At 42.7% G+C, this 57,671-nt stretch carries 50 protein-coding genes; 9 read left to right on the top strand and 41 right to left on the bottom strand.

Annotation, left to right across the window (positions count from 1 at the left end; genetic code table 11):
* Positions 1-42: 42 nt before the first annotated feature.
* Positions 43-1,899, top strand: coding sequence for a 2-oxoacid:acceptor oxidoreductase subunit alpha (locus tag AC59IL_RS12345; RefSeq protein WP_496552432.1), 1,857 nt, complete (start codon positions 43-45; stop codon positions 1,897-1,899).
* Between the two features lie 75 nt (positions 1,900-1,974).
* Here the strand turns inward: AC59IL_RS12345 and AC59IL_RS12350 are convergent, their stop codons facing one another.
* The 16 genes from AC59IL_RS12350 to AC59IL_RS12425 form a co-directional block, all read right to left on the bottom strand.
* On the bottom strand, positions 1,975-2,526 hold the full coding sequence (locus AC59IL_RS12350) for a hypothetical protein (protein WP_496552433.1): 552 nt from the start codon (positions 2,524-2,526) through the stop codon (positions 1,975-1,977).
* 98 nt (positions 2,527-2,624) lie between these two features.
* Positions 2,625-3,731, bottom strand: a complete 1,107-nt coding sequence (locus tag AC59IL_RS12355) for an adenylate/guanylate cyclase domain-containing protein (RefSeq protein WP_496552434.1) — start codon at positions 3,729-3,731, stop codon at positions 2,625-2,627.
* Between the two features lie 60 nt (positions 3,732-3,791).
* On the bottom strand, positions 3,792-5,042 hold the full coding sequence (locus AC59IL_RS12360; protein ID WP_496552435.1) for a Pycsar system effector family protein: 1,251 nt from the start codon (positions 5,040-5,042) through the stop codon (positions 3,792-3,794).
* 10 nt (positions 5,043-5,052) lie between these two features.
* Positions 5,053-8,694: a BamA/TamA family outer membrane protein gene (locus AC59IL_RS12365; RefSeq protein WP_496552436.1), complete on the bottom strand. Its 3,642-nt coding sequence runs from the start codon at positions 8,692-8,694 to the stop codon at positions 5,053-5,055.
* A complete protein-coding gene (locus AC59IL_RS12370; protein ID WP_496552437.1) occupies positions 8,691-9,497 on the bottom strand; it encodes an SdiA-regulated domain-containing protein in 807 nt (268 codons plus the stop codon). The genes AC59IL_RS12365 and AC59IL_RS12370 overlap by 4 nt, the downstream gene beginning before the upstream one ends.
* Before the next feature lie 475 nt (positions 9,498-9,972).
* The gene (gene nth / locus AC59IL_RS12375; protein WP_496552438.1) at positions 9,973-10,554 is read right to left on the bottom strand and encodes an endonuclease III; all 582 of its coding nucleotides are present in this window, start codon (positions 10,552-10,554) and stop codon (positions 9,973-9,975) included.
* 108 nt (positions 10,555-10,662) lie between these two features.
* The gene (locus AC59IL_RS12380; protein ID WP_496552439.1) at positions 10,663-10,899 is read right to left on the bottom strand and encodes a hypothetical protein; all 237 of its coding nucleotides are present in this window, start codon (positions 10,897-10,899) and stop codon (positions 10,663-10,665) included.
* 193 nt (positions 10,900-11,092) lie between these two features.
* Positions 11,093-11,389, bottom strand: a complete 297-nt coding sequence (locus tag AC59IL_RS12385) for an FtsB family cell division protein (protein ID WP_496552440.1) — start codon at positions 11,387-11,389, stop codon at positions 11,093-11,095.
* A 201-nt stretch (positions 11,390-11,590) separates the two neighbouring features.
* A complete protein-coding gene (gene eno / locus AC59IL_RS12390; RefSeq protein WP_496552441.1) occupies positions 11,591-12,880 on the bottom strand; it encodes a phosphopyruvate hydratase in 1,290 nt (429 codons plus the stop codon).
* Between the two features lie 243 nt (positions 12,881-13,123).
* Positions 13,124-14,044 carry a gliding motility-associated ABC transporter ATP-binding subunit GldA gene (gene gldA, locus AC59IL_RS12395; RefSeq protein WP_496552442.1) on the bottom strand — a complete coding sequence of 307 codons (921 nt, stop codon included), beginning with the start codon at positions 14,042-14,044 and terminating at the stop codon, positions 13,124-13,126.
* A 152-nt stretch (positions 14,045-14,196) separates the two neighbouring features.
* On the bottom strand, positions 14,197-15,396 hold the full coding sequence (locus AC59IL_RS12400; protein ID WP_496552443.1) for a glycoside hydrolase family 130 protein: 1,200 nt from the start codon (positions 15,394-15,396) through the stop codon (positions 14,197-14,199).
* Between the two features lie 163 nt (positions 15,397-15,559).
* Entirely contained in the window at positions 15,560-16,195 is a 636-nt protein-coding gene (locus tag AC59IL_RS12405; RefSeq protein WP_496552444.1) for a carbonic anhydrase, read from the bottom strand.
* 186 nt (positions 16,196-16,381) lie between these two features.
* On the bottom strand, positions 16,382-17,998 hold the full coding sequence (locus AC59IL_RS12410; protein ID WP_496552445.1) for a SulP family inorganic anion transporter: 1,617 nt from the start codon (positions 17,996-17,998) through the stop codon (positions 16,382-16,384).
* Between the two features lie 181 nt (positions 17,999-18,179).
* Positions 18,180-18,539, bottom strand: coding sequence for a hypothetical protein (locus AC59IL_RS12415; protein WP_496552446.1), 360 nt, complete (start codon positions 18,537-18,539; stop codon positions 18,180-18,182).
* A 335-nt stretch (positions 18,540-18,874) separates the two neighbouring features.
* Positions 18,875-19,114 carry a DUF6814 family protein gene (locus tag AC59IL_RS12420; RefSeq protein WP_496552447.1) on the bottom strand — a complete coding sequence of 80 codons (240 nt, stop codon included), beginning with the start codon at positions 19,112-19,114 and terminating at the stop codon, positions 18,875-18,877.
* Between the two features lie 53 nt (positions 19,115-19,167).
* Positions 19,168-20,709, bottom strand: coding sequence for an MFS transporter (locus AC59IL_RS12425; RefSeq protein ID WP_496552448.1), 1,542 nt, complete (start codon positions 20,707-20,709; stop codon positions 19,168-19,170).
* A 459-nt stretch (positions 20,710-21,168) separates the two neighbouring features.
* Between AC59IL_RS12425 and acs the strand changes: the two genes are divergently transcribed.
* Positions 21,169-23,082, top strand: a complete 1,914-nt coding sequence (acs, locus tag AC59IL_RS12430; protein ID WP_496552449.1) for an acetate--CoA ligase — start codon at positions 21,169-21,171, stop codon at positions 23,080-23,082.
* Between the two features lie 574 nt (positions 23,083-23,656).
* Here acs and AC59IL_RS12435 read toward each other — a convergent pair.
* The 5 genes from AC59IL_RS12435 to AC59IL_RS12455 all read right to left on the bottom strand — a co-directional run bounded on the left by AC59IL_RS12435 (position 23,657) and on the right by AC59IL_RS12455 (position 27,468).
* Complete coding sequence (locus AC59IL_RS12435; protein ID WP_496552450.1) at positions 23,657-24,214, bottom strand: L,D-transpeptidase family protein; 558 nt, start codon at positions 24,212-24,214, stop codon at positions 23,657-23,659.
* 385 nt (positions 24,215-24,599) lie between these two features.
* A complete protein-coding gene (locus AC59IL_RS12440; RefSeq protein ID WP_496552451.1) occupies positions 24,600-25,421 on the bottom strand; it encodes an outer membrane beta-barrel protein in 822 nt (273 codons plus the stop codon).
* A 28-nt stretch (positions 25,422-25,449) separates the two neighbouring features.
* Positions 25,450-26,649, bottom strand: coding sequence for a hypothetical protein (locus AC59IL_RS12445; protein WP_496552452.1), 1,200 nt, complete (start codon positions 26,647-26,649; stop codon positions 25,450-25,452).
* Complete coding sequence (locus AC59IL_RS12450; protein ID WP_496552453.1) at positions 26,639-27,124, bottom strand: RNA polymerase sigma factor; 486 nt, start codon at positions 27,122-27,124, stop codon at positions 26,639-26,641. Before AC59IL_RS12450 ends, AC59IL_RS12445 begins: the two co-directional genes overlap by 11 nt.
* Positions 27,125-27,261: 137 nt before the next feature.
* Entirely contained in the window at positions 27,262-27,468 is a 207-nt protein-coding gene (locus AC59IL_RS12455) for a hypothetical protein (RefSeq protein WP_496552454.1), read from the bottom strand.
* Positions 27,469-27,718: 250 nt separating this feature from the next.
* On the opposite strand from AC59IL_RS12455, the gene kbl reads away from it, so the two are divergent.
* Positions 27,719-28,915 carry a glycine C-acetyltransferase gene (gene kbl / locus AC59IL_RS12460; protein WP_496552455.1) on the top strand — a complete coding sequence of 399 codons (1,197 nt, stop codon included), beginning with the start codon at positions 27,719-27,721 and terminating at the stop codon, positions 28,913-28,915.
* Between the two features lie 98 nt (positions 28,916-29,013).
* Here the strand turns inward: kbl and AC59IL_RS12465 are convergent, their stop codons facing one another.
* Positions 29,014-29,394, bottom strand: coding sequence for a RidA family protein (locus AC59IL_RS12465; protein ID WP_496552456.1), 381 nt, complete (start codon positions 29,392-29,394; stop codon positions 29,014-29,016).
* A gap of 135 nt (positions 29,395-29,529) precedes the next feature.
* Here AC59IL_RS12465 and AC59IL_RS12470 point away from each other — a divergent pair, with 135 nt between their 5' ends.
* From AC59IL_RS12470 to AC59IL_RS12485, 4 genes are all read left to right on the top strand, one after another.
* Entirely contained in the window at positions 29,530-30,168 is a 639-nt protein-coding gene (locus tag AC59IL_RS12470; protein ID WP_496552457.1) for a 3-hydroxyacyl-CoA dehydrogenase family protein, read from the top strand.
* Positions 30,169-30,324: 156 nt separating this feature from the next.
* Positions 30,325-31,014 carry a tRNA (adenosine(37)-N6)-threonylcarbamoyltransferase complex dimerization subunit type 1 TsaB gene (gene tsaB, locus AC59IL_RS12475; protein ID WP_496552458.1) on the top strand — a complete coding sequence of 230 codons (690 nt, stop codon included), beginning with the start codon at positions 30,325-30,327 and terminating at the stop codon, positions 31,012-31,014.
* Positions 31,015-31,119: 105 nt separating this feature from the next.
* Complete coding sequence (locus AC59IL_RS12480) at positions 31,120-31,467, top strand: ArsR/SmtB family transcription factor (RefSeq protein WP_014222809.1); 348 nt, start codon at positions 31,120-31,122, stop codon at positions 31,465-31,467.
* A gap of 108 nt (positions 31,468-31,575) precedes the next feature.
* Complete coding sequence (locus tag AC59IL_RS12485) at positions 31,576-32,982, top strand: MBL fold metallo-hydrolase (protein WP_496552459.1); 1,407 nt, start codon at positions 31,576-31,578, stop codon at positions 32,980-32,982.
* Positions 32,983-33,293: 311 nt separating this feature from the next.
* On the opposite strand, the gene AC59IL_RS12490 is transcribed toward AC59IL_RS12485, so the two are convergent.
* From AC59IL_RS12490 to AC59IL_RS12505, 4 genes are read right to left on the bottom strand one after another with little or no spacing between them, the layout of a single operon-like run.
* Positions 33,294-33,956 carry a response regulator transcription factor gene (locus tag AC59IL_RS12490; protein ID WP_496552460.1) on the bottom strand — a complete coding sequence of 221 codons (663 nt, stop codon included), beginning with the start codon at positions 33,954-33,956 and terminating at the stop codon, positions 33,294-33,296.
* A gap of 12 nt (positions 33,957-33,968) precedes the next feature.
* Complete coding sequence (locus AC59IL_RS12495) at positions 33,969-34,769, bottom strand: sensor histidine kinase (RefSeq protein ID WP_496552461.1); 801 nt, start codon at positions 34,767-34,769, stop codon at positions 33,969-33,971.
* A gap of 13 nt (positions 34,770-34,782) precedes the next feature.
* Entirely contained in the window at positions 34,783-35,415 is a 633-nt protein-coding gene (locus tag AC59IL_RS12500) for a hypothetical protein (protein ID WP_496552462.1), read from the bottom strand.
* A 43-nt stretch (positions 35,416-35,458) separates the two neighbouring features.
* A complete protein-coding gene (locus tag AC59IL_RS12505; protein ID WP_496552463.1) occupies positions 35,459-35,830 on the bottom strand; it encodes a hypothetical protein in 372 nt (123 codons plus the stop codon).
* A gap of 272 nt (positions 35,831-36,102) precedes the next feature.
* Here AC59IL_RS12505 and AC59IL_RS12510 point away from each other — a divergent pair, with 272 nt between their 5' ends.
* Complete coding sequence (locus tag AC59IL_RS12510) at positions 36,103-36,366, top strand: hypothetical protein (RefSeq protein WP_496552464.1); 264 nt, start codon at positions 36,103-36,105, stop codon at positions 36,364-36,366.
* A 58-nt stretch (positions 36,367-36,424) separates the two neighbouring features.
* On the opposite strand, the gene AC59IL_RS12515 is transcribed toward AC59IL_RS12510, so the two are convergent.
* The 7 genes from AC59IL_RS12515 to AC59IL_RS12545 all read right to left on the bottom strand — a co-directional run bounded on the left by AC59IL_RS12515 (position 36,425) and on the right by AC59IL_RS12545 (position 46,284).
* On the bottom strand, positions 36,425-37,309 hold the full coding sequence (locus AC59IL_RS12515; protein WP_496552465.1) for a lysophospholipid acyltransferase family protein: 885 nt from the start codon (positions 37,307-37,309) through the stop codon (positions 36,425-36,427).
* A 106-nt stretch (positions 37,310-37,415) separates the two neighbouring features.
* Positions 37,416-38,867: a RapZ C-terminal domain-containing protein gene (locus AC59IL_RS12520; protein WP_496552466.1), complete on the bottom strand. Its 1,452-nt coding sequence runs from the start codon at positions 38,865-38,867 to the stop codon at positions 37,416-37,418.
* A gap of 359 nt (positions 38,868-39,226) precedes the next feature.
* Positions 39,227-41,668: a bifunctional YncE family protein/alkaline phosphatase family protein gene (locus AC59IL_RS12525; protein ID WP_496552467.1), complete on the bottom strand. Its 2,442-nt coding sequence runs from the start codon at positions 41,666-41,668 to the stop codon at positions 39,227-39,229.
* 184 nt (positions 41,669-41,852) lie between these two features.
* Positions 41,853-42,620, bottom strand: a complete 768-nt coding sequence (locus AC59IL_RS12530; protein WP_496552468.1) for a nucleotidyltransferase family protein — start codon at positions 42,618-42,620, stop codon at positions 41,853-41,855.
* A 118-nt stretch (positions 42,621-42,738) separates the two neighbouring features.
* The gene (gene nadB / locus AC59IL_RS12535; RefSeq protein WP_496552469.1) at positions 42,739-44,346 is read right to left on the bottom strand and encodes an L-aspartate oxidase; all 1,608 of its coding nucleotides are present in this window, start codon (positions 44,344-44,346) and stop codon (positions 42,739-42,741) included.
* Between the two features lie 164 nt (positions 44,347-44,510).
* Positions 44,511-45,302 (bottom strand): hypothetical protein, encoded by a 792-nt coding sequence (locus AC59IL_RS12540; RefSeq protein ID WP_496552470.1) that lies wholly within the window; start codon positions 45,300-45,302, stop codon positions 44,511-44,513.
* A gap of 19 nt (positions 45,303-45,321) precedes the next feature.
* Positions 45,322-46,284 carry an aldose 1-epimerase gene (locus AC59IL_RS12545; protein WP_496552471.1) on the bottom strand — a complete coding sequence of 321 codons (963 nt, stop codon included), beginning with the start codon at positions 46,282-46,284 and terminating at the stop codon, positions 45,322-45,324.
* 60 nt (positions 46,285-46,344) lie between these two features.
* Here AC59IL_RS12545 and galK point away from each other — a divergent pair, with 60 nt between their 5' ends.
* Complete coding sequence (gene galK / locus AC59IL_RS12550; RefSeq protein WP_496552472.1) at positions 46,345-47,490, top strand: galactokinase; 1,146 nt, start codon at positions 46,345-46,347, stop codon at positions 47,488-47,490.
* Positions 47,491-47,587: 97 nt separating this feature from the next.
* Here galK and AC59IL_RS12555 read toward each other — a convergent pair whose 3' ends face one another.
* The 8 genes from AC59IL_RS12555 to AC59IL_RS12590 form a co-directional block, all read right to left on the bottom strand.
* A complete protein-coding gene (locus AC59IL_RS12555) occupies positions 47,588-48,085 on the bottom strand; it encodes a GyrI-like domain-containing protein (RefSeq protein WP_496552473.1) in 498 nt (165 codons plus the stop codon).
* 100 nt (positions 48,086-48,185) lie between these two features.
* Positions 48,186-48,674 (bottom strand): DinB family protein, encoded by a 489-nt coding sequence (locus AC59IL_RS12560; protein ID WP_496552474.1) that lies wholly within the window; start codon positions 48,672-48,674, stop codon positions 48,186-48,188.
* A gap of 241 nt (positions 48,675-48,915) precedes the next feature.
* A complete protein-coding gene (locus AC59IL_RS12565) occupies positions 48,916-49,878 on the bottom strand; it encodes a helix-turn-helix transcriptional regulator (protein WP_496552475.1) in 963 nt (320 codons plus the stop codon).
* 152 nt (positions 49,879-50,030) lie between these two features.
* Positions 50,031-52,037 carry a (E)-4-hydroxy-3-methylbut-2-enyl-diphosphate synthase gene (ispG, locus tag AC59IL_RS12570; protein ID WP_496552476.1) on the bottom strand — a complete coding sequence of 669 codons (2,007 nt, stop codon included), beginning with the start codon at positions 52,035-52,037 and terminating at the stop codon, positions 50,031-50,033.
* 126 nt (positions 52,038-52,163) lie between these two features.
* A complete protein-coding gene (locus AC59IL_RS12575; protein ID WP_496552477.1) occupies positions 52,164-54,545 on the bottom strand; it encodes an ABC transporter permease in 2,382 nt (793 codons plus the stop codon).
* Positions 54,546-54,737: 192 nt separating this feature from the next.
* Positions 54,738-55,355 (bottom strand): tetratricopeptide repeat protein, encoded by a 618-nt coding sequence (locus AC59IL_RS12580; RefSeq protein WP_496552478.1) that lies wholly within the window; start codon positions 55,353-55,355, stop codon positions 54,738-54,740.
* Positions 55,352-56,353, bottom strand: a complete 1,002-nt coding sequence (locus tag AC59IL_RS12585) for a VWA domain-containing protein (RefSeq protein WP_496552479.1) — start codon at positions 56,351-56,353, stop codon at positions 55,352-55,354. The genes AC59IL_RS12580 and AC59IL_RS12585 overlap by 4 nt, the downstream gene beginning before the upstream one ends.
* Positions 56,354-56,765: 412 nt before the next feature.
* On the bottom strand, positions 56,766-57,590 hold the full coding sequence (locus AC59IL_RS12590) for a penicillin-binding transpeptidase domain-containing protein (protein WP_496552480.1): 825 nt from the start codon (positions 57,588-57,590) through the stop codon (positions 56,766-56,768).
* Positions 57,591-57,671: the final 81 nt, after the last annotated feature.

The raw sequence follows: 57,671 nt of genomic DNA on the forward strand, positions 1-57,671 counted from the left end.
TTAACTTATGCTAATTTTGCAAATTAACTAAGAACAACAGTAATGATTCGTAAAGAACAGGTCCTGCACGATGTAGTGATCAAATTTGCCGGCGACTCAGGTGACGGCATGCAATTAACCGGAACCCAGTTTACCAACAATACCGCATTGCTGGGGATAGACCTTGCCACTTTTCCTGATTTCCCTGCCGAAATACGGGCGCCCCAGGGTACCCTGCCGGGTGTGAGCGGTTACCAGTTACGGTTTTCGAGCGACCGGGTTTTTACTCCGGGCGATGAGTGCGATGTGCTGGTGGCCATGAATGCTGCGGCATTAAAGGCGAACCTGAAAAGCCTGAAGAAAGGCGGAAAGATCATTGCCAATACCGATGGCTTTGATTCAAAGAACCTGCGGCTGGCTAATTATGCCGATGGCGTTCATCCGTTGGAAGACGGCAGTTTGGGTAATTACGAGGTGATAAAAATGGATGTTACCAAAATGACGCGGGAAGCCCTGAAAGACATTACGATGGGCACAAAAGAAAAAGACCGCGCCAAGAACATGTTCGTGCTGGGCTTTTTGTACTGGATGTACAACCGCAACATGGAAAACACCATTCAGTTCCTGAAAGATAAGTTTGGTAAAAAGCCCGAGATACTCGAAAGTAACGTGCGTGCCCTGCAGGCCGGTTATAATTTTGGCGATACCACTGAAACATTTACTACTACCTATAAAGTTGAAAGGGCTCAAATGGAAGCCGGCGTTTACCGCTCCATCATGGGTAACCAGGCTGTGGCTTATGGTTTAATAGCCGCTTCGCAAAAAAGTGGCCTGCCGCTGTTTCTGGGCTCTTACCCCATCACCCCGGCCTCGGATATTTTACATGAACTGAGCCGTCACAAAGGCTTTGGTGTAAAAACTTTTCAGGCCGAAGATGAAATTGCCGGTATTACTTCGGCCATTGGTGCTGCCTATGGCGGCGCCCTGGGCGTTACTACAACCTCGGGCCCTGGTATGGCATTAAAAGCCGAAGCCATGGGACTGGCGGTAATGCTTGAAATTCCTTTACTGATATGCGATGTTCAACGGGGCGGCCCCTCAACCGGGTTGCCTACCAAAACCGAGCAAAGTGATTTATTGCAGGCGTATTACGGACGTAATGGCGAATGCCCCATGCCTATTGTTTCGGCCTCTACACCAAGCGATTGTTTTGGCGCTGTATACGAAGCGGTACGCATTGCGGTTCAGCATATGACACCGGTTATCTTTTTAAGCGATGGTTATATTGCCAACGGCGCCGAGCCCTGGCGTTTTCCGAAAAGCGATGAACTGCCGGCTATTGAAGTAAAATTCAAAACCGATCTGGGACATGGTGAAGATAAATTTCAACCTTATTTGCGCGATGAAAAACTGGTGCGTCCCTGGGCCATACCCGGTGTACCTGGTCTTGAACACCGCATTGGTGGTTTGGAAAAACAGAATATAACCGGTAATGTTAGTTATGAACCGGAGAACCACCAGCTGATGGTAAAAATCAGACAGGAAAAGGTTGATAAGATAGCTGATTATATTCCTGAACAAACTTTGGATAGCGGTCCTGCCACCGGAAAGATACTGGTACTGGGTTGGGGTAGTACCTATGGCGCCATTAAAAGCGCCGTAGCTGAGTTACAGCAACAGGGCTATGCAGTTAGCCATGCCCATTTACGTTATGTGCGTCCCTTCCCTAAAAACCTGGGAACCCTACTGAAGAGTTTTGATCAGGTATTGATCCCTGAAATCAATAACGGTCAACTGATAAAAATTATCCGCGACCAGTATTTTATAGATGCAAAAGGGTATAACAAAATCATGGGTATACCCATTACCAAAACCGAACTGGTAATGAAGCTGCATGAAATGCTGGGGAGTGTAAATTAATATTTCGCGCTAAGGCGCAAAAAAATCCCGTTCATATTCAGGTGAACGGGATTTTTGTTTATAACAGCGATTGCATTATTCTTTCTTCATCTTTACTTTGCCATCCTCTGATTTGACCTTTATTTTTTCATTCTTCATCTTTTCTTCCCTTCCTTCATTTTTATACTTATCATCTCCATCCTTGATCTTCATTTCGCCTTCATCCATTTGTAATTTCTGATCACCTGACTTTAATTTGATTTCCTCATCACTAACTTTTAGTTTGCTGTCATCGAGCTTGTAAGTGCCATCTGGTGTTTTAACGATATAATTGTTTACAACATACCGGCCTCTTCCATAAATGGTATCACCGGTTAATACGTTAATATATAAATCTACCGGTTCGCTGGTGTTGGCTGAATAGGTTCTTTTCTTTTTTGAATCATAATACAGGTCGGCTGGCTGATTGGTTTTTAAATCAACATATCGTGCCGTTGATGTTTGATTACCGGTATTACCATTATCAGTAACCGGTTCTTTGATTGCCATGGAATCGGAGGCAATGTTCTGTTGCTTATTTGATTCCTGGCAGGAAGCGATTATTACTGCACTTCCTGTAATAGCTAAAAATTTCCTGATTGTGTTCATATAGGTTTATGAGATCTTAAGCAATTATTATGCGCAGGCCTGCTATAACGTGGTATATGCGAAAATGTGTAGAAAAAAGGCAACAGATAATGCGATTATCATAACTTCAACCCATACAATTCCATCGCAGATTCTTTTCCTTTAAGATCAACCAGGCCCAGATTAACTGTTTGCCAGTTCTTTAAATTGGTTTGACTGGCAAAGTCTTTTGATATAATTACTTTTTGGTTCAGCTCGCTGGTAGCTGAGCGTAACCGTGCGGCTGTGTTCATGATGTCGCCGCTCATGGCCAGATCTTTTTTTATAACCCCAATTTCGCCAATGGTAATTTCACCTGTATGAATGCCGGCCCTGAAATCGGGTATAACGCCATATTGCCTTTTAAAATAGTTTTTATTGCGCTGTATTATTCTTTTGCAATCCAGCAGCGCCTGCAGGCATTTGCGGTTGGCATTTTGCTTTTTAACGATCCACGATACTACTACTTCATCGCCCACATATTGATATATCTGGCCGTCGTTCTCGAGCAGGGCAACCGAAATAAAGTATATGAAATCGCGTATAAAGCTGAAATATTTTTTATGGCCCAGTTGTTCGGCTATGGTGGTTGAGTCAACAAGATCAATAAACATTACCGTTCTTTTTTCGTTTTTGGGAGTGAGGTACCGGCCAAGCAGTATATCGAAGAAAACACCCGGTGAGTATTTTTCATTTACTTCAATAAGCAATATGGTAATTAAAAAAGTAATGAGCCATCTGACCATTTGACTAAAGAACAGGGAGGATTGAAAATTCCTATAATATGAACGGCCTAATTCGGTTGTGATCGGTTCTTTTTCGATGAGCCAGATGTAGGTGAAGTGCAGAATAAAATTCAGTAAATAAGCAGCTGCTACCAGTATGATACTTCTTATAAGCAGGCTTAGCAAAAGCGGCAGGTTACGCACCATGTGCTTCAACTGGTAGGTCAGCAACCATGCCATAGCCAGGCATATTAGAAATATCAACCCCGACCGCAACAATAATACCATCGACGAATGCATGTCGAACGGATGGGGCGCCAGATTAATGTGGTCGCGATAAAATTTAAAAAGATAAACACTGGTGTCAATGATTGTCCATATAAGGGCTATGGCCAGTACCTGTTTTAGGCGGTATTTGCTAATAACACCAAATCTGATTACTATGCGACTGAACAGTTTCATAACTTTTTTTTCCGGTACTGTACACAAACATGCGCAAGTATCTTTTTAATGCAGTATTCCCTAACTGTATGGCGAAACAGACGGCGAATTAATTACCGGTTGTTGCGGTGTATGCAGCATAATAGCTACGATAAATGCAATAACCGATATAAATAAGCCTATCATAAAAACAGTGTATGCGAGGCGTATCAACTTGTATTTACGGGCAAGCACAACTCCTAACTGATGTATATCCATTATTAAAGAACTGTACAAATAATCAGGGTCGCGCATCATGGTATTCATGGCCCACTGGTATTCGGTTACCCTGGATTTGTAAAAGTTACCAAAAAATAACAAATTAGTGTTTTTATTTAGAATGTCTTCCCGGCTAAAATTGCCCTGCGAAACTTTGGGCCTTGTTGCCAGTATGGCTATGATTATGGTTGCAAGGGAAGATGCCAGAAATATAAAAGTTGGAATGGTTAAATGTGTTTCCACTTCAATACGACGTATCAATACCGATAGTATCACCGATATAATAATGGCATTAACGCTTATGAGAATGCTTGCTTTACCATCGGCCATATTACTAAGCTCAACATGGTTTTCACTGGTGAGCCGAAGCATAGTTTGAATGCCTCTTGATACAAGCGAATTTTTTCGTTTGGCGCTTATTTCATCTTTTCCGTCTTCAGGCAGTAATAAGGATTCACTGATATTAAGGCCTTCGAGCTTATTCACCTTTTTAAGTAGCCGGCGTATATTTTTTTCCTTTCCTTTTTGCAGCAACTCCATGCAGTATGTGGTGTAGAACCGGTGTTTTTCGAGCAGTTCCAAACTGTTCCTTTCCCAGTCCATCACCATGGTGTTCATGTTGCGTAAGATCAGTTCTTTTTTAACCGCCTTATTGGTTTTTTTAAAGTCATCTAATCCGAAATGATAGGTATCGGCGTCGCACAGGATCATTTCCTGCAAGGTTTGTGGTGCAGTGGGGAATTTTGTGATCTTTATTAAGGAAGCCACTTTATCGATCAGTTCCCGGTCGCTGGTTTTGGTTTCGAGAAACTCTTTCATAAGGGCCACGCTTTTTTCTTCATGCTGTGGCGGCTCCGTTAGCAGGTGCCCTGTATCGTGAAACCAGGCAGCAATAATAAGTTCAGGTATTTCTTTTTCGGGCAGCTGATAGTGCGATGCAATTTCCTGCACATGCTGTACTACGCCTTGCGTATGTTCAAGATTATGAAATACAAGGTTTGCCTGATGGTGCTGTTTGAACAGATACCGCACATGGGTTTCGGTTTCAATTATAAGTTCATTATATGCTAACATAGCCACAGAATTAAAATGTTAGGTTCAATTTTGTGCCCAGCGTAAAGTTCACCAGGCTTTCTTCTTTCGAAAAGGCCATAGTGGCCGATATCAGCACCATATTGTAGGGCACGTAATAAAAGCCCCCGCCATATGCATTGTGCCAGCGTTTACTATCTTCACCCTTTAACCATACTCTTCCTATATCGTTAAATGCCACCAGACCCACCTGACCGGGAAATACATACGATTTGCTTTCGAACAACTTTATTCTGAATTCAAGGCTTCCGTATGCCTGCGAATTACCCGAAAAACGATTCTTTCTGAAGCCTCGTAAAAAGTTGTTGGCGCCTAATGTCATTGCCTGAAAGTATTCCAGTTTATTGCTGTATATTTTTCCGGCGCCAAGCCTCAGTACGGTTACCCATCTGGCCGGATAACTCAAACTGGCATATACGGTCATATCTGATTCGAGCTTTGTTAAGGGGGAGCTGTTTTTGGTAAGCGGTTGCAATTGGGTAAATGTAGTTACCCAGTTAATACCACGTGTGGGGAACAGTTCGTTGTTCAGGTTATTTACCTGTACGCCTGCTTTAAAACCCGCATATGATTTTACTGAATAAATCTGTGTTGAATCGAGGCCGACCAGAGAAGGCTTACCCAGAATATAATTTTTGTTATTGATGGGTTTGTTCCAGTAATGATAAAATGAAGGGCCGATAAACACACCCACTACGCTTGCCAATCTTTTTCTGAATAACACATCAGCTGCCACATCTTTATATCGCGCCCGGTAGTATTTAATGGTTGAATCGGTGTTAATAGTTGTGTTATTGCCAAAACCAAAAAAGTTGGTGAGGGCAGGATTCATCAGTTCGGAATTTATTATAACATCGGTTTTTTTAAAAACATCCATAAAAACGCCCCGGTAACGAACCTGGTAGGCCCGCTGCCCCAGGGCAAACAATGTTGAAAACCGCTGTTCACTTGAATAAGGTTTTTTACGCCATTCATAACGCCGGTACCATAAGCCAAAGCCAAGCATAAATCCGTCATCGGCATTGTATCCTATATTGATGCGCGGAAAATGGAAGATGTTATATTGAAATTCATTGAAGTCATAATTGTTTACCTGCGGATCGGTACTGAACCTTGGTTTTGTGCGTTGCCCTTTTTCAAGAAAATTCTTTTCACCTGAAAGATCGTAAATATAATTTTTGATGTTGCCGGTTATATGAAAGGTGTCATCGCCTTTGCCGCCGATTATGCGAATGAAGTTTTTTACAGGAGCGTTGGCGCTGATGTCGAATTTGTCGTTACCACGAAATCCGTATAAACGTATTTCCTTTGTTTTTGCGGGATCGAAAAGCCGGTCGTACATGATAAAGCTGGTGTCTTTATTTTTACGCGAAAGCACCTGCACCCTTATGTTTTTACCTTCGTTGAATACCTTAAAGTACTCGGTTTTATTGCTGCCTAAAATTGATACCTGTTTGGATAGAAAATCATAATACTTCATAGATTTTTTTTGCAGATCATTTCTGCGGCTGATCAGCTTGTCTATGGTTTCTTTACCATTGATTGCATAGATTTCAGGTGGCATTTGCTGCACTGCTTTTTTGATAGCAGTGTCGGGCAACTGATTAATAAAAACTTTGGTAACAGAGTCCCACTCTCTTTTGTCGATATCATCCATGAACAACCGGTCAAAATCTTTTGCCACGACCGATAAGTGATTTACGTCGTGTATTTTATACTGCAGCCCTTTTAAAAAGGGTAACCGTTTACGTGAAACATAAGCTACCAGTAATCCGTCTGAATGAAAGAAGGCCTGGTCGCGATCTTTCGGAATAGGATAATAAATTTTACCCCGGCCGGTATCCTGCACGCCCCATTTAAATTGGTCCATATGCCGGTCCCAGTCTGCTGCCAGCATATCGAGCAACCGCGCTTTTAGTACTTCTTTCTGCAGCACGCGTTTTTCATTGTCTTCGATCATGTTGTTAAAAACAGTTATCGAACTTTTGGTATCTGATCCATCCCACGAAGCATCTTTTTCTTCGAGCATGCACACTTTATTGGCAAATAGGGTACGGTAGGTACCAAAGTCGAGGTCGTCGGGCACCAGAAAAAATTCGGGTGTTGCATGGGGAATATGGGCCGCTGTTGCCAGCGATGCAATGGGCAGTGGGGCATAAGGATGCGCTGCAGAAATCATATCCTGTACAATTTCAGAAGCTACGGTGTTGCGCAGATTTTCGGGCAAGGCCAGTTCGGGGTCTTTATCAATCGTTCGTAACGACCATTCTTTACCATTTTTATCTTCAAGCGTTAACGATTTGGTTTGCTTGCCGCCTCCCATACTTTTTATTTTAAACCCTCCATGTTCTTCTTTCAGCCGAAAGACCTTTAATTTCACCGGCTTCGACCACACATCGCGGTAATTGTTACCAAGTATGAAGCGTTTTAATGCCGATGCATTTTTATATTGGTTACTGGCTGCTGAAACATAATAATCAGTATAGGGTGGTATTTGCAATTTGGCGGTATCCTTCGCCAGCGCCGGCAGCTTCGAAAAGTCGATTATATTTTTTGAAAATGATTCTGATGGTTTTTCGGTGTTAATGTCAACTACATAAAATTTGATGCGTACATTTTTATTCTTCGATACTTCAAGCACGGCAAACCCAATGGAATCTTTTGTGAACAATGATTTTTTACTGTCTTCAACGCGGCTGGTGTGGCAACCGCTGCCGCTTACAATATAAAACTGGCTACTGTCTTTGAGCAGTTGCAGGCTATGATCATGACCGGCAGCATAAATTAAATTAGGATGCAATTTTGCTTCGCTTTCAATATGTGCTACCATATTGGTATAAGCGGGGTAATTGATATCCTGCGGACTGCCGAACACACTGCGGCTGATGGGGTAAATTGAACCAATTACAGGAAGCGGTATGTACAGGTTCTTTTTCATGTCGGTGAAAGGGAAAATGTGCTGCTTCAATCCGAAATAACCGCCATGTATGCCATTGCTTCTGAAAGGATGGTGGCAGGCCAGTATAACCAGCTTATTATAATTTTTACGCAGCATTTCAGAAAGCTGTAGCATAAACTCACTTTCTGTTTTGCAGGGGCAATCCCATTCAATGCCTGGTTTGTCGTTTTTGTGTAAGAACCACTGGCTGTCGAAAACGATCATCACTACATCTTTACTAATGGGCACTTCTACCGGGCCGGGACAACCTTCGGATGGCACAAACTGCACGTTTTTTTCCTTCATCAGGTTCACATAGGCTTCCTGGCGCAACAGGGTTTCCCATCCATCCTGCCGGCCATTGGCCCAGTCGTGATTACCAGGAATAAGATAAACATGGGCCGGTGTATTGGCAGCAACGGCCATTTGTGAGTCGAGCACGGTGCGTGATAAAACAAATTTTATATTCGATTCATCGGGCAGACCCCACTGGTACAGGTTATCGCCCAGATAAACAATGGTTGTTTTTTTATCGGGAAGCAGATAGTTTCTTACAGCCGATGCAACGGGATGTTTGCCATTCACCAATGCGCCGCCATCGCCGATCAAAACGATCCGGGCTGTTACCGAATCATCTGTTTGGGCAAACAGGGTGCTGCCGGTTAAAAGAGCAAAGGCAATTAGAGCATATCTCATGATTTCATTTTCTTATTGTATTTAAAAAAAAGCAGGTTGGCTACTCCACGATCGGCTGATTCATTCGAAATAATCATATCGCCTGCGGGTGTAAAAGTAATTCCTTCGGGTTGTTTAAAAAGTTTTGAATCGATAGGGTAAGTTTTTTTAGGGTTGCCCTTACGGTCGGCTATAACCAGTAGTTTGTTAACCGACGACACAATGAACAATTCATCTGTAACCGGATTGATAGCGGCTGCAGATGGTTTGAATTTTATCTTTTTTTCGCCTATCATATTGGCGATTTCGCTAACATTGATAGAAGAAGAGTCATCGAAACTTTTATTCAGCAGGTTATAATAAAAAACGGTCAGTGCTTTCTTTTTATCTTCTTCACAGTCTTTACATATCATAGTGAGTTTAAACATATGCGGGTCGTAATACAGGATTTCAAATTCATTTCCCTGCCCGGGGAAAGATTGTAGCTGTTGTAAAACCTGGTTATGGTCGTTGAATGTAAAGGCAACGATATTGCCGTTGCTTTGCAGCACATAAAACACTTTATCGATCAGGGCCATGTCTTCATAATCGCCTTCGTTTGAAAATTTCCATTTTCGGATAGGTTTATGTGGTGTAAGCGGAATTTTATACAGCCAGCCAAATTCATCACCGATTGCAAATACGCTGGTATCTTTCTGATAGAAGGCCAGGCCTGATATTTCGTCCAGTTCAACCGGCAGCTTTATTAAAAAGGGTTTGGTTAAGTTATATCCGTCCGGACTTTTATAACTGGTATTGTTCGGTTGAGAGCAGTGGCTATTCACAAAAACAATAATGAGGCATATAATGCATAAATATCTGTAAAGCATAAACAAGGCATATGGCACATATTGTATCTTTCAAAATCTGGTGCCATACCAATGGCCCATAATGGTTTAATTGATTAGAAAAGGTAATCAGAGGCTATGTGTAGAAAAAGGTCTACAATGGAACGACCTGGCTTTGAAGCAACTTACATGTTGTAATACGGTACGCATAGGGTAACAATAAGGCAACCATACGGCATTGCCACGGAGCAACCCAGGAGCAAGGAGGGGGCAACCCAGTGGCAACCCGGGAGCATGTACGGGTGGCATATGGGAAAGATATAGAGTAGCGAGGGAGTTGCAACGGAGTAGCTATAGAGTAGCCCGGGAGTAACATCCCTATAAGTTCCCTATAAGTCTTCTATAAGTTCTCTCCAACTTTCCTATAACTCCTTTATAACTCTGCTATATGAACGTTTTTTATCCTGATCCTTCAGTTGCGGGCAACGCAAACATACCGGCCATGCAAAATGAGCCAGTGATGGGCTTTATGAATCAATTCGCGGGGTATGTGTTGAATAAGCTGCTTTTCGGTAGCCAAAGGGGTTTTGGCATTTACCGTAAGGCCAATACGGGCCGCTACGCGGAAAACATGGGTGTCTACCGCCATATTAGGCTGTTGGTCAACTACCGAGGTAATGACATTAGCCGTTTTTCTGCCCACGCCGGGCAGTTGTACCAACTCATCCACCGTAAGGGGAACCTGGCCATTAAACTGCTCAGTAAGCATTTTGGCCATCCCGATCAGGTGTTTCGTTTTGTTGTTGGGATATGAAATACTTTTTATCAGCGGGAACAGCTCATCAAAAGTTGCTTTTGATAATCTGCCTGCATCCGGATATTTTTCAAAAATAGCCGGCGTGGTCATGTTAACCCGTTTGTCGGTGCATTGTGCAGATAAAATTACCGCTACCAGTAGCTGGTAGGGATCATCGTACAACAATTCCGTTTCGGCATCGGGTGCATGATGCTGAAAATAATCAATGACAAACTGAAAGCGTTGTTTTCTCGTCATCCTATTAACAGAATGACTGCGAAATTAAGGGAGTGGATTAAATAGTAGCCCAAAGAATATAACTTATTAATTCACGGGCCTTCTCATAGGGAAGCTGGCCTGAAAGTGTTAAACTGTTGTTGCGATAGCCGTTTCGCGGGCGTATTGCAAAATGTTCAGAATAACTTCTGCTCTGGGAGATTCAACGATCCTGTCCAGGTTCTTGGCCGATGCTTTTAATACTTCTAATTTTTCGCGAAGCGTCCAGTCGTGCTCTAATGCAGCTTCAATGCTTGCATTCATCTCTGCAGAGGTTTCTTTGTACAAATAGCGTAAAAGGTCCTCCGGTGTAAAGAGAATAGTCATAGGCAAACCATTTATGTCCTTTAAATTTCCGAAAGAGTCAATTTCGGAGTCCGTCCGTGTAATAAAACGATATCTGGTTTCTCTTATTGTGCAGGAAATTGGATGGGAGTGCTGAAATCGGTGGAAAGGTAAAAAAAGGCGGTGAATGGTGCAATAGTAAGCGGGGAAACTATTTATTCAGGTAGTATGAACATTATTCGGATAGTATGAACAAATCCTCGTTGTCTTTTTTCATGCGATACTTTTCCCTTGCGTATTTTTCGAGCATGGCGGGGTTCTGCTTCAGATCGTCGAGCTCTTTTTTAGTGGCTTCGATCTGCTGAAGGTAGTAATCCCGACTTTGCTCAAGCTGCTGTAGTTCATGGCTGTGCTTAAAGTGGGTGGTAACGATGTCGCGGTCGTCGAAAAACAGCAACCATACCGAAAACACCAGCACGGTAATGAAGTATTTGTTTTTAAGCCAGGATGGTATGTTGCTAAGTAGCTTCAAATTTCAAATTCAATGTTACAGGTTGCAGGTTACAAGTTACAAGGTTTAAAGTATAATGTTTAAGGTTTAAGGTGGAACCCTGTTTTGGTTTCTACCTATACTTTAAACTACGCAAACTTTAAAAATTTAAGGTGTAAGGTTTAAGGCAGGAAGCTCAAAATGAGGGTTCTTACCTTAAACCTTATACCTTAAACATTGAACCTATTTACCAAATTTAATCTTTCCTTTGGGATAAACAGCGTTTTCACCCAGCATTTCTTCAATGCGGATCAACTGGTTATACTTAGCCAAACGATCGGTACGGCTTGCAGAACCGGTTTTAATTTGTCCGCAATTCAGGGCAACGGCCAGGTCGGCAATTGTTGTATCTTCTGTTTCACCGCTGCGGTGGCTCATGATTGAGGTGTATCCGCTGGTTTGCGCCAGTTGTACGGCGTTGATGGTTTCGGTAACAGTACCTATTTGATTAACTTTCACCAGAATACTGTTGGCAATACCTTTATTGATGCCTTCCTGTAAACGTTTTACGTTGGTTACAAACAGGTCGTCACCTACCAGCTGGCATTTTTTACCAACAGAATCGGTCAGTTTTTTCCAGCCATCCCAATCATCTTCGGCCATACCATCTTCAATAGAAACGATGGGATATTTATTAACCCATTCAGTCCAGTAAGCCACCATTTCATCGCTGCTGATGATTTTGCCTGAGCTTTTATAGAATTTGTAGGACTTTTTAGCCTCATCGAACATTTCGGTGCTGGCTGCGTCCATGGCAATTCCTATTTGTTCGCCTGCTTTGTAACCGGCAGCTTCAATAGCCAGCAACACGGTTTCAATTGCTTCTTCATTGCTTTGAATATCAGGAGCAAAGCCACCTTCGTCGCCCACATTGGTGCTGTAACCTTTCTTTTTAAGAACGGTTTTTAAGTGGTGAAATATTTCAACACCCCAGCGTAAACCTTCGCTGAATGAAGGCGCGCCTACAGGAACGATCATAAATTCCTGGAAATCAATTTTATTATCGGCATGCACACCACCATTCAGGATGTTCATGAGGGGCATGGGTAATACTGAGGCATTAACACCGCCGAGGTAGCGGTACAGGGGCAGGTTGCTTTCTTCGGCAGCTGCTTTTGCAACGGCCATCGAAACAGCCAGTGTGGCGTTAGCGCCCAGTTTGGCTTTGTTTTCGGTGCCATCGATCTTAATCAGCAGCTCATCGATATATGACTGCTTTACTACTTCAATACCAATCAGTTGATCAGCAATAATGTCGTTTACATTCTTTACAGCCTGTAAAACGCCTTTGCCCATGTAGGTTTTTTTATCACCGTCGCGCAGTTCAACAGCTTCGTGTTTACCGGTTGAAGCGCCGCTGGGAACGGCTGCCCTTCCTAAAAATCCGTTATCTGTAACTACATCTACTTCTACTGTGGGATTGCCGCGACTGTCTAAAATTTGCCGGGCATGAATTTCTGCAATGTAACTCATGATTGGTATTTTTTATTCTAAGTTTTAAGTACGTCCTTCTTTGTTCATGATGATCGCGGTATTTACCGGGATCGAAGGATCAGCGTGCAAAGAAACAAAGTTTGTGTTATAAAATTCTGATCAGAATTTTATTTTTAGTGCAGAGGGGCTGATAGTGGTCAGCTGTGAGCAAAAGAAAACCTGAGCTGTAACACAACCCGGTTTGGTATCAAAAATAAAATTTAAAGTAGCAAAAATTAAAACCTATCCGGCATTAGCCGTTAAACTTCTGAACACATCTTCAAGGCTTTGTCCACCAGTTTGAAGGGATACAATGTTCAGATTGTGCTGCAGGGCCAGTTCGAGCAACTGCCGTTTGGCCTCGGTTAAATCACTGCAAATGAGCTCCCACTCGCTGGTATTGATTTTATTAACCGATTGCACGGGGGGCAATCTTTGCAGCCACTCGGCTTCCAGCGTTTCTTTAAAGGTTACCCGTAATACATTATTGTTGACTGTCTGTGAACGCAGATTACTTAATTTGTCATTGGCCACCAGCTTACCCCGGTTGATGATGATCACCCGGTCGCAAATAGCTTCTACTTCCTGTAATATGTGTGATGAGAAAAGAACCGTTTTGTTTTGTCCCAGTTTTTTGATCACTTCTCTGATCTCAACGATCTGATTGGGATCCAAACCGGTGGTGGGTTCGTCGAGTATTAAAACTTCGGGATCGTGTATAAGGGCCGCCGCCAGACCAACACGTTGTTTATATCCTTTCGAAAGCTGGCCGATCTTTTTTTTGCTTTCCAAACTTAACCCCACTGTTTGAATAACGGCTTCAATGCGTTCTTTTTTTGATTTGGCAGGAACGTTATGAATGTCGGCAATAAACCCAAGGTATTCGCGCACATACTGATCGTAATACAGGGGATTGGCTTCGGGTAAATAACCAATAGTGGCTTTGGCGGCCAGGGGCTGTTTTTTTACCGGAATACCCGATACAATGGCTTCGCCTTCATCGGGCTGCAAATAGCCGGTAATGATTTTCATAGTGGTTGATTTACCAGCGCCATTGGGCCCCAGAAAGCCAACGATTTCGCCTTTATCAACTTTAAAGCTTATTTGATCTATAGCTTTTTGTTCGCCGTACAGTTTAGTAAGATTGCTAACTTCTATCGACATAATTTAATATGCTAATGTGCCAATTTGCTAATGTGCTAATGAAAATCAATGTGCAAATTAGCCAATTAGAAAATGTGCAAATGCGTTTTATTCGAAAACGCCTTTTTTATTTAAACACGCTCAAATTAAGCAGGCTCAAATTAGTGCATTTTTCATTTGCTAATTGGCACATTTTCAAATTTGCACATTGCCATTGCTATTTTCGAATCGGCCGTTCCGTAATACAGCAACCACCTGTTTTTAAAGTGAACAAGGCCTTCCACAAAACAAACCCGGTTCACCTGTCCGCTGATTTCGTATGGCTTGTCGGGTTTAATAAACCAGGTGTTCATCCGCTGCAATACCCGGGTGGGATCATTTTTGTCGAGCAGAATTTGCGAAGCGGCATAAGTGCCTTCGGGTAAACTGCTGTCACCGATAGCTGGAATATTACGGCTATTGTACAGCAACAGAATACCCTGGCCGGTTACCATAGCAGCCGGGCCCGGTTCAACCAGGTCGCTGTCGAACTTTTTTGGCCGCGGGCCGAACACTATTTTTATTTCGGGTATGTCTTTGGCGTAATGACGTAATTCTATAGCCGGTTTTTCGGTTCCCTGGTACAATACCGGCGTCCAGTTAATAAGGTCATCTGATGTAGCTGCCCAGATGTTTACATCGCCCCAGTACATCCAGTATTTACCATGAATTTTTACGGCGGTTATCTTTTCATTATCATAATTCGAAACAATAGATCCCGACTTTGACCAGGTGTTGAGGTATTTACCATTGAAGGCTTTGGCAAAGGCTGGTCCGTGTTTGGTCCATTTAAGCAGGTCTTTTGATGAAGCTACCATTAGCCGCGCCGTATGGCCATCATAAGCGGTGTAGGTCATAAACCAGGTGCCGCTGCTATCTTGTACAATGCGGGGGTCTTCGCAGCCTCCTTCCCATTCGTATTTTTTTTGGGCATCGGGGGCCGGAAAAAGAACCGGTGCGCCATAGCGGGTAAAATAAAAGCCATCGGTGCTTTCGGCTAATCCAATACGCGAGGTGCCGGCATATTTGCCAATTGAATCTTCGGCGCGGTACAACATATATACTTTACCGTTTTTTACAACAACTGCCGGATTAAATACATCTTTTTCTTCCCATTTAATTTTTTGCCGGCGAATAGGGCACATAAATTCACCATTACCGGCACCAAGAATGGGATTGACTGAATCGGCTTTTATAAATGGCAGCAGCGCCCAGTTGGGTTGAGGTGATTGTGTGTACAAACTGTCTTTATCAACCGAAGCCTGGTTGGCCGGTTGATTATTGCATGCAATGAATGCATACACGATGAGCAGGCAGGCAATCGATTTACTCATTTACAATGGGCGAAACCGCTTTTGTTAGCAAGTGCGCCTTGTGTAAATTTAAAGTAATTCAATGTAAATGGTTTGTTGCGCTGAGGCCAAAAGAAAACCCGGCGTGCACTGTGCCGGGTTTTGAGGGTTCGCGTTATCATCTTAAAAGCACGCTTTTTTGTGGCTACAGGTCATCGTATTCATATAATGGATCGATGTGTGTGCCTGCCTTCATTTCAAATACCGGTTTAATGATGCCGTCTTTTAATCCGTATACCCATCCGTGCAGGTCGGGCGAGCTGTTTTGCTTCCAGGCCCGTTGAATGATCGATGTTTTGGCCAGATTGTATACCTGCTCCTGCACATTTAATTCAACCAGCCGGTTGGTACGTGTTTCTTCATCTTTAATTATGTCAAGTTCGTCGCGATGTAAACGGTATACATCTTTTATGTTTCTCAGCCACATATTCAATACTGCTTTAAAATCATTTTGTGTGGCAGCCGCTTTAATACCGCCACAACCATAGTGGCCGCAAACAATAACATGTTTTACTTTCAGGTGATTTACCGCATAATCAAGCACACTCAATAAATTCACATCGGTGTTCACCACCATATTGGCAATGTTGCGGTGTACAAATATTTCGCCCGGTTGTGTACCGGTAATTTCATTGGCCGGTACACGGCTGTCGCTGCAACCGATCCATAAAAATTCGGGTGTTTGTATGCCGGATAATCGTCCGAAATATTCCGGATCGTCTTTTACTTTTTCTGAAGCCCATGCTTTATTTTCAAGCAATAATTTTTCGTACGATTGCATATGCGATCAATTTTAAATTCAGTGTAATAATATGGCAAAATGCTTAACGTAAAACGCTTAACGCTTAACGCAAAGCGCTTAATGCAAAATGCTTAACGCTTAACGCTCAATGCGCAAGGTAAGACACAACAATTAATTTGCTGTTAATATCCCCGGTCTTGTGCCTTGAGCCTTGTTTCTTGTGCCTTAAACTTCTTCTGACATGGCTTTTTCAGCCACCGGTTTTGCTTTAATAACAATATTGCTGCCGTTGGTTGAAAATCCCTGTTCTTTATGACTGCTTTTTTTCAACTCAACAGATATCCCTTTAAGGGGAGCGTGTTTTAAAAAGTCTTCAATAACTTCTACAATATCCTTATCAATGAAATCGGCACGGGCTGCATCAATAAGTACATAGGAGTTTTCGGGCACTTTTTCGAGCTTATTTTTAATGATCGGCTTATTCAGAAAAGAAACATCTTTGCGTAAACGGAACAAATATTTGTTGGCATCGTTTACCACCAATACTGCCGATCTGAAGTTGCTGCGAATCACAAAAAATAATCCAACGCCACAACCAATCAAAATACCTTTTAACAGGTCGGTAAGCAAAATTGCAACAATTGTTAATGCAAACGGTAAAAACTGATCCCATCCTTTTTTGTAGAACTTAACAAATAACGATGGCTTAGCCAGTTTATAACCTGTATAAATAAGAATAGCTGCCAGTGCCGAAAGCGGTATGCGGTTCAGCAATGCCGGAATAAATGCTACCGATAACAGCAGTAATATGCCATGAAAAATGGTCGACATTTTTGTTTTAGCGCCGCCATTGATGTTGGCCGATGTGCGCACAACCACCGATGTAAGTGGCAAACCGCCGATTAAGCCCGATACAATATTACCAACGCCCTGAGCCTTTAACTCACGGTTTGTTGGTGTTACCCGCTGATAGGGGTCAAGGTCATCGGCTGCTTCGATATTTAACAGGGTTTCCAAACTGGCTACAATAGCTATTGTAAGGCCTGTTGTTAAAACCGTAGGATTGAAAATATAACTGAAATCGGGCAGCGTAAAAAAAGATACAAAACCACTAAAAGAATCTGCTACAGGAATGTTCACCAGGTGCGATTGTTTAATGGCCATTCCGGGCGATGACGATTTTAAAGTTTCATTGATGGCAACTGCTGCAAGTACAACAATCAACGGTGCTGGTATCAGTTGCAATATTTTTGCTTTAGGGGCAATATATTTTTCCCATACAATTTGAATAAGCAGTGAAGCGATACCAATGAACAGGGCTGCTGGTATTAAATGCCTCAATGACCCAAAAAGACCGCTGAATGTATTGTCGCCATCTGACTGAAGAAACGATTCGTCGCCATCATAGTCGGCATCGTAACCAACCAGGTGCGGAAATTGTTTCAGAATCAGTATCAACCCTATGGCTGCCAGCATACCCTTAATTACACCCGAAGGAATATAATCGCCCAATATACCGGCTTTCAGAAAACCAAATATGATTTGAATAACGCCACCCACTACAACGGCCAGCAAAAAAGCCTCGTAAACGGGCAATTTGCCAATAGCCACCACTACAATGGCGGTCAATCCGGCGGCGGGTCCGCTAACACTCAATTGCGAGCCACTCAGGGCGCCGATAACAATACCGCCTACCATGCCGCCAATGATACCAGAAAATAACGGAGCGCCCGAGCCTAATGCTATGCCCAAACATAAAGGAAGAGCTACCAGAAAAACTACAATGGAAGCAGGGAGATCATTTCCCAATGAACCAATGTAATGGTTTACTTTTTTAACCATAATGAATAATTTATGAGCAGCAACTGGCTACCCGGGTGATAATAAGATGCAGGGTTGATATGTATTCGGATAGTGCCTTAACAATACACTATTGCCGGAATACAATTCATATCAGCAAGCAATGATCCCCGCACGGGGGCAAAAAAGAAACATTAATAAATAAGAAAGAAAAGAGATGATATTAAGCTTCGGGTGGAGGCGAAAAAGATTCCGGATGAAATATGCAGAGTTTTTCTGTTTCGTGTACTTTATGCTGAAAATAACAGCTTACCCAATAAGGGTTAACCGGATTGTGGTATTCGTGAATAAATTCTTCGGTTATTGTTATGGGTGCATCGGGCGATTTTTCATCGGGACCAGCGGGGTTGCTGTTGCAGTTTGAAGTATCTTCATCGATGCAGGTTATCAATGTACTGCCGCTGTTCTTCGTCAGGTACATAAAATTTATACCGGTGATCCAAAGCAATAAAAGCATCATCATGGTTGCGACGATCTTTTTCGCAACAAATTGATTTTGCTTTATTTTATTTGCTTTTGTCATGATACAAATTAACGATGCAAAAATAGGGTTTCAATAGCCAGCATACAAACGTTAAATTTTCTTAACATTTAAAAAAGGGTAATTGTTGGTACTGAGTATATTTTACCACAGATTTCAAGGTGACGCCTTCGGCGCCACGATTACATGAAAACAACTTTGCCACAGATTAACACAGAAATGTTCAATTTCAAATTCCAACAAATATGTTGGTCCGTTTCAGATTTTTATCATCTGTACCAGAATGACCTATTTGTTTTGAAGCCGGGGCCGGAAATTATCTGTGTTCATCTGTGGCAAATAATCATACCACCGAAGGCGGTTCATGCCATCTGTAGTTACAATTCCTGCGAACTTTCCGGTAAATGCTGGTATTCATTCTTTAATGCATAATATCCGAAGATAGTCATGCCAATGGCTATGGGAAGAAATACAATTATAAAAACAGCCCATTGTATTTTGGTATCGATAACCGGTTTTTTGTGTATTTCGCTGGCCGCTGTTTTTATAAGATAATAAATGGCAACAGGACCCAGTAAAATCCAAACTATTCCAAGCCATTTTTTAATAGCATTCATCTGAAATTTTTTTTAATGATTTAAAAAGAAGCCATCTGTTTTTTGCTCAGATTTTAGTCGTTTACATCGGGATCAATGCGATTCGAAATATACACGGCGCCTATAAACAAACAAACCGAGGCTACTATAATGGTATACCACAAACCCGATAATTTATCAGTTACATAAATGGTCGTTAGCAGGGTAGCAATAAACGGTGTTAAACCGCCAAAAACGCCATTTCCGATATGATAGGGCAGTGACATAGAGGTGTACCGGATGCGGGTAGGGAACAATTCAACCAGAAAGGCTGCAATGGGCCCGTATACCATGGTTACATACAAAATGAGCACAAATATCCACATCACCAGTTTGCGGTACGAGGCACTATCGAGCTTTTTATCTTTAAAGGCAATGCCCGATTTTACTGCAGAAGTGCCGGCAACCAATGTATCGGATTTCACTTCTTTAAATACAGCGCCATCGCTATAGTGCACTTCGGTAGTAACAAGGTGTATTGATTGCGTTGAATCTTTTTCGTTGGGGATGGTTTTATCTTCAAGCAATTTTCTTTGATCGGTAAGCTCTGTACGGCTTTTAGGATCTGCAATATGAAGAAACTGGTTAAATATATAATGATAGCTCGAAATTGCCAGCAGTATGCCCACCAGCATGATCCATTTACGGCCTATTTTATCGCTCCATCCGCCAAATACAATAAAAAAGGGAGTGGCAAATAAAATGCCCCAGATGAGTATGGTGCGTGACTGGTCAAAATCTATTTTACAAACATTCTCTAAAAATGATTGCGCATAAAACTGGCCGGTATACCAAACAACGCCCTGGCCCATCGTAGCGCCAAATAAAGCCAGCAATACCATTTTAAGGTTTGTTTTATGTCCGAAGCTTTCTTTCAGCGGGTTCACCGATATTTTTCCTTCCGATTTAATACGGGCAAATAACGGCGATTCCTTCATGCGAAGCCTGATATAAATTGAAACGCCTACCAGTAATATCGATACCCAAAAAGGAATGCGCCAGCCCCAGTCGTTAAATCGCTGAATAGAGGTAGAAAGATCAGGCGCCAGAAAATGGCGGGTAATAAGAATTACACCGAGCGAAAGAAATAAACCCAGCGTAGCGGTGGTTTGAATCCAGCTGGTGAAATAACCACGTTTGTTAACAGGCGAATGTTCGGCCACATAGGTGGCGGCGCCGCCATATTCACCACCCAGCGCCAGCCCCTGTAATAAGCGTAGCAACAAAACAATCAGCGGGGCAGCAAAACCAATACTGGCATAACCGGGCACCAGGCCAATGGCGAACGTTGATCCGCCCATAATGATGAGCGTAAGTAAAAAGGTATATTTTCTTCCTATCAGATCGCCCAGGCGGCCAAATACCAAAGCACCAAACGGACGAACAATAAAACCCGCGGCAAAGGTGGCCAGTGTTGATAAAAGGGCTGCAGTAGGATTTGTTTTTGGAAAAAACTGACTGGCAATAACTGTAGCCAGGCTACCGAAAATGTAAAAGTCGTACCATTCAATTAAAGTTCCTACCGAAGAGGCGGCTATTACCTGCCAGATTTTTTTCGATTCCGTTGGTTGGGTCATATGGAAGCTGAGCTGGTTTAATTTAGGTCATAAATATAAGGCACAAGGTTGAAGAAACAAGGCACAAGACACAAGGTTCAAGGCACAAAGTTGCCGGGGGAGAACTTTAACTAACAAGCGTAAGTGAGAAATAAAGTTCATAAGAAAACAGTACATGATGGATAGTTATGGAACAGGGTACATATTACCAGTTACCAGTTACCAGTTACCTGTTACCAGTTACCTGTTGCCTGGTGCCTGTTACAGGTTACAGGTTACAAGGCTCAGGGTGCAAGGCAAAAGGTTGGTGATACTGCTACGTTTTATTAAGTGTAATAGCTTTTTATGTTGCACATCTTGTGTTCTGTAATGTGTAACCTTGTTAACTTGTAACCTTGTAACCTGTAACTTATTTGCTTGTGCCTTTTTCTTCGTATTTTAACGCCCTAAAATTTAAAAAAGGGGATTAAACTGATTGTTATGTCACATCCTTATCAGCTCAAATCGGCAGACGAATACAAAGCGGCGTATAAAAAAAGTGTAGATGATCCTGAAGGGTTCTGGGGTGAAGTGGCTTCACATTTTTACTGGCGCAAAAAATGGAACAAGGTACTGGAGTGGGATTTTAAAAAACCAACGATAAAATGGTTTGATGGTGGTAAACTGAATATTACCGAGAACTGTATCGACCGCCATTTGCAATCATTAGGCAATACGCCTGCCATTATATGGGAGCCCAATGATCCCGAAGAACATCATCGTGTACTTACTTATCGCGACCTGCATACCAAAGTGGTGCAGTTTTGTAACGTATTAAAAAATAACGGCGTTAAAAAAGGCGACCGGGTTTGTATTTATATGGGCATGGTGCCCGAACTGGCCATTGCTGTACTGGCCTGCGCCCGCATTGGCGCCATTCATTCAGTGGTATTTGGCGGGTTTAGTGCGCAAAGCATTGCCGACCGGTTAGATGATGCAAAAGCTGAATTTGTAATTACCTGCGACGGCGCTTTTCGCGGCAATAAAGAAATACCGCTGAAAAGTGTAATAGACGATGCCCTTGTAAGATGTTCGTTCGTAAAACGGGTGATTGTGTTAACACGAACAAGAACGGCGGTATCGATGATCAAAGGCAGGGATGTATGGTGGGAAGATGAAATTAAAATTGTTGAAACACAGGGTAATCCCGATTGCCCTGCCGAAGAAATGGATGCCGAAGACATGCTGTTTATATTGTATACTTCAGGTTCAACCGGTAAACCGAAAGGGGTAGTGCATACCTGCGGCGGGTACATGGTGTATACCAATTACAGTTTTGTAAACGTGTTTCAATACCAGCCCGGCGATGTTCATTTTTGTACGGCCGATATTGGCTGGATCACCGGCCATAGTTATATAGTGTATGGTCCGCTTAGCGCCGGCGCAACAAGCCTTATGTTCGAGGGCATTCCTACCTGGCCAAATGCCGGCCGATTTTGGGATATTGTAGATAAATACAAGGTAAACGTTTTGTACACGGCGCCAACCGCCATCCGTTCGTTAATGGGTTTTGGTCTTGACCCCGTTAAAGGTCATAGCCTTGATTCGTTAAAAGTATTGGGTACCGTGGGCGAACCGATCAATGAAGAAGCATGGCACTGGTACGATGAACATATCGGAAAAAAGAAATGCCCCATTGTAGATACCTGGTGGCAAACAGAAACCGGTGGCATACTCATATCGAATTTAGCAGGCGTAACGCCGGCCAAACCGGCCCATGCCACATTGCCTTTACCCGGTGTTCAGCCTATGCTGGTTGATGAAAACGGAAAAGAAGTTACCGGTAATAGCGTGAGCGGCAATTTATGTATTCGTTTTCCATGGCCCGGTATGCTGCGTACTACCTATGGCGATCATGAACGTTGCCGCGTAAATTATTTTGCTACGTACGAAAACTTATATTTTACCGGTGATGGTTGTTTACGCGATGAAGATGGTAATTATCGCATAACCGGCAGGGTAGATGATGTATTGAATGTGAGCGGCCACCGTATTGGAACCGCCGAAGTTGAAAATGCCATTAATATGCATGCCGGTGTGGTTGAGAGCGCTGTAGTAGGCTATCCGCACGATATAAAAGGACAGGGCATTTATGCTTTTGTTATTTATCAGGGAACGCATGGCGATGAAAACCTCGCCCGCCAGGATATTACCAAAACCGTATCGCGCATCATTGGCGCCATTGCCAAGCCCGACAAAATTCAGTTTGTAAGCGGGTTGCCTAAAACAAGAAGCGGTAAAATTATGCGCAGGATATTAAGAAAGATTGCCGAAGGCGAAACCGATAAGCTGGGCGATACTTCTACGTTACTGGATCCCAATGTTGTTGAGGAAATTAAGAATGGACGTTTATAGAAAGTTGATAGGTTAACAGAGTTGAAAAGTTAACTTTTGATATAGTTAATTATAAAGGGGTTGATGAGTTAATAGGGTATTGCCTTGTTAACTTGTCAACCCTTTCAACTTGTTAACTGGGTAGCGCTAACTTGTTAACCTTTTTAATTTTTTAGTTTCGGAGAAAAGAAAACCCCACTGGCTGGAGAGTGTGGGGTTCTCATAGAGACGGAAACATTGACCGTTTTCTGGAAGCCAATGCTCATGTATGGCTTGTTATGTCTCACATTTTTGATCCCGCCAGGGCGGGATAGTATCATCACGCAATATACGGGTCAATTGGCAGAATGGTTAGTTAAACCGGCATATTAATATCAACATGACAAAAATTAACGACTGAACGTTGCAGGGTAGGTGAAAATACTGAATGGTGTGATAAATGTACGTAGTTTGTTTACTATAAAACGAGTAGGAAAACCTTCAGGGTTTTGGCAACAGATGGTCATCCGCCAGCTGACGGAAGGCTCACCTGTTGCCCTCTTGAAAACAAAAGGTGAGTCTCCTTTTGCGGGGAGAATCACCCTGGTTTAATGCATTATCTTTTTATAATTACTTTGGTGCCAATAGGTACAATGGCATCCAGTTCGTCGAGGTCTTCATTCTTTAACGCTATACAGCCATTCGTCCAGTTGGTAAAATCATCAACCACCAGGTCATCATGCGGCCAGGTTCCGTGAATGGCAATACCCCCGCCGATTTTGGCGCCTGCCGGAATAACTCCTTTTGCTTTACGCTCTTTGAATTTATCCCAGCTTTCCTGTGTGGGATAATCGAGCATCAGCATTTTATGCCATTTCTGGTGAGGTCTTTTGGAAAGAATTTTGAAAGTACCCTCCGGAGTGCGGCGGTCGCCCTCCACATATTTGTCGCTCAAATCTTTGTTGCCAAATACTACCGGGTAAGTGGCATACCAGCCTTCCTCGTCGTACACTTTAAGCTCGTAATCGGATTTATCTATTTCCAGATAAACCACGCCCACGGGCTCGGCCCTGAATAAATTTCTTTTGATGATCCTTCTTTCAATGGTTTTAAACGAAGCTAACCCTGTTACGGTGATGATGATCAGGGTAGCAATGAGCCATTTAGATTTCATAAGTAAACCTGGTTTTAAGAGTAAAGACCAAGCAATTGATTAATGGGTTTAAAAATAAAAAAAATTGTAAAAATATTCAGGTTTGTGGATAAAGGATTTACTTATTTGTCCAAAAAGAAACAAACGCAGTTTCGATCATAAATATTTTTTTGTGAAGGCATTTTAACAGATTCTTTTGGGAACAAAACAGGAATTTTTTTCCCGATGCCTGAGAATCAATTCTTCGGATGCAAACTAAAAAAATAATCCCGCTACGGCGGGATTACTTTTTCATGGCCATATATGAATTTCTGATTTTGAGATTTTGGGATTTTGGGATTTCATTTATATGAAAGAACCGGATAAATCTCAAAATCTCTAAATCCCAAAATCCCAAAATTCGATTTTACCAGTTGCTAAAGCGCAATCCAAAATTATAGGGCGTTTGATCTAAACCTTTTTCGAACATGCTTTGCGAAGCGATAGAACCGTACAATTTAACGGGGCCTAAACTTAATTCGCCGATGTAGGATAATTTCCAGGGGCGTAAGTCAAAATCATCGTGCTCTTTGTTTTTGCCACCGGGCTCGGTAATGGTTTTTTGCCGGCTCGAATACAGGTAACCACCACTGGCGCCTATGCTAAAGCCAAAACCTTTTTTGCGTTTGGGCGTGAAATTAAAATTCAACATAACGGGCACAGTAACATAATCGGCTGCCAGCTTATTTTTTTTGTAGGTCCTTGCGTTATCAAGTGTAACCTCTGTTGGGTTGGTATTGTAAAGCACGGGTGATTTATAGCGATAGTTATTCAGTTCAACTCCCAGGCCATATTTAAGGTTCACTACGTTTTTTGAAATGTTCAATCGTTGCATAAAGGCCCAGATGTTTACGTTCACCGATTTACCCGCACGCAGTTTTAAATTGTCTTTCGTTATCGACGGGGCCACAAAACCTGTTGCGGCGGCATTGGCATAATTTGTATTATCGGTGTAGTTGGCAAAACCAAGATCTACGATCCACCAGTTGGTGCTCACGCGCGAATTTGAGTTTTTACGACGATAGGTTTTTACTTCGGTTTCGTTACCTTCTTTGTTGCGGCTTTCTTTTTTTATGATGATCATGCCGCCTACGCGAATGGTATCGCTTTCGGTTTTTGTTGAATCGGTTTGGGCAAGGCCGGTTAACGACATACTAATCCCCGTCAGGAGTATAATTACCTGTTTCATCTTACTTTGTTTTAACTATGTTATGGTATTATTTTAATGCTATTGCCAGGTTGGCTATGCGTACCTCTCCTTTACCGTTTTCATCGTGGCTGGTAACTTTATCAACCACACGTGAAACTTTGCGAAAGAAACCGCGTAACGGAGTTTTATTAATAGTAGCGGTAGCTATATAAATTGGTTCTTTTATTTCTTCATTATTGTTTTCGGGTTCAGTAACCATGGCAACCGGTATCGGCTGGTTAATTGTTTTATCAATAGGCCTGCCTTTAACCAAAGGTTGTGTATATGAGCTGTTCACTGCAACAAGCACAGGTTTAGCCGTAATCTTTGTATCATCTGCACCTGGTATCATTGGTTCGTGTGTGTTTACAGGTTGTACGTTTTTGGCCAACGAAATGTTACTGGGTTTTAAATTATTTTTTTTGCTGCTGCTGTTTACGGCTACCTGTTGTTGAGTTGGTGTAACGGTTTTAACCGGTGTATTGGGTACTGTTTGAGTACCGGTTTTATTTTCTGCTGTTGCAACTAAGTGATCAGGTATTACCTCAGCGGTATTGTTATTGTTTTTACCGGCAGTTTGCTGTTGATTGCTTTTTTCAGTTTTTGATTGTGTTTTTGCAAGCGGTTCGCTCTTTTGGGCATCCTGTACAGATAAATACCAGCCTAAACCACCTATTGCTACCAGTACAATCGCTGCGGCCGCAATGCGCCACCAGGGGAAAGCTATTACTTTATTATCATCTTCTTCGGTACGGTACAGCCAGGCTTTATCGGGGAATGTAAGCGATTTATCGGGCACCAGTTTAACCTGTTGTATCAGTTCAAAGGCTTCCTGATACTGCGGATGTTTATAAACAAACTGCTCAACTTTGTCTTTTTCATGGTTGGTTAATTCATCATCGCCATACAACACAAAGTATTCTTCGCAATTATTGTCGTTTATTGGTTCCTGTGTGGGTGTATTTTTTAATAAACTTTCTTTTTGTTCAAATACAATTCGTTCATCGGGCCGTAAAACCGATTGTTGCAGCATTACCAGCTCTTCTTCAAGATCGGGATTCAGCCGCACAAAATCTTCTACCGCCAACCGATCGGTAAGGGGCAGTTCATTATCAACATACATCACAAAAAATTCTTCATAGTTATTGCGGGTAATAACACTACCGTTGTTACCACCGTTATATGAAGAAAAATCATCAGCCCTGATATGATAAAAATTAAATGACATTTTCTGGTTTTACGAGATAATTCTTTAATTGAATACGGGCGCGATGCAGGTACACTTTTACCTGACTTTCGTTCAGGCCCGTAATTTGTCCGATCTCTTCATAGGAATACCCTTCATAATCTTTCAGCAACACCAGTGAACGTTGTATTTCGTTTAATCTGCCCAGTGCCTCTTCCAGAATTTTACGGGCGTTGTGCATGGGCCGGTCGTATATCTGCGCTTCTTCCTTAAATTCATCGCGCAGATGAATGCGTTTTACTTTTCGAATGTGATCGATCATTTGGTTATAGGCAACCGTAAACAGGTAACTTTTGCATTTGGTATTGTCGACGTCGGCTCTGTTCCTCCACATTTTTTCAAAAGCCGCCTGAACAACATCACGGGCATCCTCTTCATGACGAAGATTTTTAAGGATGAACCGGTATACATTGTCAGCATACTCAGCCACACATTGATTGTATTCTTTTTCGGTCATAAGCAGAACCTGTCTGTTATTCTATTGTGTTTTTAGTGATACGTACGGCTATTACAAATAGTTACAGCAATTCAATAAAAAATAAAAAGATCCCGGTTTGCGGGATCTTTTATATGAAAATATTGATATTCATTGTATTAGAATTGGGCATTGGCCACGATTCGGCTCATTGACTCCCATATAAGGAAATCGCCCTGGCTTTTGTTACAGCATTCTTTGTGCGATTTGGTACAATCTTCACTGTCCGTCTTTTTACTGGCAGAATGGGTAGTGGCGAAAACGAATAAACCAGCGAGTGCCACTAATATTGCGAGGGCTGTACGGATAAAGGTTTTCTTCCACATAATGAGTCGTTTTGTATTATAAGACGAAGTTATTGGGAAAATGTTACAGTTTTTTTAAGAAAAAGTTAGAATTGTGAATTTGAAAATTTGAAAATGAGCCAATTTGAAAATTAAGTGATATAAATGAAGCTGTTAGCTATGTTGGTGGCTAAACAATGAATACTGGGTAAAGATGGCCCTGGAATGACTTCATGCAAAGCAGTCCATTTTCAAATTGCTACATTTGTGGCATTCAAAAACTACATGCTCCATGAATGAAAAATTAGTACAACGCCTGGCTGTTGAGCTCGAAGACATCAAGGCTTCCGGGTTATTCAAAACAGAACGAATTATTCAGAGTCCCCAGGGTGCTGAAATAATCGTGAATGGCAAAACGGTGCTGAACTTTTGCGCCAACAACTACCTCGGTTTATCATCTCATCCCAAAGTAATTGAAGCGGCTAAAAAATATGTTGATTACCGTGGGTATGGCATGAGCAGCGTTCGCTTCATTTGCGGCACCCAGGATATTCATAAAGAACTGGAGGCTAAAATATCTGCTTTTCTGGGTACCGAAGACACTATATTATATGTAGCGGCTTTTGATGCAAATGGTGGTGTATTTGAACCCCTGTTTAATGAGCAGGACGCGCTTATATCAGACGAACTGAATCATGCGTCGATCATCGATGGGGTTCGTTTATGTAAGGCGCAACGTTTCAGGTACAAGCACAATAATATGGCCGATCTGGAAGAGAAACTGAAAGAATCGCAACAGGCCCGTAGTCGCATTATTGTTACCGATGGATCTTTTAGCATGGATGGCACCATTGCTCAATTAGATGTTATTGTTGAACTGGCCGAAAAATACGATGCGGCCATTATGATAGATGAAAGCCATTCGAGCGGCTTTTTGGGTAAAACCGGTAGAGGTACTCATGAGTATCGCGGGGTGATGGGTAAAATTGATATCATTACAGGCACCCTGGGTAAAGCCCTGGGCGGCGCATCGGGCGGATTTACCAGTGGACGAAAAGAAGTGATCGAAATGCTGCGCCAGCGCTCACGTCCTTATTTGTTTTCAAATACGCTTGCGCCGGGTATTGTAGGCGCTTCGATAGCCGTGCTCGACCTGTTAAGCGAAACAACTTCTTTGCGCGATAAGCTTGAATTCAATACAAAATATTTCAGAGAAAAAATGACCGACGCGGGTTTTGATATTAAGCCCGGCGATCATCCTATTGTTCCTATCATGTTGTATGATGCGGTAGTAGCGCAAAATTTTGCCGCCCGGTTACTGGAAGAAGGCATTTATGTTATTGGCTTCTTTTATCCGGTGGTGGCCAAAGGCCAGGCGCGCATACGCGTGCAGTTAAGTGCGGCGCATGAACAACATCATCTTGATAAAGCCATAGCCGCTTTTGCCAAAATTGGTAAAGAGTTGGGCGTGTTAAAGGTGGCAGTATAAAGACCGAAAGTCGGAAAGTCAGAAAAGTCCGAAAGACGCTTACGTTCATGGCAAGTTTCTTTCGGACTTTCCGTCTTCCGGACTTTCGGTCTTTTCTTCTATCGCGAAGCGATCATACTTATTTCAACATTCACATTTTTAGGCAACCCTTTTACGGCCACTGTTTCCCGGGCCGGGAAATTGCCGGTAAAGAACTTTCCGTATACTTCATTTACTGCACCGAACAGCGACATATCGCTCAAAAAGATGGTTGTTTTAACTACATGGCTAAAATCAAATCCTGCCTCGGTTAACACCGCTTTCAGGTTTTTCATTACCTGTTCGGTTTCGCCGGCAACATCGGCGGCATCTATATTACCCGTGGTTGGGTTAATTGCCACCTGGCCCGAAAGAAATAATAAATTGCCTGTTTGAACTGCCTGGCTGTAGGGCCCAATGGGAGCCGGCGCATTGGTAGTGTTGATGATTTTTTTTTCCATAGTCAAAAATATTGAAAACGGTCAAGAAACGTATCAGGGTTGGTACAGTTGAGGCAACCATGCGTAAATGCTATGCGTTAGGGGTTTTGACCATTCACCATAATAACCGTTTCTTTGCGGTTAAATTGAAAGTCAATGATAGTGGCGGTGTTAGCCGATGAAAATCTGAAACAGGAATTGCTAACCAAAAAAATTCCTGATGATGTAACCGTGGTGTGGGCCGATTCGCTTCGCGCTTTAACGGTGGTGATGGCAGATGTTTACATTGATTTATTGTTTGAACCAGATACAGAAAGAACACGGCATTTAAAAAAACTACTGCCCAATCCGGTTTTTATAAATGCGGTGCCGTGGACCATCAAAAGCATTGGCGCCGATTTTATTCGCATCAATGCATGGCCGGGTTTATTGCAGCGATCAATAACCGAAATAGTTATTCCTGCGAGTATACAGGAAGAGCAGGTGAAAAATATTTTCGATCGTTTACAATGGAAGTATCAGGTGGTTGCTGATATTCCCGGCATGATAACGGCAAGGGTGCTTGCAATGATCATTAATGAAGCTTATTATACATTAGGTGCCGAAGTAAGCAGTCGCAATGAAATTGACATTGCCATGAAGCTGGGAACAAGTTATCCCATGGGACCTTTTGAGTGGAGCGATAAAATAGGCATAAAGCATATTTATGAGTTGCTAAAAGAGTTAAGCCGTACTGATAACCGTTATATGGCAGCGCCGTTGTTAGAGAAGGAGGCAGTGGGCAATAGGCAATAAGCAATAGGCAATGGGCAATAAGCACAGCCCTTCGACTACGCTCAGGACTAAATGCCAACCCTTCGACTTCGCTCAGGGCATCAGTGGGTAATAAGCAATAGACAATAGACAATAGACAATAGGCAAACAATTACCGATTTCAAATTAGTAAACAGAATGATATTAAATATAGATACAGCTACAGAACAGGCCTGTGTTTGTTTGTCGCGCGATGGCGAGGTTTTGGGCAGTATGATAAACGATAAACAAAAAGATCATGCGGCCTGGGTGCAGGTGGCTATCAGCACATTATTAAAGGAGCAGGGATATACTATGAACGATATTCAGGCTGTGGCAGTTACCGAAGGGCCGGGCTCCTACACAGGTTTGCGGGTTGGAATGGCCACTGCCAAAGGATTATGCTTTGCATTACAAATACCATTGATAACAGTTAATACGTTAAAGGTAATGGCGTATGGAGCCAGGGAACAATGGCTGCAACTACCCAATCAGGTGAGGGGGCCGGTTTATTTTTGCCCAATGATCGATGCCAGGCGGATGGAGGTGTTTACAGCTGTATATAACAGCGACTTACAGGAAGTAATATCCCCGAAAGCAATGATCCTGGATGCTTTATCCTTTAAAGAAGAGTTAAATAATTGTTCTTTGATATGCTTTGGGAGCGGTAGTTCTAAGTGGAAATTTATAAGCAGGTATCCTAACGTTCAATTCATAAATGAAAAAATTGATATGGATAAAGCCCTTGCAAAACTGGCTACAGGCCTTTATTTGACAAAAAGTTTTGCAAATTTAGCGTATGCTGAACCCGTTTATCTTAAAGAATTTTACTCTTATATTAAAATTTGACCAAATGAAACTTTTATGAGTGTTTACTCCCTCGCATATCAAAATTCTTGTAAATTTGATTTTTAGCGTTATCCTATTAAATATCTTAAAAGCTCTGATGTGCACATGAACGTAACAACCAATTACTCCATGGTCTTAAATGCAGATGGTGGGGATGGTGAATCGGTAAAAGTAGACTTCCTGAACCTGAAAAAGGCGGCGATGATACTTCGAGCCTTGAACCACAAGCTGCGTCAACAGATCGTCAAACTGATCGATGAGAACAAGCGTCTTACCGTGACGGAGATATATGTACGTCTGCGGTTAGAACAGTCTGTCGCATCCCAGCACCTCGCAATTTTACGAAGAGCAGGAATCGTGAAAACTGATCGTGATGGTAAGTTTATTTACTATTCGGTTAACAGTTCACGGGTCGCTCATATCATGAAATGCGTTGACGACCTCAACATCTGATAAGACGGAGACGAGACTTTAGTATTTATGGTTAACCCGCAGCGATATTATATATTGCCTGCGGGTTAACCTGTTATGGCTTATTTTTGCCTGAAAATAAACCATAGCATGTTTATTAAACAATTGTATACAGGCTGTTTAAGTGAAGCGGCCTATTATCTTGAAAGTGATGGGGTTGCTGCTATTGTTGACCCCTTGCGCGATGTGGAGGGCTACATACAGCTTGCCCGCGAAAGAAACGCCTCTGTTCAATACATCTTCGAAACCCATTTTCACGCCGATTTTGTAAGTGGTCACCTCGATTTGCAAAAAGCTACCGGGGCGCCCATTGTGTACGGTCCCAATACCGAAACCCAGTTTCCTATTCATCTGGCCAAAGACGGCGAAACCTTTAAGCTGGGTAACGTTACCATTGAGGTAGTGCATACCCCGGGTCATACCATTGAAAGCACCTGTTATTTACTGCGCGATGAAACCGGAAAGCCACACGCCCTGTTTACCGGCGATACGCTGTTTGTAGGCGAGGTAGGCCGGCCCGACCTGAGCAGCGGCGATATGAGTAAAGAAGAGCTGGCTTCGATGCTGTACGATTCATTAAATGAAAAAATAGCCACCTTACCGGATGATGTTATTGTGTATCCTGCACACGGGCCGGGCAGCAGCTGCGGTAAAAACCTGGGTCCCTCTACTTCGAGCACTATTGGCGAAGAAAAACAAAACAATTACGCTTTGCAGCCGCAAAGCCGCGAAGATTTTATAAAAGCCGTTACAGCCGATCTGCCGGCAGCGCCGCTTTATTTTCCCATCAACGCCCGGATTAATAAAGAAGGGTACGACAGTCTTGAAAATATTCTGGATACAGCCCTTACTCCGTTAAGTATCGATGAGTTTAAAAAATGGATGCAGCAAGAAGATACCGTTATACTCGATACCCGCAAAGCCGGTGACTTTACCAAACAGTTTATTCCGGGATCGATAAGCATCGGGCTCGAAGGGCGTTTTGCCGAATGGGCCGGCAGCCTGTTGCCATTTGATAAACCCATTATTCTGATAACCGAAGAAGGACAGGAAAAAGAAAGCGTGGTACGCCTGGCGAGGGTTGGGTTTTCGCAAATGAAAGGCTACCTGGCAGGTGGTGTTGAAGCATGGCGTAATGCAGGTGAAGAAATGGATCTGATCATTGATGTAGAAGTAGATGAACTGGCAATGGATATGCCGTACGACGATCACCTGATTGCCGTGGATGTTCGGCGCGAGGCAGAGTTTGGCGATGGCCATGTGCGCGGCGCCATTAATATTCCTTTAAACGATTTAACCGATCCCGGTTCAATGGCCAATATTGAAGAATTTCAGAACCTGTATCTGTATTGTGGCAGCGGCTACCGTAGTGTAATAGCAGCGTCGTTCATGAAGCGGCAGGGAATACATAATTTGCGAAATGTACTGGGTGGATTTAATGCGATCAGGTTACAACAGGGAATTGAGATAGTGAAAGAAAATAGTGTGTTGAATTAAGTTGTAAGCTTTAAGTTATAAGTAATAAGTAGAGAGCAGTATCGTGAATGGTCAACATAACTTTCGGCTTGAGATAACAGGTTAGCATCGGGCATTCTGTAAAATGATTAAAAATAAAAGTCTATAAGGTTTTGCTGCAATGCTAAAACCTTATAGACTTTTTTCTGCAAATACCTAATTGATTTTCCCCCCTGTATTTGTGTCTGCTTTCTGCTTTCCGGAAACTACCGGCATACTACTTCCCATTATCTTTTCCTGCTCGCCACCTGCCATTTTTTACTTGTTATTTACTACTTCCCCCACCTACTGTTTTAAATACTAACTACGCTGTTTTTAATAGCATACAAAACCAAACCTACTCTGCTTTTTACATTTAGTTTTTCAAATAACGCGTCGCGATAGCCATCGATGGTGCGAACGCTCAGATACATTTTTTCGGCAATTTCCTTGTAGGTCATTTCGGTGCAGGCGAGTTTCAGAAATTCGATTTCGCGATCGTTGAGCGAGATCAGGTTTTTGAGCAGATGCTCCGGTTCATCTAACTGGTTTACAGCATGTATCAGTTTGCCGGTGATCAGTTCGGAGTAATAAAATCCTTTACGCATGAGCGAATCCAGGGCGTGGCGAAATTCGAGGGGATCTATATCTTTCAGGATATAACCTTTGGCGCCGTTTTTCATCATACGGATAATGGAATTTTCATTATCGTACATAGATAAAGCCAGGATCTTAATGCCGGGATAATTTCGCTTAAGCCACAGGGCTGTTTCGTAACCATCCATTTCCGGCATATTGATATCAAGTAGTACAATATCCGGTAAGTACCTGGGTTGTAGTTGTTTAATAAAATCTTTACCGTTATTGGCTTCGAACAGAACGGCATAAGTTTCGAGCCCCCGGATAAGATTTGCAAGTCCATTGCGCAGCAGCACGTGGTCATCTACAATTGCCACGCTTGCATTAGTCTTTAGCATACGTGTAAGGGTTTAATATGAGGAAAAGGGTAAGGAAAGAGTTACTGTAGTTCCTTTTCGGGGGATACTGGTAAGTTTAAATTCTGCGCCGACTAATTGGGCCCGGTTCTGCATATTCCGAAGCCCTAATCCAAAATTAAGATTTTCATTTATATAAAACGATAAATCGAACCCTTTTCCATTGTCCGTTATAGTTATTTTTAGCGCACCGGGCAAGAAATTGATCAGAGTTAAGACTTCTGTTGCTTCTGCATGTTTTATGATGTTATTGAATACTTCCTGAATAATGCGAAACAGGATTAGTTCTTTTTGGGCATCGAGTTTTACCGGTGTTCCGTCGGTTTCAAACCGTGTGCTGATTCCGGCGCTTTTGCCAACCATATCTAATTCATATTCAATAGAACGCAACAATCCCATTTCGGTTATGAACGAGGTATTGAGCCCTTTTGCCAAACTGCGCAAATCGTGAATGGCCTTGCCCATCAGCTCTTTGGAATCGGTTATTTTTTGCTGTAACGATTCGGGCTTGTTTAGGTCCATTGTACCCAGGTTCAGCTTTACCAGGCTCAGCACCTGCCCGATATTATCGTGAATTTCCTGCGAAATCATATGCAGGGTTTGTTCCTGAATTTCGAGCTGGGATTGAAGAAGGGTTTGCTGGAATTGGGCTTGAAGGAATTGTTTTTCGGTTTTATGTTTTTGCTGTCTTCTTTGATATACGAATACATAGTTCACGATAAAGCTTGCAAATACAGCAAATGTTATAGTTCCAATGAGTATCAGATAAAATATATCGTCATTCACATTCTTCATGGAAGAGATGGCTTTATGGTTTGTTGCTAATGGCTATCGCATATAAGTTGATGGTATAGAAGAAATAGTTCGACCAAACGCTTATGTAAAAAAGGGGCTTTGTTAAATCGGGATAGTTTTTAACAATTCTGTCGTAAAAACTAAACCATAAAATAGAGCTGCCGGCAAAAAGAATTACCCCGCAATTGATGCAAAACATCGTGTGTTTAAACAGGTTAATCACCTCTTCACTTAACAGCGTATTGAAATAGATCAATGAAAACAGAATAAGAACAATAAACTCGTACGACAGAAAATTTGAATTATACGTCCATAGCGGTTGAAAAAACCGGATATTGATCCATGCGTATATGGGCGTAATAATCATCATTGCCTTAATAATTTTTTGCAGCGTTTTATTTTTTATGGCATAGTGATACAGTAATAAAAAAAGCATTAACTGAACCGGATTAAAAAAGTGGTAAGCGGGTGAATTATTTTGATACTGCCTGGCCAGGTAAAACTCTGCAATGTTTTCGCTTACTAATGTTATAATTAAAATGAGTAAAAGAATCTTACCAGCCACATCTAATTTTTTAAAACGTAACAGGCCGGTAAAAACAGCAAGGCTTATAATGCCTATATATACCAGAAAAAGAAAATTCATGAAAAGCCGGATGTTGTAAACGCACCCGGCTTTAAATTACTTATTAAATTTCAATCGTGGGGCAATAGGTGGGGCAGGGCTTGAAATTGTCGTATATTTCATCTTCGCCGGTAGCAGTCAGATTAAATATATTGTTATCGTTTTCATCAGTTCCCAGTAAAACGAGGGTTAGGGCAGGCACTCCACCATCGAGTTTTATTCCAAAGTATGCCCTCATACCTTCGCAACCGGTTTGTCCCAATATGTTGTACAACGCTTTTTTATCAAGCACAAAGCTGTTTGGCAGGAATTGCAAAGCAGGTACAATGTCTTTATAGGCTTTAAATTTTTCGTGCATGCTGTGACCATCACTTCTTAAAATTTTTGTTTTGGGTGTTGCAAGCGATCTGAACTTGATAGTGGTTGTAAACTCCATACAATACGTTTTAGAAATTTTATAATAAAATGTACCGGTTAAATATATTACCGGTAGCTGCTGTGTTTACGAACCCTAACCACGCTGACGCATAACTTATTGATAATTGCCTCTAAAAAGGTGAAAACACCCTAAAAAACGGTGAAAACACCTGCCTAAACATTCCGGTTATTCGAAAAAATTATAGGTTAAAACAGGGTTTTACAGGTAAGATTTTCACCTAAATTTTGAGTTGACAGAAATATTTATCTATTTACCATTAATCAATAATTATGTCGAACACAGCATTAACGTTTGAAGAAGTTAACAATCATTTTGAACAGGCTGATTTATCGCCTTTTAAAGAAGATGGGAAACAACGTTTTACCACTCAGGCGGCTACAGCGCCGGCAGATGTTTTACAAAAGGTTTGCGCCATTTACAAAATAGTAAAGCCCTTTTTGGTGCTGGTGTCTAACATTCCGGTTATACCGGCAAAGTGGCGCGATGCGATTAAAACTTTTATGAACGTATTGGATGGCGTTTGTACTGCATAGTTTATGCAGCAGCAAGTGTAACAAAGTCAACGGGCGGGTAATCAGGTACCTGCCCTTCTTATTCCCCAATCCACAACTTCTTATACTCCTCTTTCCATTCACGTTTCCAGCGGCGATGGCTCCATAACCACATATCGGGTTGACTGCGGATCACATTTTCGAGGTAGCGGGCATAACGGAGGGTAAGTTCACCTCTTTCAACATTGGCGGGCTGTTCTTCAGCAATGGTAAATACAACTTTATAATAACCGCGGCGGGGTTTTTCGATGTTGGCAAATACAACGGGTATGTTAGAGGCGCGGGCCCCCGTTTCGGGGCCGGTTACAAAAGGAGTAGGCTTTCCAAAAAAATTAAGCCAAAATGATTTTTCAGGATTAGCAGGCGCCTGATCGGCTACCAATCCTATGCAGTATTGCCGGTTACGCCAGGGAAGCATAGCCTTTCGCATATCAGTGGCCGGTAATAATACCGAGCCCGATTTGGAGCGAAGCTTCCTGAACAATCTATCGAATAGCTGATTTTTAATTGGCATGTACACACCCAGAAAAATATAAGACATTTCTTTGGCCCCGGCCAGATTAGCCCATTCCCAGTTGAAAGTATGGCCAAGGTGGATCTGGCAACTGCGCCCTGTTTTATACATATCATTCAACACCTCCCAATTGCCGCTTACCCGCTTACAGATATACGCATCACTGGCAGAAACCATTTTTAAGGTTTCAATAAAGGAATCTATAAAATTATGGTAGAATTTTTTGGCTATTGCGGTTCGCTCAGCCGGTGTTTTTTCGGGAAAAACAATCTGCAGGTTATCCAACACTACTTTACGCCGGTATTTCAGTATGTGATAAACCAATACATAAAAACCATCCGACAAAATATATAATACACGCAGTGGTAATAACGAAACCAGATATAATAAGCCGTAAACAATATAGTACATGGGAGGGCAAAGATAATGCTAAGTTCGGAGTTGTTGCAGTTGTCTGTTACCAGTTACCGGACACCTGGCAACCGGAACCCGGTAACCGGAAACTGGTAACTGGTATTTATCCATTCACCCAATTCTTCTCTTCCTGTTCAATATGTTTTAATTCAACCTTTACCTTAAACTTATTGCGCAGGTGGCGGGCCAGAGCATCGGCTGCATACACACTGCGGTGTTGCCCGCCGGTACAGCCAAAACTTACGGTCAGGCTTTCGAAGCCCCGCCGGATATAATCTTCAACAGATATATCTACGATGTCAAAAACACTATTCAAAAACTCCGACATGCGGGTTTGCTGTTCCAAAAAGTCTTTTACGCCTTTATCGCGACCGGTTTGGGATTTGAACTGTTCTATCCTGCCCGGATTTAAGATACCGCGGCAATCGAATACATAACCTCCGCCATTGCCAGATGGGTCGTTTGGAATGCCCTTTTTAAAGGAGAAGCTGTGAATGCGTACCACCAATGGGGTTTCTTCATCGGCTATCAATGGCGTAAACCGGTCGATGATTTCATCACTTACACAGGTTTGTAAAACCTTATTGAATTCAGGCACTGCAATGCCCATACTTTGATCGTTAATAAAAGAGCGCAGGTTTTTTAATGCCTGGGGAATACTGGTCAAAAACTGGGCTTTACGCTCAAATAATCCACGAAACCCGTAAGCGCCCAAAACCTGTAACAGCCTGATGAGCACATAGCCGTTGTACTGGCTTTTGAACAGGTCGCGGTTAACCTGCTCATTGATAATTTGTTCAAATGAATCGATATAATCGTTGAGCAAATTTTCCTTCCAGTCGTCGGGTAAATTGGCGCGCGCCTGCCAAATCATACTGGCCACATCGTATTGGGGGGCGCCCTGCATGCCGCCCTGGTAGTCGATAAAATAAACCGAGTTATCGGGCGAAACCAGAATATTGCGGCTTTGAAAATCGCGGAACATAAAGTATTTATATTCCGTATGGGTAAGATAATTGCTCAGCGCTTCAAAGTCGTCGATCAGTTTTTGCTTATCGTAAGGCTTGCGCAAAGCATCGAGAAAATAGTATTTAAAATACAGCAGATCGGCCATAATGGCCTGTTTGCCAAACTCCTGGTTGGTAAGGCAACGGGTGTAATCGAGATTTATATGGCCTTTTATCTGCAACTGAGCCAGTTTGTGCAAACTGGTTTTGAAAAGGTTGTATATGCCGCTGGTAAAACCTTCTTCTTCGAGCCTGTTCAGTAAAGAAATATCGCCCAGGTCTTTTTGCAGATAAATCGTTTCATCGTCGCTTAAGGCATATATTTCAGGTACCGGTAACTGTTGATCAAAAAAGTGGCGGCTGAAATAAATAAAGGTTTCGTTTTCAGGTATGTTATGACCATGGGTAGCTATGAAAGTACCCTTGCTGGTATGAATACGAAAATACCGTCTGTCGGAGCCGGATTGTGGTAATACTTCAATTCGCTCACAATCCTCTCCACACCACTCAGTATATAATTTTTTAATGCCGTCGATTATTGATTGCATGGTGGATATTAGGTCAGTAAAAGTAACGTAATCTTATCAGCTTAACATGCAAAAACCGGCACGAAAATTTTCAACATTGTGGTAAGTTGATAGGTTAATGAGTTAAAAAGTTGATAAGTTTAAAAGGTAATGTGTTTGAAGGGAAGAAGGAGTAAGGAGGGCAGAAAAAGATGGGAATTATCCATTATGAGTTCGGGAAGGATTTGAGAAGTATTCGGAAAGTGTTCGGGGGATTCCCGAAGCCTTCCCGAGGCGTTCCCGAATACTTCCCGAACAATTCCCGAAGCAGGTATGGTGGTATTGACCAAACAGATATAAAGCCGGTTTTTGGGGCATTTTGGGCCTTTAAGTCATCTGTTTTAATCCTCCTCTTCCTCTTTACGCAGCTTTACAAATGCCGCCCGGTTGGGACCGGGAAAGGGAATGTTGTCGCCTTTGATGGCATGCCAAAGCACTATATTGAATTCAAGGTCAGGTACGGCATCTTCTTTTTGTAAATTGAAGGCTTCGGAACGCTGCTGCCATTTATTAGTAACTCCGTTTTTTTCGTTGAGGTTTATATTGGAGGGCAATGCTTTAAACGGCGTAAGATCGGGCGTTGACGAAAAACAGCGCCACATGGGGTTGGCGGCTGCATCATACTGGCTCATAGGGGGTACGCCAAGGATCAGCTCCATGGTGCGTAACATAGAGGATGTTGAGTACATGGCATGATCAACAAAATGCCGTTTTACAAATCCGCCGGCAACGTAAGCTGTGCTGCGATGCGCATCAACATGATCGGCGCCATTCTGGGCATCGTCTTCAATAATAAACACGGCTGTTTCTTTCCAGATAGGGCTTTTGCTCAGGTATTCGATAAACAATCCAACCGCCAGGTCGTTATCGGCCACATGTGCATAGGGGGTAGGTCGTCCTTTGCGCAACCCTTCGGTATGGTCGTTCCCAAACCTCACTGAATTGAAGTGAGGCAACTGGCCGATGGCCAGCAGCGAATCGAAATCTTTTTTCCATTGATAAAAGCGGGTTGTATCGCGGGTAGCCAGGTCCCATCCGGTATAAAAAGTACAGTAATGATCCTTCAGCACAGGAATATTGGGTTTGTAATCGTCGGCAAATTCGCCATAAGTGCGAAAGCTGACACCCGCCCTGCTGCAATGGTCCCATATAAATCCTTTTTTGTTGTTGGCGATGGCGCGATTGCCTTCGGCAGAATAGGTGCCACCACGACCGCCATAACTGGTTGGCCATGTTTTTTCGAGATAGTCGGTAGCGTAGGCGCCCATCGTCCAGTTATGGCCGTCGGCGCTTACTTCGCCGTCAACATAAAAATTATCGAGCAATACAAATTCACGCGCCAAAGCATGCTGATTGGGTGTATACTTATCACCAAACAAAACCAGTTGCTTATCACCGTTACCTTCGGTTATATCGCCCAGCACCTGATCGTAGGTACGGTTTTCTTTAATAACATAAAACACATATTTGATGGGTGAAGCATCACCGATTTTCATAGGAACCGGATTGCCGGGTTCGCCCTGTGTTTGCAATTCTTTGTCTTTGTTATATGGGGTGTTGTCGTATACCTGTTTCGAAAAATCAGCCATCTGTTTTTCAGAGGGTTCATCAATAATGCTTAACGTGCCTTTAAACAAACCGGCAATGTATTGTACGGTTGTTGGTTTTTTAGCATCGCCCTGCTGATAATTTACTTCTTCCTGCTTTTTCACCGGCTTTGGGCCATTGGGATTTGCCATAGATGAAAAGCCTTTTCCATTGGCCACATAAATTTTACGGCCGATGACTTTTACACTGGTTGGGTACCAGCCTGTTGGAATAAACCCTTTCGACGAACTGCTGCCCGGTTTGCTTACATCGAACACAGACAAACAATTGTTATCGGCATTGGCGATGTACAACGTTTTTTCGTTGGCGCTCAGGGCAAGTCCGTTTGTGGTAGAACCATTGGGTGCATCGGGGTATAAAGCGGTATTTAATGTTTCTATCACTTTACGTTGCAATATATCTATCACCGAAACAGCGTTATCATTGGCATTGGCCACAAAAAGATATTTTCCGTTTTTTGTTAAACAGATGTCGTTCGGATTATCGCCCACGGGAATGGAATCGGAAAAAGATTTTTTATCTGTATCGAACACCAGTACCTTATCGCCACCCCATAATGATATATACAGTTCTTTTTTATTGGGAGATAACAGGCATGTATATGCTTCTGCAGAAAAAGGAACCCGTTGCAGCACCTGTTTGGTGGTAAGATCAATTATATATAAGCTGTTGTTTTCATTAGTTACTACGTACAGTATTTTTTTGCTGTCGTCGATCTCCAAACCAGCCGGTGCAATTTTTTCGGGCCATTTGGCTCCGAGTTTAATGCTGTCTTTTAATACCAGTTTATTGTCGGTAATGGCATATTGTAATATCCAGTTGTCATTGCCTCCCGAGGCATAAAGAAATTTTTCATCGGCAGAAAATTTTAAACCAAACCAGCTTTTGGGTATCACCTGGCTGTGCAATACTTTTTCTTTTTTGGCATCGATCAACTGAATCGATTGCACGCTTTGGCCGTTATTGGTTACGGCGATATATTTTTTTGAAGGAGAAACTACCAGGTTTAACGGCAGATCGCCGAGGGGCAATGAGCGGCCTGTTGGCGACAAATGCCAGCCGTTTGGCAAGGTAACTTTATCGGGAAGTTGTGAGCTGTAAGGTGTTGGCTGTGCAACAGCCTTCCAGCAAATAAAAGATAAAATGATGGCGGCGGGAATTGAAATCTTAATCATGAGCTGCAGGTGAAGCGCTAAAGTTACTTCATTGAGTGGTTGTGCAACAGGTTTAATAATTATTTAATGCGATAAGGAGAAAATATGAATATCGAATATCAAATGTTGAATTTTGAATGTCGAAGTTAATATTTCAACATTCTGCATTCATTATTCGATATTGTAAATAAGAGGGTCTGAGATTTTAGGAAAACATTGCTTCAGCCTGGGCCACCGAATCGGGCTTGCCCACATCGATGAACCGTGAACCGCTGTGGTCGTAGCCTTTGATCATATGCGTAGCGGCCAGTTCGAGGTAGGTATCTACAATGGAAAATTTACCCTGTCGTTGAATAAGCGACAATAATTTTTTACTGATAACATGTATGCCGCTGAACGCTTTTGGAATGTATTCTTTTGCCTCACGGGCGATTTTTTCTTCACCGGTTTTGGTATTGCGCCAGCCGCAAAGTGTATCGTTTTCGTCGAATAAAAAATAACGTGAAGTAGTGCGATTGGTTATTGCTATGGTTGAAATAGGATTGTATTGCCGATGAAATGCAATGAGCTGGCCCAGATCGAGATCGGTGAGAATATCTACATTAATGACCACAATGTTTTGTGCAGTGAAAAGTGGTTCTGCTTTTTTGATGCCGCCACCGGTTTCAAGCACCATGTTGGTTTCGTCGCTGATGGTGATAGTACTGCCCCAACCTTTATTTTGCTTAATTGCATCGATGATCTGACCGGCAAAATGATGCACATTTACCACTACATTGGGTATGCCGTATTGCTGCAGGTATTCGATATTACGTTGTAATAAACTTTTGCCATTCACCACAGCAAGCGCTTTGGGATGTTTGTCGGTCCATGGTTTGAAACGTGTACCCAAACCGGCAGCGAAGATCATGCCCTGGAGGCCCTGCCCCTTATAAGGGGAGTTATTGAAAGAGATATTTTGAGAGTCGGTCATTTATTTTGAAAATACTGAGTAATCAATAAATCTCTCGCAAAGACGCAAAGCCGCAAAGAAATACAAAAAAATAAGACTTAGCGCCCTGGCGCCTTTGCGAGACTTATTTTAGCACGAGCTACAACACAATATTCTGCACCAGCGAACTCTTATACGGATAATCGGTATTGAAATGCAGTCCACGGCTTTCTTTGCGAAACTGGGCGCATTTCACGATCAGGTAACCCACGGTGATCATATTACGCAATTCGCCCAACTGGGGCGACAGGGCCGTAGTCTGGTACAACGCTTCTGTTTCTTCCCACAACAGATCAAGGCGTTTGGCAGCGCGTTCCAAACGAATATTTGTTCGAACAATACCCACATAATCGCTCATTACCTGCTGCAATTCTTTTAAGCTTTGGGTAATCAGGATCATTTCTTTGGGTTGTGTGGTACCTGTTGCAACCCAGTCGGGCAGCGTTAACCCGCTAAGGGTAATCGTACTGGTTTTAATTTTTTCTGCTGCGTCAATAAAACAACGATGTGCAAATACCATGGCTTCGAGCAGTGAATTACTGGCCAGGCGATTGGCGCCATGCAAACCGGTACTGGCGCATTCGCCGGCGGCATATAAATTTTTTATAGATGTTCGTCCCCATTCGTCGGTTTTTATACCGCCGCAACTATAGTGTGCGGCCGGCGCTACCGGTATCAGTTGTGTGGCAACATCAATGCCAACTGATTTACATTTTTCATAAATGTTGGGAAAATGCTCAATGAATTTATCGGTGGTGATATGCCGTACATCGAGGTATACGTGCTCGGTACCGGTGATCTTCATTTCGCTATCGATAGCGCGCGCCACAATATCACGCGGCGCAAGGTCTTTACGCGGATCGTAGCGTTCCATAAACGCCTCTCCGTTTTTGTTGCGCAGAATGCCGCCATCACCGCGCACTGCTTCGGAAATCAGGAACGATTGGCCGCGAACGCCCGGTTCGTACAATGCCGTTGGATGAAACTGGATGAACTCCATATTTTCAATACGTCCTTTGGCGCGGTACACCATGGCAACGCCATCGCCGGTGGCAATATTGGGGTTGGTGGTAGATCGATACACCTGTCCGTTACCGCCACTGCACAATACCGTTATGCCGGCCAGAATTTTTTCGATCTGGTTGGTGGCCAGGTTCAACACGTATACGCCGTAGCATTCAATATGCGGAGTAGATTTTGTAACCAGATAACCGAGGTGATGCTGGGTAAGCAGGTCAACAACAAAACAATGTTTGATGATTTCGATATTCGGATAGCGGGAGGCAGCTTCCAACAGGGCGCGCTCCATTTCCTTACCCGTAATGTCTTTATGATGCAGGATGCGGAACTCGCTGTGTCCGCCTTCTTTACCCAGTTTATAATCGCCGTCGGATTCTTTATCGAACTGAGCGCCCCATTCAATAATTTCCTGAATGCGGTCAACGCCTTCTTTTACCACAATTTCAACCACCTGCCGGTTGCACAGTCCATCCCCGGCGATGAGGGTATCGTCGATATGTTTTTCGAAGCTGTCTTTTTCAAAATCAGTAACGCCTGCAATACCGCCCTGGGCATATTTGGTATTGGTTTCATCGGCCTGACTTTTGGTGATGATCAGCACTTTTTTATCGGGAAATTTTTGAGCTGCTTTTAGCGCAAAAGTAATTCCGGCAATACCGGATCCGATAACAAGAAAATCAGTTTGCATAAATATTGGGTTCCGAAACGTCAAACGTACCTGAAAAAGATTTAGTACAGTTTGGGGTTAGTAGTTTGTGCCCGCCCGGATGACCCGGTCGGACGGTGTTTGAGGCTCATTCTTCGACTGCGCTCAGAATGACTGCGCAAATACTTCGACTACGCTCAGTATGCTCAGTATTCAATTGTATACGCAAATTTTTCCGGCGTATCCAGTAACTCGAGCAGATTGTATTTCATGGTTACTGTTTTTTTGTCGTCGGATAATTTGATCATCGGGTTATCGGTTTTTTTGGCGGCACGGGGTAATTTAATGGTGGTGGTGTACAAAATTTCCATGCCTGAACCACTCATTTGTTTTACCTGTGCCATTTCGGGCCGGTCGGTCAATGCTTTGAATTTTGCAGCATTTACTTTTTTGCTGATCAACCCGTTTTTAATGGTAACATCATAAATTCCGGCAATATCACCCATGTCGGGACCGGTGGGGGCGCCAGGCTGATCGGCCGATGCGCCACCTTTATTACCGAACATATTTTTAAAAACATTGGTTAAGCCGGCGCCGCTGCCACCCTGACCGCTCATTAACTGTTGCAGGCTGTTATAATTTTTGTACGGAAAATTCATATCCATTTTGAATACCTTTTCTTTGATATTCATCTGCAGCTTCATTTTACCGTCTTTCATCAGTTCTTTTTGTTCGGCGGTAACATCTTTAGCCGTATCTACCATGCTTTTCATTAAAATAGTGGTATCGATCACTTTGTCTAATCCCTCTTTGGTCAATTCTTCTTCACCTGCAAACGTTTGCATCATATCTATCAGCTGGCCCATATCCATTTTGGTAACATAGGTGCCGCTGCCATCGGCGTTGATCTCGATTTCTTCATTAACCTCATAGCAACCGGCAAAAAAAACGCAGAGGGCTATTGACAGAACATATTTCAGGTACTTTGTGTTCTTCATTACAAGTATTTTGGGCAAGTTAAACGTTTTCAGCCACACCCGTTTGATACCAAACCGTAAATGTTTTCGAACTGTTAGGCGGCAGCATCAGCAGCCCCATTCCATTGTTAAAACAGTCGGGCGCAGCACTAAGATTTTCAATAGCAATGCTTTTGCGGTGGGGCGGCGTATATACCTGTAAATAGGGATACCGGTTATTGGTGAAAATTGATAACCAAACACTGTTATGTGGATTGTATAATATACAGCAGGGTTTTTGTTCAACCGGTTGTAAAACAAAGCAGTTATCCATTTCGCGGTTTCCGATTACGGCCGGGTTGGCGAAGGACCCATCGGGCACCAGCTTTCCGGTAGGAATCAACCGCTGATCAAATTCTACCATAGTATCTGAACTGAATTGAAATTCATAGTCATTAATCGTTCCTCCCAACTGAAAATACGGGTGCCAGCCATCGGCCAGCGGAATAGGTTCACTATCAAGGTTCAATAAAATGGTTTCAACCTGCAGTATTTTTTGAGGTAGCAGCGTGTATCGTACTTCGCACAAATAATCGAACGGGTAACCGGCATCTTCGCGTTTGTAATGATATTTAAGAGTCACCAGCGCCATATTGTCATCGGCAAACTGATCTACGATTTTAAATTGTTTATTATACAATAATCCGTGAATGGCATTGCCGTCGTGGAATTTGGTAGTGATTTCGAAATCTTCGCCATCCATTTTGTATTTGCCATCGCGCAGCCGGCATACGAAGGGCGACAATTTGCTGCTTTTATACGATAAGGCGAGCGATTTTTCAACATCTTCCCGGTTAGAATAATTGTCAATAATATTCAGGCGTTCATTGTCAACGGGTATTTCAAATCCATGTAATAAGGCTCCATATTCAGGTAGAATTGTAATGATTGTATTTGTTGCATTATCTTGCAGCCCGACAAATGACAAACCATCCTTCGAAAAGCGGGAAACTCTAAAGCTCATATTTTCAATTTATTTGCAAAAGAATAATTTTTTAAAATTAATTCATATAACGACAGTATCATGATCAAAAAATTACAACAGGTTTTCAGAGAAAGGTTTAATAAGGAACCGCTGATTATCGGTGCGCCGGGACGGGTAAATCTCATTGGGGAGCATACAGATTACAATAACGGATTTGTTTTGCCGGGAGCTGTGGATAAAAGAATTTATGTAGCGATTGCTCCCAACAACACCACAACGATCAATGTTTTTGCCAACCAGTTTAACGAATCATCTTCTTTTTCAATAAATGATATTGAACCTCGTACAGGCTGGATGAATTACCTGCTGGGGGTTACCTACCATATTCAACAGAAAGGAAAACAAATAAGCGGGGTTGATGTGCTGATCGACGGCGATATTCCCGTAGGCGCCGGTATGAGCTCATCGGCCGCCCTGTGTTCGGCGTATGGATTTGCGCTGAACGAATTGTTTCAACTGGGTTTCAGCCGTATGGACCTGGCCTTTATAGGACAAAAAACCGAACATACATTCGTTGGTGTAAAATGCGGTATCATGGACCAGTTTGCCAGTTTGCATGGCAAGCAAGGGCATGTGATGAAGCTCGATTGCCGTAGTTTGGAATACGAATACATTCCATTCGATTTTCCGGGATATAAAATTGTGCTGGTAAACAGTATGGTGAGCCATTCGCTGGCCGGCAGCGAATACAATGTTCGCCGTCAGCAGTGTGAAGAAGGGGTAGCGATATTACAAAAACATTATCCCGGCATAGCTTCTTTGCGTGATGTTGAACCTGCGCAACTGTTGCAACATAAAGATGAATTACCTGCCATCGTATTTGACCGTTGCTCATATGTGGTATATGAAAAAGAAAGATTACTGGCAGGCTGCGAGTCGCTGAAAAAAAATGATCTCACCGCTTTTGGCAAATACATGTATGCCACGCATGAGGGATTGAGCAAAAAATATTCGGTGAGTTGTACCGAATTGGATTTTCTGGTAGAAAGAGCACAAACCATTACCGGTGTAACCGGCGCCCGCATGATGGGTGGTGGCTTTGGCGGATGCACCATTAACATCGTTCAAACAGAAGCGGTAGCCTCCTTCACCCAAAAAATTCAGGAAGCGTTTAATGGTTTATTTAAGAAAACGCCTGAAGTATATGTTACTCAAATAGAAGATGGTACTAAAGTGATTGCTTGATTGTTTGATGGTTTGATTGTTAGGCTGTTAAGTGTTTAAATTACTGATTGAAATTCAGGTTCAGAACAATCAAACAATTTAACAATCAAACCATCATTCAAACATATAAAGGTATCAGCTGCTTTTTAGTATAATTCCTGATTTTAATTTCAGGGGTAACACCGATCTGTATTTCGGTAATATTTTTTTCGGGCTGCATAAAGTTGATATTTAAAAACACTTCACGGCACTCATTGGTAACCGGTATATGATGCCCGGCCAGGCGTTCCATGATCTGAGCATGGCTGCCGGGTAATTGTTCCCATGGCCCTTCGTGCGGGAAAGTAATGGCTTTAAAAAAGTCTAACTCCTTTATCTCAAATTTTGATGACTTAAATGGCTTTCGTATGGGTATGGCAATTTCAAACGTAAACAACTCATCTGGTTCTCCACTCATATTGTGGTAGATCCAATGCAGCGGTCCGTTGATAAAACTTTTTCTGCCTGCTTCGGCGTATAGCTCGGCCATAACCTCGCCAAACTGATGCAACTGTTGTATAGTTGTTTGATGCGTACTGCATAATACCGTTAGCGGCGGATATGTTTTGATGTGCATATGTTTCTTTTTAATAAAGTGACGAATGAGTTGGATGGATTCAGACATCAGGGGATGTGAAGCCGGAGGTCTGATCACTTCCGACTTCAGATTTCAGCGTTTACTCCAGTGGCGTTTTACCCCAGGCCAGCCATTCCTGTTTGCTGGGCCCGTATATACCCGGTACGTTTAAACCTGCCATATGCATCAGCACGGTCATCTGCGCCCGGTGATGTGCCTGATGAAATAGCAATGCCCATAAAGAAAATCCATTTTTCCAGGTCATGCCGTACATGTTCCTTTCTTCTTCCAGTTTTTCGTCAGTCCAGTTGCCCATTACAGCGGCTGCCAGCTGATCGGCGTTCTTTTTATAATGCGTTACGAGCTCCTGAACCGAAGTGTAATTGACATATTCTTCTTTAATCGGCAAACCCATATGTTGCGGCATTTCGGTAAGGGTTTCAACAATATGATTAGCCAGCCGGCCGAGGGTGCGACCGCCGGGGATGGCAACCTGCAGCGATTCATCGGTGAGGTTATTGAAAATTTTAAGGGTGGCGTCGCTTTCATATTTCCACCCGTCGAGAAAGTCGTTGATAGTGCGTAACATGCTTGTTAAATTTTTAATGTGAAGCAGAAGAACAAAATAACAGGCGGGTAGTGACAACATTATGTCAGCAGGAAGTAGAAAATAGAAAATAATTATTTGATGACCAGGATGCCTGCCCGAACGTACCGTTCGGTACGGGCGGGCTTTGGTGCCGGCCAGTGGGTTTTTGACCCTACGAATTATCAAAGTATGATTAAGCAGGAATCCGGAGTAGAAAGTATTGATGGTCTTCAGTAAGTATTTAATCGCTTTGCTGCTCAACCGGCAAATAATGCTGTTTGATTTCTTCGGTCAATTCTTTCATAACTGTTACCAGCGCTTCGGGCGATTCGATAGTAACGTAATGGGTATACATGAGTAGCCAGCGGCCGAACCATTCGAGATGAGAAGTAACAAAATGCATACGCACGTATTCGCCCTCATCTTCTTCGCGTACGTACCCGTAATAATATTTTTGATTGCCGATGTAGCGGGCTGCTTTTTTTTCGAATCGCAGCACTATTTCCTTCAGGTCTGAACTGCTGATCATGGCCTGCAAATATTCCTGTAACGAAGGATGCGAATCGGCTTCAAATACTTCATCGGTTATTTGCAGTTGCTGAATGCGGCTTACCCTGAAATCGCGGTAGTTATTGCGAAGTTTACACCAGCCGATCAGATGCCATGCCTGTCCGTAATAGCATAATCCGATAGGCTCCAATTTACGTTCGGTTACCGCTTCTTCGCCTGATTGATAACGGATATAAATTACCTTTTTGTCGCCCAGCGATTTTTGCAGATCTACAAGATAGCGGCCATCTGAATCAACCGATGGCATTCGGCTTATTACGGCAATGTGATCGTCGAGCTGGTCAACATGCTCTTTATCGGTGGCGCGTAAAACCGCTTTTATTTTATACAGTGCTGCGTTGAAATGCTTTTTTACCGATGCATCGGCCAGATGTTCGGCCAATTTTGAGCCAAGCAACAGAGCCGCCGCTTCTTCCTGCGAGAACATAACAGGCGGCAGCCGATAACCTTCCATAATTGTATAACCGCTGCCTGCTTCGCCAATAACCGGCACGCCGCTTTCTTCCAATGCTTTTACATCGCGATATACTGTTCGTAAGCTGATGTTAAAGCGATCGGCCACTTCCTGCGCCGTAACCCTTTTTTTACTTTGCAGGTGAGTTAAAATAGCGTGTAGTCTGTCTATTCGATTCACGCAGTAATTGTTTATAGTTAGGCCTTTAAAGTTTTAAATGGTTTGATGGCTTGATAGTTAGATGGTTGTTGAACCCTACTATGCAGCAGGTTACCGATAATCAGGCTGCCTGAAATACGGTCATATAACAATCAAACAGAACCATTCAGTAATCAAACAGCTTTCTCCACCCACGCTCCGTTTTCCTTCAACAAATTAATCAATTCTTCAACAGCAATGGCACTGTCAACGTTTCGCTTTACAATTTCTTTTCCTTTATATAATGTGATTTTGCCGGGGCCGCTGCCTACATAGCCAAAATCGGCATCGGCCATTTCGCCGGGGCCGTTTACAATACAACCCATGATGGCAATTTTCACACCTTTTAAGTGATGTGTAACCGAGCGGATCTTAGCAGTGGTTTCCTGAAGATCGAACAAGGTGCGGCCGCACGAAGGGCATGAAATATATTCTGTTTTTGAAATGCGGGTACGGGTAGCCTGTAATATCGAAAACGACGTGTTATTGATAAACTGATGATTGTTTTTTGTTTCGAGGTAAGTACGTCCGCTTACTTTTTGGTTTTGAATTTTGTCAGGTTCATTCATCAGCCATACACCGTCGCCGAGGCCATCGAGCAGCAACGAACCGCTGTCGGTTGAAAAATGGATCAGTTGTTCGTCGATGGTGGTGTCGTTACTTTCTACTGCCAGTATCACCGGACAATTAATGTCCTGGTTCATCAGCTCAATAATATACCGGCGAACCGATGGCATGGCATGCGGATGCGACGACCAGGCACAAAGAACAACCGACCTGTCTTTTCGGATAGCCTGTAACAACTCCTGCGAAGCCGGTGTATTTACATCGATGGCAACAAAATTCAAAATGCCCGAGCGATCGGTATTTTTAAGGTATTCGGTTGATTGAAATAAAGGATAATATTTTTCTTTATCCGTTGCCTGTAACCAGGTTGTGTAATCGCAAATGACTTTCAGCGTTCCGGGCAATGCAATGTCAAGCACTTTTTTACCGGTATATATGTAATCGGCTGCGCCATCGCTGATGGTGAATTTATCGCTTGCAGCATCGTAGGTATAACCAATCGGCTGCAGATCATCATAACTGATACTTTTGGCTTTCATGAAATCGGCAATTACCACAGGCACGTTTTTACCACCGATGTTAGATGCCGACTGTGTATTCCTTCTGCTGTATTCAAAAGTCGAATATGGTAGCTTAATAATTTCAGGAATACTCCCATCCCCGCCGGCTGGCGGGTTGCCTGCCGCTTGCCTGTTCACATATCGCTTCACCAGATCGCGGCACACCGGTATTTCAAACTCAGGATCTTCGGTTAATGAAACGCGAATGGTATCGCCCAGTCCGTCTTCGAGCAATGAGCCAATACCAATGGCCGATTTAATGCGGCCGTCTTCACCGTCGCCTGCTTCTGTAACGCCGAGGTGTAATGGATAACATTCACCAAATTCATCCATCATTACATTTACGAGCAAACGGTAGGCCTGCACCATTACCTGCGGGTTGCTGGCTTTCATGCTCAGCACAATATTGTGATAGCTTTCGTAGCGTGCAATACGCAAAAATTCCATGGCGCTTTCGACCATGCCCATTGGCGTATCGCCATAGCGGCTCATGATACGATCGCTGAGCGAACCGTGATTGGTGCCAATGCGCATGGCAGTGCCATATTCTTTACAGATTTTTACCAGCGGTGTAAAGCGTTCGCGAATGCGGTCGATTTCTTCGGCATATTCTGCATCGGTATAATCAATTTGTTCAAACTTCTTTTTATCAACATAATTACCCGGGTTCACGCGAACCTTTTCAATTATACGGGCAGCTATTTCTGCGGCATTGGGTGTAAAATGAATATCAGCAACAAGAGGTGTTTTGTAGCCTCTTTTATGCAATTCATTTTTTATAGCGAGTAAATTTTCAGCTTCTTTTTTGCTGGGTGCGGTAATGCGAACCAGTTCGGCGCCGGCTTCAATGCAACGGATACTTTGTTCCACGGTACCGATTGTATCCATGGTATCGGTAGTGGTCATGGTTTGAACGCGAATGGGGTGAAAGTTGCCGAGCAACAGATCGCCGATACGTACTTCGCGGGTTGCCAGTCTTTTATATTCAGTTAACGATTCGCAGTAAAGCTGCATATAATAGGTTGAATTTTGCAAAATGTCTGCAAAATTACAACAAAACGACTGGGATTATGGGATTTGTGGGATTTGCAGGATACGATTTACCACATATCTCAATTCCCCGGAACACCGTACCAGTCCTTATTCACTCCGTAATGACGTAACAGGGTTAGAAATGGCGGCTTTTATTGCCTGAAAACTTACTGTTATTAAAGTGATGACCAGCGAGGCCAGGCCGGCCAGCGCAAAGATCCACCACGATATTTCGGCCCGGTAATGAAAATCCTGCAGCCAGTTTTGCATATAATAATACGCGAGGGGTGTAGCAATGCAGAAAGAAATTATCACCAGCACTACAAAATCTTTGGTAAGTAAACGCCATACATTGAATACCGAAGCGCCCAAAACTTTTCGTACGCCGATTTCTTTGGTTCGTTGTTCGCTCATAAAAGATGCCATACCAAAAAGGCCCAGGCAGCTGATAAAAATGGCCAGTATGGCAAAGCAACCCGACAGTTTGCCTATGCGTTGTTCATTATCGAATTTCTTATTGTATTCTTCATCAATGAACCGGTATTCGAAAGGCTGTGAAGGGTTGAATGTTTTGAAAACTTTTTCAATTTGCGCCACTGCCTTACCGGCATTTAAAAAAGGGTTGATTTTAATAATTGAACAATCAAATTTGCCCAGTCCAAGATAAATAACAGTTGGCCGCACCGGTTCATAGGGCGATTGCATGATCATATCTTTCACTACGCCGATTACTGTTAACGTTTGATTGAACCATTGAATGGTTTCGCCCACCGGATTTTGTAAACCCATAAATTGTACAGCGGCTTCATTAAGGATAACAGATGATGAATCGGCAGCAAAGTCTTTCGAAAAATCACGTCCTTCTTTAAACTGCCAGCCAATGGTTTTGCCATATTCGTATGAAACACCGAGGTTGGGAAAATCGATCGACTGGTTAGGATCTTTTCCTTTCCATTTAATACCGCTGGTGGTTGAATAAATTTCAGTGGTTGGAGCGCTGGCCTCGGCCATTGAAACGATAGCGCCTGTTTTTAGCAGTTCATTTCTTACAGCGTTGAAATGATTTTGAATGTCGGGTGTAAAATTGGTTACTGTAATCAAACCGTTGCTGTCGTACCCTATAGGGCGGTTCTTTGCATATTGAATTTGCCTGAAAACGATAAGGGTGCCAATGATCAGCATAACCGAAACCGTAAACTGAAATACCACCAGAGCCCTGCGTGGTATGGCAGCCCAGGGACCGGCTTTAAACGTTCCTTTTAATATTTTAACAGCATTAAACGATGATAAATACAAAGCAGGATAACTTCCGGCAATTATACCTGTAATTATACTAACGCCTATACCCAGCAGCCAGAACATGGGATTGCTCCAGGGAACCGACATGCTTTTATCGGCTATTTCATTGAAGAAGCCAAGGCTCAACTGTACTAATAAAAGCGATAACAGGAATGAAGAGAAGGCGACTACTACCGCCTCTAAAAAAAACTGCCCGATCAATTGCCATCTCAATGAACCGATTGCTTTACGGATACCAACTTCTTTCGCACGCCTTTCGGAACGCGCGGTGCTCAGGTTCATGAAATTTATACAGGCCAGCAGTAACACAAACAAGCCTATGGTCCCAAACATCCAAACATATTTTATTCTGCCGCCTGTGTTTATACCGTCTTTAAAGTCAGCATATAAACGCCATTTGCTCATGGGCTGTAAAAAAAGTTGTGGCTTCTTTTTGGCCAGTTCTTTATTTACATTTTTGAGTTTGGCATCTTTTATTTTTATGGATACTTTATTGATATCGGCGTTATCGGCCAGTTGAGTGTAAATGTTAAAGGCATTGGGCCGCCAGGGATCGGGGATCGTTCTTATCCACTCGTTACTGTTGTAATACAATTGCCAGGGCGTTATATAAAGCAAATCGTTGAATGATGAATTATGGGGCAGGTCTTTGTATACACCCGTTACTTTTACGGGGATTTTATTGTCGATCTTTATCACCTTGTCGAGAGGATCGGTATTGCCAAAAAAGGCATCGGCCGTTGATGCAGAAAGAAGGATAGATGAAGGATCTTTTAAGCCGTTCGCTGAACCTTTGAGCATGGTAAGCGATAACATTTCTGTAGCACCAGGCTCAAAAAAGGCGCCTGATCGGGAAAGTTTTTTATCGCCATAATTTAGAATATGGGTTTCTTTTTTCGATAGTACAACATATTTAAAATCGCTGCCATAATTTTTGCGCAACTCGGCAGCTAATGGGTAGGGTGAGGTATTCCAGGTATTTGTTTGGCCATTGTTAATCAGGTGTTGCATCACCACGGCAATACGGTCGTAGTTCTTATGGTTTTTATTATAGGTTAATTCGTCGTAGATCCATAAACAGATTAGCATGGTTACGGCCATGCCTACGGCTAAACCACCAATGTTCAATAAGGCAGAAAACCTGTTTTTGAGCAGGTTGCGGAACGCGATCTTAACGTAATTTGAAATCATAGCAGGCAATTTTTTAAATGGATATGATTCAGCGCATAGCATAGGCTCGCTCATGCAATCATTCACGACTCATGCCATTTTGTTACTTGCCTATTACTCAACAAATTATTGCTGAAATTACAATATTAAATTGTGCGGTTTTGATACAATCACTGTTCAAATTTGAGCGGGATGAAAATTAAACTAATCTTGTTACCAGTCTTTCTCAGGCTGGGTAACTGACCGGGAGCGGTTTTGCTGTATTTTTCGCTGAACGTCCTGTTCTTTTTGTTCAAGCGATTTTAAGTATTGCTCAATTTTTCTTTTATCGAGCTTGTTGTTCTGTTTTTGTTTTTGTTGCTGCTTTTTTTGCTGTTGCTGTTTTTGTTCTTTGGGTTGCGATTGTTTTTTCAGCTCTGTTAATGCCTTTTGCAGGTTAAAACGGGCATCTTCATCTGTTGGATCGAGCTTCAATGCATTTTTCCATGCATCGATACTTTCAAGCAGCTTTTGTTGTTTTGATAATGCAACCCCTTTATTGTAATAGCTTTTTTCTTTATAACTATTTTCGGTTGTGTTATCAATTACTTCATCGAACGATTTTTCGGCTTCATCATATTTGGTGGATCTGTAACGGGCATTGGCCAGATTGTATCGTGCAACAGCATTTTTCGGATTCTGTTCAACGGCCTTCTGGTATTCGGGAAGCGCTTTATCGAACTGGCCCTGGTGGTACAGCTTATTGCCTGCACGTATAGCGGCATTTTCGGTTTGCGTCATTGCCACCGCAGGAAGTACTGTCAGGCATACTATGTAGAAAAAGTTTTTCAAGCTGTTTTTAATTTCTTTTCCGGATAAAAGAATTCAACGATCAGCAATAAAAGTGCAATGGCCAAAAACCACTGAAAATAATTTTTATAATCTCTGAATGCATTGTCATCGAGCGACGTTGATTCAATAGTGTTTAACTGTTTTGTTATGGCATTTACTGCAGCATCAACATCATTTAATTTTACATAAACGCCTTTTGTGGCGCCGGCCAGTTGCTGCAATTCTGTTTCGTTTAATTTCGACACAATGGTATTACCGGTTTCATCTTTTTTATATTCATTGGTAGCCGGGTCCATAATGGGAGCGCCTTCGGCAGAACCAATGCCTACGGTATTGATCATAATTCCGCTGCCCGCCAGTTGTTGCGCCAGTTGAGCAGCCTGTGGATCGTGATCTTCTCCATCGGTGATGAGTACAATCGATTTAAATTTTCTTTCCTTGCTGTTGAAGGCCGAATTACTGGCGCGCAGCGCTTCAGATATAACCGTGCCTTGTGTAGGAACTACTTCGGGCCCGGCCTGCTGAATATACATGCGGGCAGCACCATGATCGGTAGTAAGCGGCATCTGCAGGTAAGCGCGACCGGCAAATAATACCAAACCAACGCGGTCGTTCGGTAACTGGTCCATTAATTTATATACCAGTTGCCTTGCACGTTCGAGGCGGTTGGGTTTTATATCTTCGGCCAGCATACTTTTACTTACATCCATAGCGATGACCACGTCTACCCCTTTGCGTTGTACATTATCCATAGCTCCCGGCTGTTGCAGATTGGCAGCGGCCAGAATAATGGCAGTGAGGGCAACAATAAAAAACAGGAATTTGAGCAGAAAATTTACGGGCGAATAATTAATGATGAGCGCCTGAACCAGTTTTGGATCGCCGATTTTTTTGGCAGTATTTTTTTTCCAGTATAACAGCTGTGCATATAAAATAACCACCAGCGGAATCACGGCCAGGGCAACGAGATATTCGATATGTTGAAAACGGAATGCCAAAATGCAAATGTGATAATTAGATAATGTGCTAATTTGAAAAACAACCAATGTGCAAATTAATAAAAACCGCAATGCTAAAAGGGGTTATGCACCTGGTTGGCTGTGTATTAGCAATAATTAAACCAAATTAACAAAACGTTGAGGGCGAGGGGTGTAACGCATAACGCGGAATTTCATTGTGTACCACCGAAATGGTTATGCCGCCGAAGGCGGCTTAATTGAATATCCCGCTGTGGCGGGATTTCACAGATGACCACGGATAAAAAGCTTCGCATTTTTGTAAGGAAAAATTTTTCTGCCAGCTATTAGTTTAAGAATCGAAATTCATCTGTGCTCATCTGTGGCATCTGTGGCAAAAAAACGTCCCGCCGCAGGCGGGACGCAGAAATATTTGTGGCAAAAATTATGACGATTATTTTTTGCCGTTAAAAAAGCCATACTGCTTTAAAATGTCTTTCAGCATTTTAATTCTGATGGCGGCAACATCGGCTTTTTTATCGGGCGTTTCAATTTGTAATACAAAAAAATACGGGTGGTTGTTTTCTTCAACCCATCCAATGATCCAGCCGATTGAATTGCCGTTCTCTTTGTATCCCCAGCCGGTTTTATAGCTTAAGCGGTAGTTGGCATTTTGTTCCCACAGCATCATGCTGCGTACAATACGTTGTGATCTTTTCTGGAACGGCAACTGATCGAAGTATAATTTTTTTACCAGTCCCAGCTGTTCATCGGCAGTAACTTTAACACTGTTATCGAGCCAGAACATATCGAGGTTATTCTTTATTTTAAACGTGTCGTACCGGCGTCCATATCCCAAAGTATCTAACCAGTGTTGCATATTGGGTTGACCAATGCGGCGGGCCAGCTGGCGGTACCAGGGCACGCACGACAGGCGAAACGCATCCCACATGGTCATATCGCGGTTGCATTCTTCACGGGGAAAAGGAACACTGTCCCATTTAAATACAGTATTGGTATCCTGTGTGGCGCCTGTTTCGAGGCCAATAAGCGAGTTTACGATTTTAAAGGTGCTGGCGGGCAGGTAAGCGCTATCGCTATAGCGGGGCAGGTTGTATACGGTAAAACGGCCCTGGCCATTGTCGAACAGGCCAAAACAACCGGTAACTTTATTTTGATCGAAGAATTTTTTGAGGCTATTATCGATAGTAACATTATTGGGCGAGCAGGCTGTAAGGGCAACGGCGATCAGGCAACCGGCTGTAATCCATTTAAGCATAGCTGAAATTTGCGCAAAAGTAAAGCGCTAATTTGGAAATTTGAGAATTTGAAAATTTGAAAATGAAAAAGCACCCAATAA

It is taken from the genome of Niastella sp. sgz303648, from assembly GCF_059587045.1.

What these genes read in the sequence shown, in the direction of transcription:
- AC59IL_RS12345 (WP_496552432.1), top strand. Translation starts at nt 43, where the DNA reads ATGATTCGTAAAGAACAGGTCCTGCACGATGTAGTGATCAAATTTGCC.
- AC59IL_RS12350 (WP_496552433.1), bottom strand. Translation starts at nt 2,526, where the DNA reads ATGAACACAATCAGGAAATTTTTAGCTATTACAGGAAGTGCAGTAATA.
- AC59IL_RS12355 (WP_496552434.1), bottom strand. Translation starts at nt 3,731, where the DNA reads ATGAAACTGTTCAGTCGCATAGTAATCAGATTTGGTGTTATTAGCAAA.
- AC59IL_RS12360 (WP_496552435.1), bottom strand. Translation starts at nt 5,042, where the DNA reads ATGTTAGCATATAATGAACTTATAATTGAAACCGAAACCCATGTGCGG.
- AC59IL_RS12365 (WP_496552436.1), bottom strand. Translation starts at nt 8,694, where the DNA reads ATGAGATATGCTCTAATTGCCTTTGCTCTTTTAACCGGCAGCACCCTG.
- nth (WP_496552438.1), bottom strand. Translation starts at nt 10,554, where the DNA reads ATGACGAGAAAACAACGCTTTCAGTTTGTCATTGATTATTTTCAGCAT.
- AC59IL_RS12380 (WP_496552439.1), bottom strand. Translation starts at nt 10,899, where the DNA reads ATGACTATTCTCTTTACACCGGAGGACCTTTTACGCTATTTGTACAAA.
- eno (WP_496552441.1), bottom strand. Translation starts at nt 12,880, where the DNA reads ATGAGTTACATTGCAGAAATTCATGCCCGGCAAATTTTAGACAGTCGC.
- gldA (WP_496552442.1), bottom strand. Translation starts at nt 14,044, where the DNA reads ATGTCGATAGAAGTTAGCAATCTTACTAAACTGTACGGCGAACAAAAA.
- AC59IL_RS12400 (WP_496552443.1), bottom strand. Translation starts at nt 15,396, where the DNA reads ATGAGTAAATCGATTGCCTGCCTGCTCATCGTGTATGCATTCATTGCA.
- AC59IL_RS12405 (WP_496552444.1), bottom strand. Translation starts at nt 16,195, where the DNA reads ATGCAATCGTACGAAAAATTATTGCTTGAAAATAAAGCATGGGCTTCA.
- AC59IL_RS12410 (WP_496552445.1), bottom strand. Translation starts at nt 17,998, where the DNA reads ATGGTTAAAAAAGTAAACCATTACATTGGTTCATTGGGAAATGATCTC.
- AC59IL_RS12415 (WP_496552446.1), bottom strand. Translation starts at nt 18,539, where the DNA reads ATGACAAAAGCAAATAAAATAAAGCAAAATCAATTTGTTGCGAAAAAG.
- AC59IL_RS12420 (WP_496552447.1), bottom strand. Translation starts at nt 19,114, where the DNA reads ATGAATGCTATTAAAAAATGGCTTGGAATAGTTTGGATTTTACTGGGT.
- AC59IL_RS12425 (WP_496552448.1), bottom strand. Translation starts at nt 20,709, where the DNA reads ATGACCCAACCAACGGAATCGAAAAAAATCTGGCAGGTAATAGCCGCC.
- acs (WP_496552449.1), top strand. Translation starts at nt 21,169, where the DNA reads ATGTCACATCCTTATCAGCTCAAATCGGCAGACGAATACAAAGCGGCG.
- AC59IL_RS12435 (WP_496552450.1), bottom strand. Translation starts at nt 24,214, where the DNA reads ATGAAATCTAAATGGCTCATTGCTACCCTGATCATCATCACCGTAACA.
- AC59IL_RS12440 (WP_496552451.1), bottom strand. Translation starts at nt 25,421, where the DNA reads ATGAAACAGGTAATTATACTCCTGACGGGGATTAGTATGTCGTTAACC.
- AC59IL_RS12445 (WP_496552452.1), bottom strand. Translation starts at nt 26,649, where the DNA reads ATGTCATTTAATTTTTATCATATCAGGGCTGATGATTTTTCTTCATAT.
- AC59IL_RS12450 (WP_496552453.1), bottom strand. Translation starts at nt 27,124, where the DNA reads ATGACCGAAAAAGAATACAATCAATGTGTGGCTGAGTATGCTGACAAT.
- AC59IL_RS12455 (WP_496552454.1), bottom strand. Translation starts at nt 27,468, where the DNA reads ATGTGGAAGAAAACCTTTATCCGTACAGCCCTCGCAATATTAGTGGCA.
- kbl (WP_496552455.1), top strand. Translation starts at nt 27,719, where the DNA reads ATGAATGAAAAATTAGTACAACGCCTGGCTGTTGAGCTCGAAGACATC.
- AC59IL_RS12465 (WP_496552456.1), bottom strand. Translation starts at nt 29,394, where the DNA reads ATGGAAAAAAAAATCATCAACACTACCAATGCGCCGGCTCCCATTGGG.
- AC59IL_RS12470 (WP_496552457.1), top strand. Translation starts at nt 29,530, where the DNA reads ATGATAGTGGCGGTGTTAGCCGATGAAAATCTGAAACAGGAATTGCTA.
- tsaB (WP_496552458.1), top strand. Translation starts at nt 30,325, where the DNA reads ATGATATTAAATATAGATACAGCTACAGAACAGGCCTGTGTTTGTTTG.
- AC59IL_RS12480 (WP_014222809.1), top strand. Translation starts at nt 31,120, where the DNA reads ATGAACGTAACAACCAATTACTCCATGGTCTTAAATGCAGATGGTGGG.
- AC59IL_RS12485 (WP_496552459.1), top strand. Translation starts at nt 31,576, where the DNA reads ATGTTTATTAAACAATTGTATACAGGCTGTTTAAGTGAAGCGGCCTAT.
- AC59IL_RS12490 (WP_496552460.1), bottom strand. Translation starts at nt 33,956, where the DNA reads ATGCTAAAGACTAATGCAAGCGTGGCAATTGTAGATGACCACGTGCTG.
- AC59IL_RS12495 (WP_496552461.1), bottom strand. Translation starts at nt 34,769, where the DNA reads ATGAAGAATGTGAATGACGATATATTTTATCTGATACTCATTGGAACT.
- AC59IL_RS12500 (WP_496552462.1), bottom strand. Translation starts at nt 35,415, where the DNA reads ATGAATTTTCTTTTTCTGGTATATATAGGCATTATAAGCCTTGCTGTT.
- AC59IL_RS12505 (WP_496552463.1), bottom strand. Translation starts at nt 35,830, where the DNA reads ATGGAGTTTACAACCACTATCAAGTTCAGATCGCTTGCAACACCCAAA.
- AC59IL_RS12510 (WP_496552464.1), top strand. Translation starts at nt 36,103, where the DNA reads ATGTCGAACACAGCATTAACGTTTGAAGAAGTTAACAATCATTTTGAA.
- AC59IL_RS12515 (WP_496552465.1), bottom strand. Translation starts at nt 37,309, where the DNA reads ATGTACTATATTGTTTACGGCTTATTATATCTGGTTTCGTTATTACCA.
- AC59IL_RS12520 (WP_496552466.1), bottom strand. Translation starts at nt 38,867, where the DNA reads ATGCAATCAATAATCGACGGCATTAAAAAATTATATACTGAGTGGTGT.
- AC59IL_RS12525 (WP_496552467.1), bottom strand. Translation starts at nt 41,668, where the DNA reads ATGATTAAGATTTCAATTCCCGCCGCCATCATTTTATCTTTTATTTGC.
- AC59IL_RS12530 (WP_496552468.1), bottom strand. Translation starts at nt 42,620, where the DNA reads ATGACCGACTCTCAAAATATCTCTTTCAATAACTCCCCTTATAAGGGG.
- nadB (WP_496552469.1), bottom strand. Translation starts at nt 44,346, where the DNA reads ATGCAAACTGATTTTCTTGTTATCGGATCCGGTATTGCCGGAATTACT.
- AC59IL_RS12540 (WP_496552470.1), bottom strand. Translation starts at nt 45,302, where the DNA reads ATGAAGAACACAAAGTACCTGAAATATGTTCTGTCAATAGCCCTCTGC.
- AC59IL_RS12545 (WP_496552471.1), bottom strand. Translation starts at nt 46,284, where the DNA reads ATGAGCTTTAGAGTTTCCCGCTTTTCGAAGGATGGTTTGTCATTTGTC.
- galK (WP_496552472.1), top strand. Translation starts at nt 46,345, where the DNA reads ATGATCAAAAAATTACAACAGGTTTTCAGAGAAAGGTTTAATAAGGAA.
- AC59IL_RS12555 (WP_496552473.1), bottom strand. Translation starts at nt 48,085, where the DNA reads ATGCACATCAAAACATATCCGCCGCTAACGGTATTATGCAGTACGCAT.
- AC59IL_RS12560 (WP_496552474.1), bottom strand. Translation starts at nt 48,674, where the DNA reads ATGTTACGCACTATCAACGACTTTCTCGACGGGTGGAAATATGAAAGC.
- ispG (WP_496552476.1), bottom strand. Translation starts at nt 52,037, where the DNA reads ATGCAGCTTTACTGCGAATCGTTAACTGAATATAAAAGACTGGCAACC.
- AC59IL_RS12575 (WP_496552477.1), bottom strand. Translation starts at nt 54,545, where the DNA reads ATGATTTCAAATTACGTTAAGATCGCGTTCCGCAACCTGCTCAAAAAC.
- AC59IL_RS12590 (WP_496552480.1), bottom strand. Translation starts at nt 57,590, where the DNA reads ATGCTTAAATGGATTACAGCCGGTTGCCTGATCGCCGTTGCCCTTACA.